The sequence below is a fragment of the Bacteroides timonensis genome, from assembly GCF_000513195.1.
In the GTDB taxonomy this organism is placed as follows: Bacteria; Bacteroidota; Bacteroidia; order Bacteroidales; family Bacteroidaceae; genus Bacteroides; species Bacteroides timonensis.
In genome coordinates, this window is the sequence record NZ_CBVI010000067.1 from 1 (window position 1) to 44,937 (window position 44,937).

The 44,937-nt window shown below is 47.2% G+C and carries 31 protein-coding genes and 3 pseudogenes; 12 read left to right on the top strand and 22 right to left on the bottom strand.

The window, feature by feature from the left end:
• Positions 1-261 precede the first annotated feature (261 nt).
• From BN161_RS13045 to BN161_RS13065, 5 genes and pseudogenes are all read right to left on the bottom strand, one after another.
• Positions 262-1,749 carry a Fic family protein gene (locus BN161_RS13045; protein ID WP_044266895.1) on the bottom strand — a complete coding sequence of 496 codons (1,488 nt, stop codon included), beginning with the start codon at positions 1,747-1,749 and terminating at the stop codon, positions 262-264.
• A gap of 182 nt (positions 1,750-1,931) precedes the next feature.
• Positions 1,932-2,942, bottom strand: a complete 1,011-nt coding sequence (locus tag BN161_RS13050) for an amidohydrolase family protein (protein ID WP_044266898.1) — start codon at positions 2,940-2,942, stop codon at positions 1,932-1,934.
• A gap of 1 nt (position 2,943) precedes the next feature.
• The gene (locus BN161_RS13055) at positions 2,944-3,426 is read right to left on the bottom strand and encodes a flavodoxin (protein ID WP_074435140.1); all 483 of its coding nucleotides are present in this window, start codon (positions 3,424-3,426) and stop codon (positions 2,944-2,946) included.
• Between the two features lie 107 nt (positions 3,427-3,533).
• Positions 3,534-4,016: pseudogene (locus tag BN161_RS13060) on the bottom strand (cupin domain-containing protein); the annotation flags it as partial.
• A 22-nt stretch (positions 4,017-4,038) separates the two neighbouring features.
• Positions 4,039-4,983: an aldo/keto reductase gene (locus BN161_RS13065; RefSeq protein ID WP_044266906.1), complete on the bottom strand. Its 945-nt coding sequence runs from the start codon at positions 4,981-4,983 to the stop codon at positions 4,039-4,041.
• A gap of 168 nt (positions 4,984-5,151) precedes the next feature.
• On the opposite strand from BN161_RS13065, the gene BN161_RS13070 reads away from it, so the two are divergent.
• Complete coding sequence (locus BN161_RS13070; RefSeq protein WP_044266909.1) at positions 5,152-6,045, top strand: helix-turn-helix domain-containing protein; 894 nt, start codon at positions 5,152-5,154, stop codon at positions 6,043-6,045.
• Positions 6,046-6,161: 116 nt separating this feature from the next.
• On the opposite strand, the pseudogene BN161_RS13075 reads toward BN161_RS13070, so the two are convergent.
• Positions 6,162-6,377: pseudogene (locus BN161_RS13075) on the bottom strand (carboxypeptidase-like regulatory domain-containing protein); the annotation flags it as partial.
• 569 nt (positions 6,378-6,946) lie between these two features.
• On the opposite strand from BN161_RS13075, the gene BN161_RS13080 reads away from it, so the two are divergent.
• Positions 6,947-7,435, top strand: coding sequence for a pyridoxamine 5'-phosphate oxidase family protein (locus BN161_RS13080; RefSeq protein ID WP_052356279.1), 489 nt, complete (start codon positions 6,947-6,949; stop codon positions 7,433-7,435).
• 239 nt (positions 7,436-7,674) lie between these two features.
• Here the strand turns inward: BN161_RS13080 and BN161_RS30825 are convergent, their stop codons facing one another.
• Positions 7,675-7,800, bottom strand: coding sequence for a hypothetical protein (locus BN161_RS30825; RefSeq protein ID WP_262483913.1), 126 nt, complete (start codon positions 7,798-7,800; stop codon positions 7,675-7,677).
• Positions 7,801-7,899: 99 nt separating this feature from the next.
• On the opposite strand from BN161_RS30825, the gene BN161_RS13085 reads away from it, so the two are divergent.
• The 4 genes from BN161_RS13085 to BN161_RS13100 are packed head-to-tail and all read left to right on the top strand — an operon-like array spanning position 7,900 to position 13,715.
• Positions 7,900-10,926: a SusC/RagA family TonB-linked outer membrane protein gene (locus BN161_RS13085; protein WP_262483914.1), complete on the top strand. Its 3,027-nt coding sequence runs from the start codon at positions 7,900-7,902 to the stop codon at positions 10,924-10,926.
• A gap of 19 nt (positions 10,927-10,945) precedes the next feature.
• Positions 10,946-12,454 carry a SusD/RagB family nutrient-binding outer membrane lipoprotein gene (locus BN161_RS13090; protein WP_044266916.1) on the top strand — a complete coding sequence of 503 codons (1,509 nt, stop codon included), beginning with the start codon at positions 10,946-10,948 and terminating at the stop codon, positions 12,452-12,454.
• Between the two features lie 35 nt (positions 12,455-12,489).
• A complete protein-coding gene (locus BN161_RS13095; protein WP_167332537.1) occupies positions 12,490-13,194 on the top strand; it encodes a BT_2262 family domain-containing protein in 705 nt (234 codons plus the stop codon).
• 5 nt (positions 13,195-13,199) lie between these two features.
• Positions 13,200-13,715 (top strand): lipid-binding protein, encoded by a 516-nt coding sequence (locus tag BN161_RS13100; RefSeq protein WP_044266957.1) that lies wholly within the window; start codon positions 13,200-13,202, stop codon positions 13,713-13,715.
• 399 nt (positions 13,716-14,114) lie between these two features.
• Here BN161_RS13100 and BN161_RS13105 read toward each other — a convergent pair whose 3' ends face one another.
• The 12 genes and pseudogenes from BN161_RS13105 to BN161_RS13155 form a co-directional block, all read right to left on the bottom strand.
• Positions 14,115-14,912: a DUF4469 domain-containing protein gene (locus BN161_RS13105; protein ID WP_052356280.1), complete on the bottom strand. Its 798-nt coding sequence runs from the start codon at positions 14,910-14,912 to the stop codon at positions 14,115-14,117.
• A 219-nt stretch (positions 14,913-15,131) separates the two neighbouring features.
• Complete coding sequence (locus tag BN161_RS13110) at positions 15,132-16,100, bottom strand: DUF362 domain-containing protein (protein WP_044266921.1); 969 nt, start codon at positions 16,098-16,100, stop codon at positions 15,132-15,134.
• Positions 16,101-16,114: 14 nt separating this feature from the next.
• The gene (locus BN161_RS13115; RefSeq protein ID WP_044266924.1) at positions 16,115-18,019 is read right to left on the bottom strand and encodes a TonB-dependent receptor; all 1,905 of its coding nucleotides are present in this window, start codon (positions 18,017-18,019) and stop codon (positions 16,115-16,117) included.
• Positions 18,020-18,187: 168 nt separating this feature from the next.
• Positions 18,188-19,351, bottom strand: a complete 1,164-nt coding sequence (locus BN161_RS13120) for an iron-containing alcohol dehydrogenase (protein WP_044266927.1) — start codon at positions 19,349-19,351, stop codon at positions 18,188-18,190.
• Positions 19,352-19,390: 39 nt separating this feature from the next.
• Positions 19,391-20,395: an alpha/beta hydrolase gene (locus BN161_RS13125; RefSeq protein WP_244436495.1), complete on the bottom strand. Its 1,005-nt coding sequence runs from the start codon at positions 20,393-20,395 to the stop codon at positions 19,391-19,393.
• Between the two features lie 30 nt (positions 20,396-20,425).
• The gene (locus BN161_RS13130; RefSeq protein WP_044266929.1) at positions 20,426-20,992 is read right to left on the bottom strand and encodes a sugar O-acetyltransferase; all 567 of its coding nucleotides are present in this window, start codon (positions 20,990-20,992) and stop codon (positions 20,426-20,428) included.
• 401 nt (positions 20,993-21,393) lie between these two features.
• Complete coding sequence (locus BN161_RS13135) at positions 21,394-21,810, bottom strand: C-GCAxxG-C-C family protein (RefSeq protein ID WP_044266963.1); 417 nt, start codon at positions 21,808-21,810, stop codon at positions 21,394-21,396.
• A 147-nt stretch (positions 21,811-21,957) separates the two neighbouring features.
• The gene (locus BN161_RS13140; protein WP_167332538.1) at positions 21,958-23,181 is read right to left on the bottom strand and encodes a CotH kinase family protein; all 1,224 of its coding nucleotides are present in this window, start codon (positions 23,179-23,181) and stop codon (positions 21,958-21,960) included.
• A 45-nt stretch (positions 23,182-23,226) separates the two neighbouring features.
• Positions 23,227-24,063 (bottom strand): helix-turn-helix domain-containing protein, encoded by an 837-nt coding sequence (locus tag BN161_RS13145; protein WP_044266933.1) that lies wholly within the window; start codon positions 24,061-24,063, stop codon positions 23,227-23,229.
• Positions 24,064-24,119: 56 nt separating this feature from the next.
• Positions 24,120-24,944 (bottom strand): MBL fold metallo-hydrolase, encoded by an 825-nt coding sequence (locus BN161_RS13150; protein WP_081743705.1) that lies wholly within the window; start codon positions 24,942-24,944, stop codon positions 24,120-24,122.
• Positions 24,945-25,201: 257 nt separating this feature from the next.
• Positions 25,202-25,366: pseudogene (locus tag BN161_RS29190) on the bottom strand (DUF1232 domain-containing protein); the annotation flags it as partial.
• Between the two features lie 56 nt (positions 25,367-25,422).
• Positions 25,423-27,285, bottom strand: a complete 1,863-nt coding sequence (locus BN161_RS13155; protein ID WP_044266968.1) for a RelA/SpoT family protein — start codon at positions 27,283-27,285, stop codon at positions 25,423-25,425.
• 391 nt (positions 27,286-27,676) lie between these two features.
• Here BN161_RS13155 and BN161_RS13160 point away from each other — a divergent pair, with 391 nt between their 5' ends.
• The 5 genes from BN161_RS13160 to BN161_RS13180 all read left to right on the top strand — a co-directional run bounded on the left by BN161_RS13160 (position 27,677) and on the right by BN161_RS13180 (position 37,676).
• On the top strand, positions 27,677-29,641 hold the full coding sequence (locus BN161_RS13160) for a calcineurin-like phosphoesterase C-terminal domain-containing protein (protein WP_244436496.1): 1,965 nt from the start codon (positions 27,677-27,679) through the stop codon (positions 29,639-29,641).
• 286 nt (positions 29,642-29,927) lie between these two features.
• The gene (locus BN161_RS13165; RefSeq protein ID WP_044266938.1) at positions 29,928-33,194 is read left to right on the top strand and encodes a SusC/RagA family TonB-linked outer membrane protein; all 3,267 of its coding nucleotides are present in this window, start codon (positions 29,928-29,930) and stop codon (positions 33,192-33,194) included.
• A 22-nt stretch (positions 33,195-33,216) separates the two neighbouring features.
• Positions 33,217-35,019 (top strand): RagB/SusD family nutrient uptake outer membrane protein, encoded by a 1,803-nt coding sequence (locus BN161_RS13170; protein ID WP_044266941.1) that lies wholly within the window; start codon positions 33,217-33,219, stop codon positions 35,017-35,019.
• Between the two features lie 21 nt (positions 35,020-35,040).
• Positions 35,041-36,549, top strand: coding sequence for a BACON domain-containing protein (locus tag BN161_RS13175; protein ID WP_044266943.1), 1,509 nt, complete (start codon positions 35,041-35,043; stop codon positions 36,547-36,549).
• Between the two features lie 35 nt (positions 36,550-36,584).
• The gene (locus tag BN161_RS13180; protein ID WP_044266946.1) at positions 36,585-37,676 is read left to right on the top strand and encodes an Sb-PDE family phosphodiesterase; all 1,092 of its coding nucleotides are present in this window, start codon (positions 36,585-36,587) and stop codon (positions 37,674-37,676) included.
• Positions 37,677-38,131: 455 nt separating this feature from the next.
• On the opposite strand, the gene BN161_RS13185 is transcribed toward BN161_RS13180, so the two are convergent.
• Both BN161_RS13185 and BN161_RS13190 read right to left on the bottom strand, forming a co-directional pair.
• Positions 38,132-39,904 carry a RagB/SusD family nutrient uptake outer membrane protein gene (locus BN161_RS13185; protein ID WP_044266970.1) on the bottom strand — a complete coding sequence of 591 codons (1,773 nt, stop codon included), beginning with the start codon at positions 39,902-39,904 and terminating at the stop codon, positions 38,132-38,134.
• A gap of 22 nt (positions 39,905-39,926) precedes the next feature.
• A complete protein-coding gene (locus tag BN161_RS13190) occupies positions 39,927-43,154 on the bottom strand; it encodes a SusC/RagA family TonB-linked outer membrane protein (protein WP_044266950.1) in 3,228 nt (1,075 codons plus the stop codon).
• Positions 43,155-43,642: 488 nt separating this feature from the next.
• Here BN161_RS13190 and BN161_RS28125 point away from each other — a divergent pair, with 488 nt between their 5' ends.
• On the top strand, positions 43,643-44,407 hold the full coding sequence (locus BN161_RS28125; RefSeq protein ID WP_052356282.1) for a DEAD/DEAH box helicase: 765 nt from the start codon (positions 43,643-43,645) through the stop codon (positions 44,405-44,407).
• Between the two features lie 177 nt (positions 44,408-44,584).
• On the opposite strand, the gene BN161_RS13200 is transcribed toward BN161_RS28125, so the two are convergent.
• Positions 44,585-44,937 (bottom strand): EamA family transporter (locus BN161_RS13200; RefSeq protein ID WP_044266952.1); only part of this gene is annotated, 353 nt, incomplete at its 5' end.

Below are 44,937 nucleotides of genomic sequence, written 5' to 3' on the forward strand. Positions count from 1 at the left end.
AGGGAGAATAGGGTGTTTCTCTTAGCTGCCGTTTGTCCGTTCATATCTTCTATCTTTCTTTAAAAGCTCGTCAAAAGTAAAGATAAAAATTCAGATTGCCGCACAAGCGGAACATCTTTTACGGGCAAAGGCGTAAAAATCTTCAATTTAGCGGAATCAGGAAGGAGGAAAATCAGAGCTATATCGTAGTTTCTTGTACACTTTCGAATAAAGAGTGCGGTTCCTTATCGCAGATTTCTTGCCTGTGTTTATCAAGTGCCATCATAATATTGTTCTGTCGATAATTTGTAATTTAGCCTGTGAAGGTTCATCATAGGCATTGCAAGTTGCAAGGTAATTTTTCAGCTCAGTAAAATCTGTACCATAGAGATTATCGCTGAACAGGTGTAATTTGGTCATAACATTGATATATGCCAACGGATCTTTATGGCGGGTAAGTTTACGCAACGCAAGAATATAATCTTCCCGAAACACAGTCGGAACGATGATTCTTGACTGGTCCGCACGGACAAATTCGGCATTCATCATCACACGGGCTATGCGGCCATTGCCATCATTGAATGGGTGTACCTCGCTAATCATGAACATCATGAATATAGCCTTTGCAAAAGGATCTGTAAGTGCCGAGTAATATTTGAATCCCTGCGACAAAGTGCCCTTTACTAACTGGAAATCGACAAATTCAGTCTGCCCGGCCCGGTTATTCCGCATCTTAAAGACACCGGGACTCATGTGTGGCCGCCCTTCAAGCAGCACAGTGTGCCTATGGCTCAATATGGAAAAAAGTTCATCCGGAGAAGTCGGGGTACGCATCATTTCAGCCCGGTTGGACAAAATCTTGAATGTGCCGAGAATATCATGCGAATCCTCATCACGTCTCGGCATCGGTATTCCTGAATCAACGATTTCTTTGGCTTCCTCAATATCAAATTCAGTTCCTTCTATGTAGTTTGAAAAATAACTTTCAAAGAATGAAAACAGGCGGAATGACTCTTCATCGGTATTCCGGTTGTTTCTGATGACAAAATACCTGTCTTTGATGGTGTCAAACAGGATTTCAAAGAGTTCCACCCGCTTTGCATCGAAAGGACTTCCGGTTGCACGAGCCTTTGCTGATTCCGTGGACAACACTTCCGCATCATGGGTTGACAACAATGCTGAGATTATGTTATTGATTTTAGCAAATTCATTAGTCATTCCCAATTCATTGGCCACTTCACGCAGTTCATCACGATATTCATTCAACCGGTCTTCACCGCCAGTTAGAAGCAGTTGTTCTAATTTTGTTTCAATAACTTCGATAGGAAGAACCCTTGATTCGTCTCCCGACTTCCGTGATACCTGCATATTCTCAAGCATATACCGAAATTCTCCGGATATGTGCATACCCATAAAAGGAATATCTTTGGCAATCGCTTGGGGACCCTTGGCAAAATTCAGAATGATGCCCGGCAAATCTGTGACACGACGGGTGGTAGAACTTGTCAAAAAGAAATCCCCGCTTGGGGTCGGGCGCATTTCTTTGGCACTCCTATGGCTGATTAAGGCATTGGGATAGCGATATGCCAGAATCTCCATGAGATTGCGGCGTACTATATTCTCCGGATTGTCTATAAGGTTACTGGTATATATACGGGGAGCTATTTTCCGTAGCTCTCCATTTTTCTCCTTGTTTGAAAGGACACGCGAAACATTCGGGTCAGATGAGCCGAATATGATTTCCTTTTGAGTATCTATTCTTATTGCCATACAAAAAACAACGATTAATGATGCGCAAAGGTACAATTTCTTGCGACTAAAACACTCATTCTGATAAAAAATTGAGTTTAATCATTGAATACCCGTGAAATTCCCGACATTGCACCTGCGGCAAACAGAGCGGAAGCAGATACTGATTTTATAAAATTCCTGCGATCCATAATGGTACGGTTTTAATCTTTTTGTTTGAACAGCCTCCGCGCATTGCCGCCCAGCATCCCCTCGGCATACGGCATCAGTTCCGCATCCTGATGCAGATAGCCTTTGATGCGTTTCAACACTCCGACCAACGCCGCATTGGGCACAAAGCCATAGTCGGAACCATACATCACGTGGTCGGGCGTGGTAATGGTGAGCAGCATTTTCAGCATATCGGGCGTGGGGCCGCCTGCCAAGTCATAATAGAGATTAGCCAAATTCCGGTCAACATCCACCTGACGCATCAGCCCTTGCTTGACGAGCAACGGTTGCGCAGCCCGAAGCCTCGGCAAGGCGATGGGCAGGAACGAACCACTGTGCGGCACCACGAACTTGATGTCGGGATAGCGCACCATGACGTTGTTTTCTATCATGTTGATTACCGCACGGGTGGTTTCCGCCGGATATTCATAGACGAAAATCGGTCCTCCGGTGAAAGTGTTTTCGGGACGTTGTGCCGGAGTATGCGGATGCAGAATGACTACTGCCTTGCGTGCATTCAGCACCTCCATCAGCGGATCCAGAGCCTTGTCGCCCAAATATTGTCCGCGACTGTTGGTAGCCAGTTTGATGCCGTCCGCATGAAGGGTATCAAGGGCATAGACGGCTTCGCGGATAGCAACCTGCACATCAGGCAGCGGCAACGAAGCGCAGAACAGGAACTTGCCCGGATATTCCGCCTTTGCACGGGCGGCTTCCTCATTGATGGAGCGGATGCAACGACGGCTTTCTTCCGCATCGCCGAAATAAGGTTGCGGAGAGGGCATGGAGAGCACGGCACAGTCAATGCCTGCCTCCTGCATGAAAGCCAGATGCTTTTCCACACTCCACTCCGGAAGCGGATAGCCGTCTTCCAACTCCGCGCCATGCTGCCGGAGCAGTTGCATATAACTGTCCGTCACGATATGCGAGTGTACGTCCATCACCTTTTGCGCCATAGCGTTTGTGACAAAGAACCATGCCATGATTATGAATCCGTATTTCATGTTATTTGATTTTAGTGAGCCATTCGGCAAGTGAACTCTTATCGACGCGTCCGTTCAGTAATTTTCCGGTTTTCCATTCCATTTGCGGATATGCCTTGCGCAATGCTTTCTCACTGTTCGTCAGACTGCTGCCTCCGGAAGTGGCAAAGGGAACAACCGACTTGCCTTTGAAGTCGTAGCTTTCCAAGAATGTATTGATAATGGTAGGCGCAAGATCCCACCAAATGGGGAATCCTACAAAAACAGTCTCATACTGCCCCATGCCTGCAACCTTTGAGGCTATTGCCGGACGCGAAGACTTGTCTTTCATCTCCACCGAACTGCGGCTGTTCTTATTGTTCCAGTTCAAATCCGCAGAAGTATAAGGCTTCGCCGGTTGGATTTCATAGAGGTCGGCATCCATGGCTTGCGCCAGTTTTTGCGCCGCACTTTTCGTTGTACCAGTACAAGAAAAGTAAGCTACCAAAATCTTCTTTGCATTCACGTTTTTCTTGTTTTGTGCCGTTGCTCCCATCGTACAGACAAGAGCAAGTAGGGCTAATAATAATTTCTTCATATCTTTCCGCTTCTCGTTATTAGTGGTTATTTATTCTTCGTTGCTTCGGCGTACTCCTTGTCTGTAACGGGATTCAACCAAGCATTCTTATTCGTCTGCGGATTACATTCCACAGCCAAGTGGGAAAACCATGAATCGGGAGCTGCGCCATGCCAATGTTCTACACCTGGTGCTATTTCCACCACATCACCCGGGTTCAGTCGGCGAGCCGGCTTCCCTTTCTCCTGATAATAACCTACACCGCCTACGGCTATAAGAATCTGCCCTCCGGTGTGACTGTGCCAACTGTTGCGGCAACCCGGTTCGAAGGTGACATTATAGACAGGTACATTCAGGTTCTTGTTGGAGGTCAACGGAGCAAGCCATGACTTGCCCGTGAAATGTTGCTGGAATCCTACGTTTTCATTGCCGGTAGGAAATGCGCTGATGGTCGGTACTTCGTTTTTCATGTTCTGGGCGTTAAGACTGATGCCCACCGAAAAGGCAGCTATCAGCAGGAATAATGTTTTCTTCTTCATACATTCTTTAATTAAGGGTGAATTATATCATGGGATGTTCCCAAGACCCTTTGGTATCTACACCGGTCTTTGCAGCCAAGTTTTCCAAGAGAGCCATTTCCTCGCCCGTCAGGCTGATAGAGGCGGCTGCCACCGTTTCGGCGATGTATTTCGTCTTGGTCACACCGATGATGGGCAACGTGTGTTTGGCAATGGCCCATGCTATCGCTATCTGCGAAATCGTGGCTTTACGCCTTTCAGCCATCAGCCTCATAGCTGCGAGCAATAAGTCCACTTGCGGCAATATCTTGTTGTAGGTTTCGCCACGTCCGCTGCCTTGCGGCAAAGGATTGCCAGAATTGTATTTGCCCGTCAGCACGCCCTGCTCCAGCACCATGTAGGCGAAGAACACTATATCATTCTCCTTGCAGTAATCGAGGATTCCGGCTTCTTCCGATGACCGGTAAAGCAAGCTGAAATGATTCTGAACAGCAGAAACCTTAAACCCTTCGACCCCGAGAATCTCATTGGCACGTTTCAGCTCCGCAAGGTTATGATTGGATACACCCACGCTCTTTACTTTGCCGGTTTTCAAGAGAGTAATCAGTTCGGGAGTCCACCGCTCCACATCAGCAGGATTGTGAATCCAGTAAATGTCTATGTAATCCGTACCGAAACGCTTTAGTGATGCGTCGCACATCTGCTCCATAGAGTCACCGTACATTCCGGCTATCTGCGGAGTAAATTTAGTGGAGATAATCACCTCTTCACGGTTGTACTGTTTTGTGAAAGTGCCGAGAATTTCTTCCGATGCACCCATACCGTAAACGGTGGCTGTGTCCCACAGATTCAGACCATTCTTCATAGCCTCTTCAAACACGGGTTTCAAGTCTTCTGCCTCAAGATGATTCCCGAATACTTGGTCGCCACCGGCGGCACCCGTGCCCCACGACCATGTTCCTAATGCAATAGTTGGATACTTTTTCATTGTGATTTACCATATTATTTTTGATATTGCAAAATTAGGAGGTTTCAATCACTTGACTGCTATACCAATTACTGAACGATTGACCATTTTTACGGATTATTACCTCTGACATATTATATTCATAATAAATCCATTACCTTTGCCACAGAAACCAATTGGAGATAAAAAATGGAAGAGATTATAAGGATTGATACGATTCACCAATATAATGAATATATGGGAGTGGAGACGTTGCATCCACTAGTCAGCGTGGTAAATATGTCGGAATGCACGCCACGGGAATTTCACCGCATCAACTACGGGCTGTATTGCATCTTTCTGAAAAACGTGGCATGCGGTCCGTTGCGCTACGGCATCAACTACTACGACTATCAAGACGGGACAATTGTGGCAGTGGCCCCGGGACAGATTTTCGGAGTGGAAAGCAACGAACCTATCCAGCCCAAAGGATGGGCGTTGGTTTTTCATCCGGACTTACTCTATGGAACAGAATTGGGACGTACCTTGAAAGACTATACATTTTTCTCGTATGATGCCAATGAAGCCCTCCATATATCCGAGAAAGAGCGTGAAATCATTGAACAATGCTTCAACAATATTCTTATCGAGCTGAACAGGGAAATAGACGCGCACACCAACAGTCTTGTAGCCCGGAGCATAGGCATGCTGCTGGACTATTGCATGCGCTTTTATGACCGGCAGTTCATCACCCGGCATAGAGCGAACAGTGATATTTTGAGCCGTTTTGAGAATGTGCTCACCGACTACCTGCTTTCCGATCGTCCCCGCCAATTGGGTTTGCCTACCGTGTCTTATTGCGCAGATAAAGTTTTCCTATCGCCCAATTATTTCGGAGACTTAATAAAAAAAGAGACTGGAAAGACGGCACAAGAATACATTCAACTGAAAATAATAGACCGGGCTAAACAATTATTGGCGGAAGGCATACTGTCTGTTAATGAAATCGCTGAAGAACTGGGCTTTAAATATTCTACTCACTTCACCCGACTGTTTAAGAAAAGTGTCGGTATTTCTCCAACGGAATATCGGTTGAGCTGTTAGACAAGAAAATTATTTGTGTTAAAACACTCCATATACGGGCATTACCCTCTGCGACATGTCTGTAGCAGGGTATTTTTCTTATTAAAGAGAAAATAAATTCATCTCTAATTCCGCCAAGTTCTGGCTGTACTTGGTACACCGGAGATTGAGAACTTGCCATCAATATCAGTTACAGTTCCCAAAGAGGTGCCTTGCACTAATACTGATGCCCCTACAACAGGCTCTCCATCTTCCTCGGAAGTCACAACCCCCGAAACGGTAGATGTCTGAGCTGTTACAAAACCTATACTCATACAGAGACAGGTCAACAACAACATTAATTTTCTTTTCATAAATTCTCTCTTAAAATTAACCTATTAAAACTTGTTTCATTTCTAACACGCTGCAAAGGTATTTAACTTATTTAAATATCAAAAAGAAAAAGAGACAAATATATCTTACTTCTTTCCTTTTTAACGTTTTAATGTCTTTTGGATAGTTATTCGTTGTCATATAAATCATTTTATCGCATTTATATAGTAAACTATAAGATTATTGTACTTTCTCATTCTGCCGATAAAACAAAGCATTTCATAGATATTTTCTAGAAATACTGTATCAATATGTTATTCTACAGCCACATATTTTTACAATTATTATAAACCTGATGGCCGAAATATACTTGCACTGCCTACAAGTTCTGCCCACACGGAAATGCTCTCAGGTGAGGGTGACGGGTAGCAAAAGAGTAACACAACTACGTGCTTGCTCCAGGTTGTCATGGAGAAGTAACTAAGAAGACCGGGTAAAGATAATAAAAGGAGGAAAAAGCGAAAAATCATCTCTTTTCGGGAAATTGTAATATTTCTGACAGAAAAAGACCAAAAGAATATTTTTCTTTGCACTCCAAAACAGACTATATATGATATACAATAATGAAAGTGTCAGACGACAAGACCGCTTGCTGGAAGAAGCAAATGCATATACCTTGTTGAAAGATGGCGAATATGGGGTTCTCTCGTTACAAGAAGAAAGCGGCAAGGGAGCTTACGGCATTCCCGTCAATTTCGTTTGGGATGGAGAGAACTTCATCTACATACATTGTGCCCCCGAAGGGCATAAGCTTCGTTGCATCTCCAGGTGTCCTGAAGTATCATTCTGCGTTGTAGGGCAGACAAATGTGGTGGCTAACAAATTCACCACCGGTTATGAAAGCCTCGTGCTAACCTGCCACGCCCAAACCGGACTCTCTGCCGAAGAGCGCATGCACGCATTGAAACTGATTTTGCAAAAGTACTCGCCTAATGACCTGACGGTGGGGAACAAGTATGCCGAGAAATCTTTTCACCGTACGGAAGTCATCCGTTTACAGATAACGAGCTTTACGGGGAAGTGCAAGCGGGTACATTGATCATATCATAAGAAACAACAAGGACACTTCAAATATAAAGAACTGTTCCGCCAGCTGTTTCTTGCCAAAATAGGCATTTTACGGCAGTAAACGAATACCCTCCCAATCTTTTCCCCCACGAGAGAGGGCTTTGGGAGAAGCTTCTAATCATAAACTTCCATACCCTTTTGCGTAAATGTGATAATAGTCAAGACACTCGAATCAGCCTTTCTAATGAAACGAAGTTCCGCAAATCGGGGCTATGTATCAGGGTTCTTCTCCACGTTCACCGAAAATTCATAATGAGCGGCGGCACGTGTCTCTGTGTCCTGTCCCTCCGTCAGCCAGCCGGCAGTTCTCTGAATGGAGAACTTGTCACGTTCCATGTTGGTATAGAACAGATTTTCAGAGCAGCATTAAAGTCTTATATAGTGACAGAAATTCATCCTACTAAGGTATAAACCGATTTTTGAAACAGTACCAATATATCAAGTACAGCCAGTACTATGCGTGTTTCGTTCGTAGGAATGCAACAGCAAGAAGTTCCGATTAAGCAGGGCTTGATAAAAATCACTTTGAAGTCGGATGCCGAATTGCTGGACGAGGTAGTCGTGACGGCAATGGGTATTTCGCGTTCAGAAAAGACATTGGGATATTCCGCCACTACGGTGAAGAGTGACGAGATTATCAGTGCACGTACAACGAACGTTGCCAATGCACTTTCCGGCAAGGTGGCCGGCCTCCAGGTAAGTTCCACTTCATCTGATCCGGGTGCGGTAAGCAATATCGTTATCCGTGGTTTCAGTTCCATCAATGGTGACAACCAGCCGCTGTATGTAGTGGACGGAGTACCTTTGCAGAACAATATGTTCTCCGGTTCCGGCAAGAATGTGGCGACGGGCGGCATTGGCAATGTATCTTCGGAAGACATAGAGTCCATGACCGTGTTGAAAGGTGCCGCCGCCACCGCATTGTATGGTAGCCGTGCCGCCAACGGTGTCATCATCATTACCACAAAAACCGGCAAGAAGGGAGACGGCCGCAATTTTTCCATCAGCTATAATGGAAGCTTGCAGGCACGCCAAGTCTCTCTGTTGCCCGAAATGCAGAACGAGTTCGGACAAGGATGGAACGGTGGCCAGACATTCATCGAGAATGGTTCCTGGGGGCCTGCCCTTGACGGATCCATGCAAGTATATGGTCCTATCTGGAACCATCAGCAACTCATCCACGAGTATAGCGCCAAGAAAGACAATGTGAAAGATTTCTTTGATTTGGGCTGGTCTCAAAACCACAGCATTGCGCTGAGCGGCGTTTCCAGTGACAGCAAGATGAACTACTATCTTTCTTATTCTTACTCTGATGATGACGGTATCATGCCGAAAGACTATGATACCTTTGAACGTAACACCGTCGCTTTCCGTGGCAGTTATGATGCTGCCGAGTGGCTGAAGGTATCTTCTTCTCTTAACTTTGCACGCACGGCTACCGATGCCGTCGGCAGCTTTCAGGGAACTTCCGTCATCGACGGTGTATTTGAAATGCCGCGTGACATTTCCATTGTAGATATGAAGGATACCAGTTCGCCTTTCAATACTCCGGAAGCCTATTTCACTCCTTATGGTGTCACCAACCCTTATTGGGCGTTGGAGAACAACTACAACCATACGGCCTCCAAGCAGATTTATGGTAAGGTTCAGGCGGACATCAAACCTATCAAGGAATTGACGCTTTCTTACCGTATGGGATTTGACTACACGGACTATGACGTAAAGATTGGTTCTCCGCAGATTGCACTGGATGATGCCTTGATTGACGAGGATTATGGCTATGCACCTTCCAACATGAACCAGAGTGGATATGTATATGCACGTTATGGACGCCATTTGGAATTGAACCATGATTTCCTTGCCAACTATGCCGATAAGTTCCTAAATGATAAGCTCGATGTGAACGTGAATGCCGGTATCAACATGAACGAGCGCTCTTTTACCAGAATGACCGGACAGACGGATGATTTGACTTTCCATACCGGATTCTGGGATTTGAGCAACGGTGCCACGAAAACTACCCTTGGAGAAAACCAAAACAAGCGCCGCTTGGTGGGTCTCTTTGGAGATATTACTCTGGGCTGGGACGATATGGTTTATTTGAACCTGACTGCCCGTAACGACTGGTCTTCCACATTGCCCATCGACAAGAATAGTTTCTTCTATCCGGGCGCTACATTAAGCTGGATTTTCACAAGGCTTATTCCAGAAAACAAAGTGCTCAGTTTCGGTAAGTTGCGTCTGGCATACGGTAAAACGGGTAATGATGCTGACCCTTATCAGACAGGAGTCACCTACATTCAAGGTACAGCAAATGGCTATTATGGAAGTGGTGTAGCACAATTCCCGATGAATGGCGCAAATGCATTCCAGGCTTCCAACACGAAGGGCAGTTCTACGCTGAAACCGGAAATGACATCTGAATTTGAAGTCGGCTTGAACCTGCAGTTCTTCAACGGTCGCTTGGGGCTTGACGCCTCCTACTATAACCGTACTACAAACGACCAGATATTTACATTACCGGTTGACCCTTCAACGGGTTATAGCTACATGGTGACCAACTTCGGTAAAGTTCGCAACAGTGGCGTTGAGCTGGTATTGAATACGGTACCTGTCCAGACAAAAGACTTTCGCTGGAATTTAGACTTCAACTTTGCCAAGAACGACAATAAAGTCATAGAATTGCCCGAAAGCCTGGAGGGCGGCAGGGTTTCTATCTATAATTTTTCTGCAGGAAACGATGCAATCTATATGTATGCGGAAGAAGGCAAGGCGATGGGACAGTTCTATACTTATCTGCCCAAATATACGGAAGATGGACAGCCCATTGTGGATGCCAACGGTCAACCGGTATTGGGTACTGCGGTTGAAGATACCGGAAAGAATATGAACAACGACTGGACTGCCGGTGTAAACACGGCCTTTACCTACAAAGGCTTCACACTAAGTGCCGCGCTCGATATCCGCAAAGGCGGTTACATGTTCTCACGCACCAAGAACCTGATGCAGTTTACCGGCAACGGAATCGCCACCACTTACAACGGTCGCCGTCCGTTCGTCATTCCCAATTCCGTGGTGGACAATGGAGACGGCACTTATTCGGAGAACACTACACCTATCTACCAGTATAACGGCAGCTATCAGACTTACTTCAACGACTATGGATACGGTGCCGGTGGCGAAGCTTACTTGATTGACCGTTCTTTCGTTAAGTTGCGCAACATCAGCCTGACTTGGGATGTACCCAAGACTTGGGTACGTGCCATGTCATTGAGCGGTTTGGCACTGACCGTGTTCTGCAATAACGTATTCACATGGACGGCTTCGGACAATAATTTTGTCGATCCTGAATCAACCACCGTTTCCCAGGCTACTTACGGTGATTTGGCTACTCAGTTCGGTGAACTTTACACCAACCCGTCTTGCCGTACATTCGGATGCAGCCTTAGCGTTAAATTCTAAAAAACAGGAGAAATCAGATATGAAAAGAATATTGCTTATATCAACTATTACATTGAGTGTAGCTTTTGCTTCCTGCGACAGTTACTTAGACATCAATGAAGACCCGAACTCGCCTTCGGCAGACAACATCGAGACCGGTATGCTGATGCCGGCCATCGAAATGAACGTGGCAGCAAGCTACGGTGACTTCCTGCGCATTGCCGGCGGTTATCATGCACAGCAGTATGCCCAGCTGAACGGCACGAGCAATTATGTGGACTATTCACAGTTCAACATGTCCGCCACCCGCAGTAGCGGCACTTATACACAGTTCAACCAGAAGGCGCTGCTGAACCTGAAAACAGTGCGTGAGAAGTCGGAAGCAGCTGAAGATTGGGGGACTTATCTGGCTGCCACTATCTTGCGTGCTTTTGTTTATGAAGCTTTGGTGGACTGCTACGGTGAGGTGCCTTATACGGAAGCTCTCAATCCTGATAACCTTGCTCCGAAATATGATGATGGACAAGCGGTTTATGAAGGGGTAATTGCCGAGATAGATGCGGCCCTTGCCAACGTGTCAAGTTCAAGTCCGGTTTGTACCAACTTCCTTTATCCGTCTGCCACGGCAAGCCAATGGATACGGTTTGCCAATGCCCTGAAGCTGAAAATGCTGATGCGTATGGCTGACGTAAGGAATGTACAAACTGAAGTTGCCGCTTTGATTGCCGACAATAATTTCCCCACGGCTGACGTAAGCTATGTGGACTGCTGGAGTAATGAACCCGGACAGATGAATCCCTTCTACTCAGAGGAATTCAGTTCTGCTTGGGGATCTACCCAGACAAACGTTGCCGCCAATCTGGCCATCATCGGAACCATGCAGGTAAAAGATGCCGAGGACAACATCGTATATCAGGATCCGCGCCTCGCCGCATTCTTTGCACCGAACAGTACGGGAGCCTATATCGGCGGTATTTCCGGTACAAACTACCCCGGATCTACGAGCAGGTTGCAAGACTGGTGTCGTCCGGTAGTAAACTATAATTCTCCTGTTTGCCTGATATCAGTGGCCGAAGTAGAGTTCTTCATTGCTGAATACTATGCACGCTATGGAACGGAAACCGAGGCCGCCGCGCACTATGCCGCAGCAGTGGAAGCTTCGTTTGCATCGGCAGGTGTCAGTGGCGCCGCTGAATATGTAACCCGCTATCCCTACGACCACAGCAACTACAAGCAAAGCATCGGTCTTGCCAAATGGGTGGCACTGTCCGGTATCAACACCTTTGAGGCATGGTGCGAGATGCGCCGTCTGGACTATCCGACTTTTGGGACAGCCAAAGGCAGCGATTTCTATTCTGTGGGCGACGAAAACTCCTACAATGTATCGACGTATGTGCCCGGAACACTTTATACCCCTATTCAGGTATTCGGACAAGTGGGTGACAACAAGCTGCTGGAGCGTTATCCGTATGCAGAAAGCTCTTCTGCCCGTAACCCCAATACACCGGCATTTCCGGGTTATACGTCACCCGTATTTTGGGGCAAGTAATCTATCATTTCAATATGCATAAATTGAACAGAACAATGAAAAGTAAACTAATATATTTAATGATGATCGCGATGGTTGTTGTTTCGATGGCCGGTTGCGATGATGAAAGTACGGCAGGCATGACCCGCATCACGTACTATCCCGAACTGACGCTGGAAGGCGCGACGACTCTTTATCTGGATAAAGGGAATACTTTTGCCGACCCAGGATATACTGCCACACTGAATGGAGAGGATGTGACGGATGATGTAAAGGTGACATCCAATGTAAATACCGCCAACTCGGGCGTATATTCTATCAGCTATTCCATTACAAATGCTGACGGTTTTGCGTCCACCGCTTCACGCACAGTTATCGTTACTGATCCGACAGATGCAGTAGAAGGCGTTTATGACGTAGATCCGACAAGTTTTCGACTTCGTGCCGGTGCCCAAGTGGCATACGGAGGCAGTTATACTGTCTTGATATTGAACAAGGGTGACGGCACTTATAGCATTGACGACCTGCTGGCCGGATGGTATTGTGTACGTGCGAACTATGGCACAAGATATGCCATGCAGGGCACAATTACCGTTTCCGATGGTGTGGTGTCTTTAGTAAACAGCTATATAGACGGTTGGGGCGACTCCGCCACCAGCCTGACCGACGGAACATTTGACGCGGCTACCGGAACGATGGTCTACAACCTTGAGTACACTGATACTCCGATGAATTTTTATGTAACAATGTATAAGAGATAATGAGTATGAAAAGAGCAATATATGTATTGATGATGGTCGCAGGCCTTGCATTGACTTCCTGCGAAAAGGACGAGGTGGGTGGCACTGCCACTCAATCCTTGGCCGGAGAATGGGTAGTGACGGTAGATGCCGTGGATGCAAACGGAGAAACCGTGATTGAGGATCCCTTTGGCAGTGGGCATATTATGATGAACACCTATAATACGGCAGCCAATACGGCAACGGAAATGTGGGTGGATGATTTGACTAACTTCTGGGAGTTTAAGGTAAAAGTGAAAGCCGACACCCAAACATTGACTTTCGCCACTGAAGGTGCTGCACAGAATGCGGTTTATGACTGCAAGGTGACGATTGACGGAGGAAAAGTCTTGCTGAAAGCCGCCACTACCCCAAGTGGTATGCCGGCTGACAGCATTGTCTTCTACGTAGGTTTTGACGACGATGATAATCCCGCTGCATACGGATATGCCAAATACAAAGTGTCCGGCTACCGCTATACCGGTCTTGCCGCTGACAACTGATGAACTTGGACTTTCCCGGAGGATTTCTCTCCCCAATGAATAAGATGAAAGATTATAATAACAAATGCTCACTTTTGCACACATCATCTGTCTGAAGTTGAGATTTGCAATCAGTTTCTTACTCTAATTAAGAAACAACGCGGGACACCTTCGTGAGAAGTTGTCCCGTTTTCGTGTCATATAGTCCCTGATAATAGGTACGCCATCCGTAACAGGCTTGATACGGCACCCGTATTAGGCTTGATACGGCATCCGTATTAGACTTGATACGGCACCCGTATAAGACTTAATACGACACCCGTATAAATGCGAATACGGTAGGCGTATCAAAAGTGAATGCGCCTGCCGTACATCATGATGGGATGGAATGCCCCGTCTCGGCCTCTGTCCCTTGCTTGTTTATCCCAGCGGATTTTCTTCCAGGCCACCGTCCGGACCACCCGAAGTTCCGCCACCGCCTGCGGGAGCCGTACCGATGTAGATGGTCTTCTCCACCGAGCGCGGAGACTTCAACTGTTGCTTGCTATTGCCGCCATACTGCGTGGTGAGCTTCAACGTATAAGTGCCGTTGCCGAGGTTGGCGGGAATGATGAAAGTGACCTTCGACGGGTCGTTCATCACATAGAGATCGTCCGTAATCTTAGTGACGGTGCCGCCGGCGGACGTCAGCGTGATGCCTACCGCGGCATCCGTACCGGCTACCCTGATTTTGCTGCCCGTCAGCGTGAAGGCGCGCCCGGCAGTGGCGCTTGCATCCTGCGCACGGGTGGAAGCATCCGTCACGCCGCCGATATAGATGGCCGAGCCTTTCTCACCGATGATGTTGACGGTGGTGCGCTTGATGGCCTCGCGCAGTTCGGCACCCATCTGGAAGTTCACCGCGATGGAGTTCTTCTGCGGATTCCACTGCGAGTTCTCGATGACACCGTGGAAGACGGTGCTGGCATACGTGATGCCGTCGTTCACGTTGATGCCGCTCAGCAGCAGGCGTTTCACCACGCGGTTGCGCAGGGCAAAGACGTGCTGGATGGTTTCTTCGCGAAGACCGGAGTCTTCGGCTTTCATTTCGGCGATGATACGCGCTTCGTCGGCGGTGCCGTTGGAGACGGGGACGAGGATCATGTCTTCCTTGTTATCCACCGTAACAGCGTTGTCGGCCAACTGGCCGTTCATCTGATACTTGATTTCTTCTGCCATTGTTTTTGGTATTGATGTAAATGAATAAAAAGCCCTGCGCTTCTCCTCTCGCTGTCGGCAGGCAATGCCGACGGATGAAGAAGGCAGGGCGGTTAATTATTTTACGAAGGTAGGTGAATAGTGAAGTACTACGGGTATGTATTAGGGTAAAAAAAGTACAAATCCTACCTGCACATCAATTTCACAGCAAGAAGCCGGTAGCTTCCGGATATCCTCGTATCACTTATCCAACTTAACCAGTTCATATTTCTGGCTGCCAAGTCCCAGTTGCTCCGCATATTCCAGATTGTGCATTCCGTTGCGTGAGTCAATACGCTCGATAAGATGAATCTTTCCGTGATCCTCCGAATTGCGTACCATGTCGATGCATGCACGGTCCAAAGCAACCGGATCGAGAGAGGCCAGGATACCGATGTCACCCATCTTCGGATCTTCCGGTTTGGCTACGCAATCACAGTCAACGGACAGATTGTTGGCTACACTGATATACAGAATCTTATCCCCAGCATGGTCGATGATGGCTTTGGAAGCCTCCGCCATCGCTTCCTGGAAAATATCCTGATGAGGAAGATCATTCCATACATCCTTTTGGCTCAGAGTCTTTCCGGCAGAGTGAATCAACGCTTTTCCACGAGAGGAAGCAATGCCGATGGAAATATTCTTCAGCGCGCCGCCAAAGCCCGCCATAGGATGGCCTTTGAAATGCGACAATACCACTGTGAAGTCATAGTTCAAGAAGTTCTTTCCAACCAGATCTTCTTTCAGGTGCTTTCCACCCTTCACCGGCAGGGATACATCGCCGTCCACATCCATGATGTCCACCGGAGCAATGGCTGTAAAGCCGTGTTCCTCGGCAGCTTTCAGATTGTCTTTAGCATTGGTGCGTCCACCACCATAAGCCGTATTGCACTCTACGATAGTACCGTTCACTTTCTTGACCAACGCTCTAATAAGATTCGGATCAAGATGGTAGTTATTACCCGGCTCGCCCGTAGAAAGCTTGACGGCAACCTTGCCTTCAGCCTTGCGTCCAAGCGCTTCATAAATCTTCACCAAGTTCTCCGATGAGATTTCCTTGAAGAAATACACCTTAGGCAATTCCGCCTTTTCCGTTTGCTGCGCATTAGCACAATGTGTTCCTGCCAGCATACAAGCACATGCAGAAAGCGTCATAATCATCTTTTTCATTCTTCGTTATTCATTTAGAAATTAATATTCAGTCCTGCCATCACCGTAGCACGAGGCATCGGGTATCCGGCATTGATTTCATACTTTTGTGCAAGCAGGTTCTCTCCGCGCAACCACACGGCGACTCCTTTGGCTGCCCGATACGAGCCACGGATATTCCACAAGGTGAAGTTCTCTTTCACTTCAGGCGAGGTGGAAGTGTAAAGTCCCGCAAGGTGCTGCACACCGGTCGATAGCGACCAACGCCCCTGCGTGTAATTCACCCCGGCATAAAGTTTCTGTTCAGGCGCGGCAACCACCGGATTCTCCATGTGCAGGAAACTGTAATTGGCATCGACAGACCATGCCACGTTGATGCGGTAAGCTGTTTGCAGTTCAAATCCCGAATGGTAGATTTTACCGGAGTTCTGGTTCAGCCGTCCGCTGCCATTGGGGTTGGGCAAGGTCAGAATTAAGTTCTCACCGTCTATATAGAAAACGTTGATGCCGTATGACAACCGCCCGTCCAATAAGCGCTGCGACAAAGCCAGTTCATAATTCCACATACGTTCCGGAGCAAGGTCGGGATTCTGCGGAGGAAACATATACATCTCCCTGATAGTGGGATAACGGAACCCCTTACTTACAGAAGCCTTCAGTTCCATGGCACCCGGCAGGTGAAACGAAAGGCCGGCTTGCGGAACCCACTCCGTACCGATGCGCGAATGATGGTCGATACGTACCCCGGCATCGAATGTCAGCCAAGCGCCTACATCCTGACGGAAATCAACATATCCGGCTACTTCATTCTCGGCCTTATCCACAATATCGGAACGTTTTCCGTCCAGATATTTATTCCAGGCCTCGCCTCCGAAACGAAAGTAATCCGCACCCACCGTCAGCCGGTTGCCCTCAAAGAGCCGGGCACTCTGATACCACGATACCCCCATCATATTATCAAGCGAATTGAAACGATAGTCCAATGGTTCCTCCCCTTTCTTCGGATTGTAGCCGTCGTTTATCCAGTGCTTTCCCCAATTGTAGAAGAAACTCAGTGCGCCGGATGTCCGGTCGGAGTGGTTTTCGAGTGCAAAAGAGGTCATACCCCGCGTCACACGCTGGTCGGCATCCAGCAAAGGAGCAGTTACCGCGCCGGGTTGGGAAGCATTGAAATGCGTCAGGTTTATATCTGCCCGTACATTCCATACCTCTGAAAAATCATAGCCTAATTTGGCATAACCTCCGTACTGTTCGAAGTTCGTATCATGGCGGTGCCCGTCAGTACGATTGTACGAACCGCTGACAACGCTTGAGAAGCGTCCTTTACGAATGCGGTTCGTCACCTCTGTTTCCAACGTGTTGTAAGAACCGTAACCGATATTGACTCCGGTTTTTATACCGTCTTCCTGCATCCGGCGGGTAACGATGTTGATGACACCACCCATCGCATTCGAGCCGTAAAGCATGGAAGCAGGCCCCCGTAACACCTCCACACGCTCAGCCATCAACGACTGATAAGCGTCTGAAATAGGATGCCCGAACATGCCCATGTATTGCGGATGTCCGTCAATGAGGGCCATAAGCCGTCCGGAACCGCCACTGAGCCCACGCAACGAAATGCCTCCCGCCGCACCTCCTGAAACTCCATATCCCAGTACACCGCGGGCGGTAGTAAACAAACCGGGTATCTGTTCGGTAAGGATAGGCAACAGCGCAGGCTGATGGGCCTGTTCTATTCTTGCCCGGTTTATGACTGAAACAGTCTGTGACAAATGACGGACATCCGTCTCGTTACGAGTACCCGTAACGACCACTTCATCCAGTGAATAAGCCCTCTGAGGCGGAAGCGTATCTGAAACGATCTCCCGCATGTTGCCTGCGGCTATTCTCTGCGCCCTGCATATAACAGTAGAGAAGAGACCGACAGCGATTGCTGCCATAACAATAAATTGATTTCTCATCCTTTTTCTTTCTGATAGTTGATAGTCCCGTTTTCTCTTGTCGCTGACTTGTGTTTCTCTTGTCGCTGACTCGACATCGCCTTGTCGCTGACTCGGCACAGACTTGTCGAAGACGCGGGAAAACGGGTATGCCCGATATATCCTGAATTATTTAAACGAACGCTCGTAGATTCCTAAATAGTCTTCATCACTCAAAGGTAGCGGATCCGCTGTCAAATCACCACCCAAAACTTCATGGATATGCTTTGGCCAAGCCTTGATTTCCTCTTTTGTAATCCCCGCTTCGCTCATCTTCAAGTCCCTGCAGCCCACAGCCTCAATAAGGCTGTCAAGTGCCCGGATAAAGTCTTTTCCATCTTGAGGGTTTTCCACTCCCATCGCACGGGCCATTTTCTTCATAGGCTCTTCGGCTGCCTGCCGTTCAGCGAAGAAGTTGAAGTATTCATGGCTTATCATAATCAACCCCGCACCGTGCGCCAGCCCTTCATGATACGAACCCATCACATGCTCCATGGTGTGCTGCGAAGTGCAGAGCATATAGTAACCTGCCAGAGAGTTGGCAAGAGCCATATTGGCACGGGCTTCTTTATTGGCACCGTCCTGGCAGGCAACAGGCAGGTCCTTTGCAATCAGTTCTATCGCTTTCAATGCAAACATCTCACCCATCGGATGCTCTTTAGTGTTGATAACACTCTCGGCTGCATGAAAAAACGCATCCATCCCTTGATAGGCAGTGAACACGGGAGGAACACTCATCATCAAGTCCGAATCGACTACCGAGATTGTCGGAAACATGGAAATGTCGAACACGCCAGTCTTCTCCTTCAGTTCGTCATTGGAAATCACAGAGAACATATCCACTTCCGAGCCTGTCCCTGCACTGGTGGTAATGGCAACCAGCGGAGCGCCCGGATTCCTGAACGGCTGATGACCGCCCTTTGCCGAAAAGGCATAATCCCAAAGATCACCGTCATTCACCATCATCAGAGCGATGCATTTGCTTGCATCCATCACCGAACCGCCACCAAGGGCTACAACAAAGTCGCAACCATTCTCTTTAGCCATCCTTGCGCCGTCCATCACATTGTCCTTTGTAGGATTCGGGCGGATTTCATCAAAGAGTACGTGCTCCACATTCGCTTGATCAAGTTCATTCCTTACTGCCGCCAGATAACCGTATTTCTTGGTGCTTTGCCCGTTGGACGTTACGATCAGCGCCTTTTTGCCCGGCATCTGTTCCAAATGCAAGTTCTTTAACTGCCCTGCCCCGAAGAACACCTTCGTAGGCATATAAAATTGAAAATTGTACATGATATAATGTTTTAATTGGTTATTCAAATGAGTTTCAAATCATAAATTATCGGGTACAGAAAGCAACCTGTTATAAATCAACTGCCTCTCGTAGACATGCTTCCCCCTGAAATAATCGGAAAAGAACAAAAGTTGGAAACCGATGGAATTGCTCCAATAGTCATTATTATGAATGCCCGGACGCGCAATGTAATCATGCTTGATATTACGATTGACCATTTCCTGATGTAATCTCTCATTCGCAGAATAAAAGAAATCTTCAGTTCCACAATCCAGTATAATGGACAAGCCCGCCCCTATCAAATGTAACTGATTGATAATACAATGCTCTTTCCACAAATCGCTATTCTCTTTGTATGCACCAAGCACCTTTTTAAGTTCCCATTTATCCGGAAACGGACAGATATCCACTCCGCCACTTGTAGCCCCACATGCTCCAAATACATTCTGATGGTGGATGGCCAGCCACATGGCTCCATAGCCTCCCATGCTAAAACCCGTAATAGCCCGTCCTTTATTCTCCCTTCTGGTCTTGTAGTGGTTGTCTATATACTCTACCAGCTCTTCAGCCACATACGTTTCAAACTTTGATTCCGGATTTATTGGACTGTCCAGATACCAGGAAGCCTCTCCGTCGGGGCAAACGATAATCAACTCATACCGAGTGGCAAGTTCCGGCAATTCTGGATTTATTTTAAGCCATGCTTTATAATCCTCACTATATCCATGAAGCAGATATACCACCGGTAAACCGTTCCCCCCATTGTAACCGGCAGGAAGAATAACTATATTTTTTATATCTTTATTCATCGACCGGCTGCGAACAGTTATCGTGTCAATAGTCTGAGCTTGCAGCCATCCAAGGCTAAGAAACAAAACAAAGAATGTAAACGAGATCCTCCGCAGATCATTATATTTCCTGACTAAATAGCTCATGTTAGCAACATGGTTGTATTGATTCGTCAAATCAAATGTTCTTCGATATGCCTCCATCATTTTGCTGTCAAAAATGTATGGAGTTCCATCTTCAAGTCTATTACTCATAACGTAATTATAATACCTTGCTCTATAAAATTAATGCACCTCATTATCTATATATCTGATAACTCTTGCCGGATTACCTACCGCAACGGCATTGGCCGGAATATCATGTGTTACGACCGAGCCCGCACCGATAACGGCATTATCGCCTATAGTAACTCCCATCACGACCACCGAATTGCCGCCAATCCATACACTGTTACCGATAGTAATTGGCCGGGCAATACCAAGCAGTTGTTGCCGTCCTGCCGCTTCCATCGGGTGCGCCACAGCAAAAAGCCCCACATTCGGCCCTATCCACACATTATTACCGATGGTCACCGGTGCCATATCAAGAATCGTCACGTTATAGTTGGTCAGAAAACCATCACCCACGTGGATGTTCACACCCAAGTCACAAAGGAATCCGGGCTTAATACTCAAGTCCTTCCCTGCCGAACCGAACAATTCCCGTAGCACCTTGTCGCGTGCTTCAGTTTCGGTTACAGGCATTGCATTAAACTGTTGGCAAAGCGTAACGGCACGGGTGTGTATCTCGGCTATTTCACTATCGCCCATACGGTAACAGTTACCGTTCTTTAATTTTTCAATTTCTTTCATATTCCTATTTTGTTATTATCTACGGCAAAGGTACGGAGATAGAGGAAGCTCATGTTTTTCCCAAAAGTCATTTCCGACTTTTCCGAAACGTCATTCCATTTGCTCTGTCAAATAACACCGTCCTCATTTACCAATGAAGGGAACATGCGGGTAAAACATTATCAATGCTCTCTAATAATTGCGTTTAAACGCTATATGGTCATACGAGAAGAATCAAAGTATCATTCAATAACCACAAGCCTGCCATGCTTTTCCTAAATAAAAGGAAAGTTTAAGCCAAATCTTTCCTTTTATTTAGGAAACCTTTCACTTAACTTATGTCAGCACAAGGAAGAATGATAAGTAAAAGAGAAAATTTCATGTCCGGTTACATTCTAATATCCAAGTCAAAGTTCCCAATTCTATATCAAAGCCTTTTCCCTTTGCAGTAACTCCGCAACTTTTGTAGCAACGCAGATACAACAATTGGTGCACTCTGTGAATCCATACCGATAAACGATATTACCACAGATCACCGTTCCGTGCTTTTGTTTGAAATGGTCAAATAATTCTTTAGATAACGCAATGGCCTTTGCATTATCTTCGGGCAAACACATCCCAAGTGCCATAATACCTGCCGAGAAAGCACCACATGAACCTTCGTTGTACGAGCAACCCACGCCGCCACGAAAGCCTGCAGACAGAGCCATCAGTTCTTTATCACTGCGCTCGCAACCTATAGCCCGGCATATACCGACAAAAGTTGCTTGCGAACAAGAATATTTCTGGTCACGCAACGTTCTAACTTCCATCCTGACTTTCGTTATCAATTCACTCATTCCATCTGTAATATTATAAAATAAAAAAGCACCACCGGATTCTGTCCGATGATGCAAAGGTAAACCAGCATATAGGAACGCTGTTTTTTCAAAACGTCATTTTACACTTTTCCGAAACGTTATTTTATCCCCTTCCTTGAAAGACCCTTATTCAGCCAAAAGCTTGTTCAAACTCTCTATCCGGTACAGATAGACCTGTTTCAAATTCGAAACGGATAAATGAAAACTTGTAAAGGTGTCAAATCGTGCCGGATCCTGCCCCTGCCACAAATGTTCATCCGCAAGGGCCGATTTCCCGATAAGTGCCTCCCCCCGGTCAATGTCATCGGCCAAAGCCCTGAATCGGGGCTCCAATTCACGCCATCTCGCCTTCACCCGTTTCAAAAATTGAGAGTCCTGCAAAAGGCGATCATACCAAAGTGCCCGCCGGTTATAAATACTATCTCCGGTCAGCAGCACAACGTCCTTCCGGTTAAACCGAGAAGGACGTATATCACCGCCTTTATCCAAGCCAACGGATATAAAAGCCAGATCGAAATCCCATACGGGTCCCGCCTTCAGTAAACCATCCTTATCCTTGTGCATATAACAGCTTCTCGGGCCGTTGGGCTCCGCATTTTGTGTAAGTTCATGCACCAGCCACCAATCGACAAACGTGTCCAAATCCAAATATTTCTGGTAAAGCAAAGTCAAATCTGACAGCTCCTCACTATATAGAAGTTGCTCTATTTCATTCATATAATTCTCGATGAATGCCATCTGCCGTGAAGAAGGCTCCTCAGGTGATTTCACATTTACCGACAGATGCCTGAACTGGGTATCGATACGATATTTTTCATTCGGGTAATTATCCGCTTCTATCAGGAATCCGTCTTCTTTGTCAATATCTACCCACTCCTCGCCGATGCGTATCTGTTCACAAAGCAAATAACATCCCTGCAACTCTCCATTGACCACCACATCCACGAACCGGCTATCAGGTGTCCAATCCAGACAAGTCTGCTTGGCTATGTTTAGTGCCAAGCTGTTGCGGAGAAGACTATGATCCATAAAATTTGCCAGCAGCACCCATCGCCTGTTTTCAGTCATTCCCAGTAGTCCGCTTTTCTCTTCCAGCCTGATGGCAAAAGGTTTTTTCGGCTTGGTGAATGTAGAATGTCCCCTTGCCTTCACAGCCGCCTTGGAAGACTCATATACGGCACTGCCATCGGGCATGATAATGCGCAATGAACTGTTCTCCAACCAATAATCCCGCGATGTAATAGCCGTACTGTCCGCCGTGGTAATATAAATGATAGGTATGTCCGAAGCCCCAACTTGGGATATGCCTATAAATAGAGTAAAAGTGAAAACAAAAAATATCTTCTTCATAAATATATAATTCATTGTTTTTCTGGACTCTTATAGTTCTCCTTATTATACAGCACGAGTAGGTATGACTGAAGGTGGAAAACCGAACTCTTTCTTAAAGGCAGTAGAAAAGTGCGACAAATTCTTGAAACCTACCTCCAAATAGACATCGGCAGGTTTCCGCCCCAGCCTGTCCATCATATCCATCGCTTCCTCCAACCGCCGTTTCACAATCCAGCGGCTTGGAGTCATGTGAAACACTTGCGCAAAGTCTTTTTTGAATGCCGAAAGACTGCGGCCGGTATAATGGGCAAATTCCTCAACAGAAAGATCGCTTTTGTAGTTCTTGTTCATAAAATCCTCTAAATTGATTTTCCATGGTTCAGCAAAATCAAACAGCACGGAACCCAGTTCCGGCTTGAGTTGCAGAAGCGTAAAAACAGCCTCCTTCAACTTAGCCTCCATTAATTCCTTCGACGGATATTGCTGTGCGTCGAAATATTGTTCCAAAGAAGTGAAAAGACCGTTCAGAAAAGGATGCTTCTCCAGCATCACGTAAGTCGATCTTGCTATTGCAGGATTATTCACCAATGGTACAGTTATCTGATATTCATTCAGAAGCTGTTTCAAAAAAGGCGTCTTCAATTGCAGGAATAATCCTTTGAAAGGTTCCCCGTTCTTCGACGGTTGTTTGATTTTACGCACCATGTGGTTACGCTTGATAAAAAAGGCATCCCCTTTCTTCAGATGGTGCTTTTTCTCAGGTGTGACTAAGTCCATCTCTCCCGAACAAAGATAAACCAACATGTGTTCCGACACCATTTCTTCACACCACTTGTCTTTCTCCACCATGCAGCAGAAGAAGGTATCCATATAATCGTAAACTACTATACCCGGTTCCATATATTTCTACTATTTAATTGATTAACAAAAATATTATTTTATTGCAAGACAGGCTGCTAATACCTCCACCAAGTACTGGTACATGTTTCCCCAGGCACAATCCGTTCTCCCATCATAGGCGTAACCAAAACGATACTGTCAGCCGCAGCTAAAGTTGCAACTTTTTCGATAGACTCATTCCAAGGATGCAGAGCCAAATCAAAAACGCCCCAATGTACAGGCAATAATCTTTCGGCCTTCACGTCTTTACAGACAGCAATCACTTCTTCCGGGAAAAGATGCGTGTTGGGCCAACCGGCATTCCATCCGTCAATCTCCACACATGCCAAATCAAAAGGTCCATACTGCTCTCCTATCTGTTTGAAATGTGCGCCATAACCGGTATCTCCACTCCAATAGATATTTTTCTGTGTACCTTTGATTGCGTACCCTGTCCACAGCGTCTTATCACGGTCTGCTTTACTTCTACCGGAATAATGAATTCCGATTGTTGAGACAATCTGTACAGAGGTAATTTTTACAGTATCCCCCCACCCAACTTCAGTAATCTGTTGCGGTGGAATGCCCCAGCCCTCTAACCGCGTCCCGACACCCAACGGACAAATGAATTTAACCTTTTTATCTTTTAATGCCCTCATTGTCGCCACCTCCAGATGGTCATAATGATCATGGGTAATCAATACAATATCCACATCAGGCAGTTCACACCGTTGGATAGGAGAACTTACATAACGTTGCACAATGCCCGGAACCGGCGCGGCATTTTCCAGCACCGGATCTATGATGATACGAATACCATCCAATTCCAAGATAGCCGATGAATGGCCGAGCCAATACAGTGCATAGTCCGACGGAATTGCCGGAAAATCTCTCTTTGCCAGTGATTCTACGGGGAGTTCGTTTCTAGGGGCATTGGGCGATCTTTTAAAAAAACGTCCGAATCAAGCATACCGATATTCCACCAGACATATATACCCGCCATCACAACAATCAATAGAAAAACACCGGCTACCGTTACGAATATTTTCTTTTTATTTCGAACCATCTTTTAATATCTTGATAAATTCATTGTGCAAAGTTAGGTGATTAATTGTCATAAGGGTTTTCTTAAAAGTTATTTGTGCTTTTCTTAAAAGTTTTATAAGTTCATGATATCCTCAACTCGCCTCTCTATCTCAGGAGTAACATACTTCTTCACTTTCTGATAAGCAACTGTCAGAGAGACAAGTTCATCAATCCAGCCGATGACGGGCAAGCGCTTGTCCGAGATTAAATCAATAGGTAAAACAAGATAGGCGATGGCCGAATAAACAAAAATCGTTTCCCTGTATTTTTGAAAGTCATGTTAATAATCGCCTTTCATACTTTCTCCACCTCATCCACGTTTTCAATGGAGCTTATGTCCGAAATCACCATTTGCAATTCATTGAACGAATGCACCTGAAAATAGATATCGCAATCCACAATCTCATCCACCGTATCCGTTTTAAGATGGTCGATACCCAACTGTAACTTGTCGGTAATGCAGTTTATCAAATCACTCAACAGATGATAGCGGTCAATGGCTTTCACATGGATACATACCGGATAAAGCGTATCACTCTCTTTATATTCAATGGCCACCACCGAATCTCCGTCCTGCGAAGCTCGGCTGATGGCTTTGGCACAATCACGCTTGTGAACCGAAATGGTGTAGTCGGCATTCTTAAAACCAATCACTTCGTCATCAGGCAATGGCTGGCAATAAGGGCAACGCACAAGCTCCGATCTGGTACGGCTTTTAAATAACCGGATCAAATAACTCTTCGCTTTGTAAGTCCTCACACAAGCCAGCCAGTCTTCATGGGGATTAATGGATTCTTTGGTACCGATCTCTATGCAGTCACCCCTATGCAGAGTGCTCTTTACGGAAGCAAGTTTCCCGTTTATCCGTGCATATTGGGCATGGTGCCCGATATCGCTATGCACTTCAAACGCAAAATCCAATGCGGTAGAACCTGTCGGAAGAGTGATACTTTTGCCCTTGGGAGTAAAGACCACCATGTCATCATTATAGAAAGAAGACACCACGCCCTCCATGAAGCTGCTTTCATGATTGTGGCAGGCTATATCTTGCAGGTTCTGACGGAACTTCTCTATCCATTTCGCGATATTACCTTCCTCACGTTCCGCGACACAACCATACCGGGAACAACGGCGCATACGTTCCGAACTGATATGGATCTCCTCCCATTTACCATATTTAGTCAACAACCTCACATGCAGGCTTTGATAATTGTTCTCTTTGGGAGAGTCGATGTAATTCACCACACTGCCCGGTTTCTCCTTGAAGATATCCGTAAGCAGGGCATATATTTTCAGGCTGATCTCTTTCTCCGACAATTCCTCCGGATCTCTATACACGATACGAACAAAATGGTGATTCTCCACATGATTGAAGTCACAACCGTAACGCTGCATCTTACGGCGTATGCTGAACGGGGAACGGTATACGGCTTCTATCTGTACAGGAATACCGTGACTGGCCAACTGCATCTCAATACCATGAATGAATTCTTCCAAACGGGGAGCATCCTGCAACTTTTCCGCCTCTATCAACCCATGGATCCGTTCATATTCCATCGGACAGCGATAACGGAAACTCAGATTCTCCAGTTCCACCTTAATCGGGTACAACCCCAACCTATTGGCCAAAGGAGCATAAAAAAAGTCTGTCTCTCCGGCTATTTTCATCTGCTTGTCCGCCTTCATGCTACTTAACGTCCGCATATTATGCAGACGGTCTGCCAGCTTGATCAGGATAGCCCGGATATCATATTGCATGGACTCAAGCATCTGCTTGAAGTTATCCACCTGCTTGGAGGTATCATAGCTCTCTTTCTTCAGCTTCGTCACCACCCGTACAAGAAAAGCCACGTCTTTACCGAACATCTCTTCAATATCTTCTATCGTATACGGAGTATCCTCCACGACATCGTGCAGGAACGCTGCAATTACAGGATTGGCGCCAAGCATCAATTCCTCGGCAACGATGCGTGCTACGGCAATGGGATGAATGATATACGGCTCGCCAGTCTTTCTTTTTTGGCTGCTATGGGCTTCATAAGCCAGCCCGAATGCCTTTCTGATGTTTTCCATCTCCTCGGGAGTAACACGTTGCTCCATAATGTGGAAGATCGGTTCCACTCTCGACAAAATCTCTTTATCATAACTCTGCTTCATAACCACAAGCATTATAGTAGTTTATATTCCATTAATAGCTCCCATCGCCATCTGTATCAGGGGGATCCGGCACTTACGCCTACCAGAGAATAAAGATAAGAAGATGTTTGCAAATCTATCACTTTTGAATTAAAAATATTCAAGCAATCCCACATTTTTTGGTTATTGACCGGAGCCGTCAATCTACTTGAGTTCAGTCATGTTCTCATCTTGAAGCTTGGTGCGGCGAAGATTTGCTTTTCGGGATATACCCTAACCTGCCTTGAAAAAAGAACGTCACATGTGTGTAGCCTGATTGAAATATGCTAGGCGTTCCTTTGCACCCCATAAAAGCGGTTAATTAGATTGAAAATAGAACAATGAAAAGTAAATTGTCATTTAAATGAGAGATATGGTAAAGTTTGTATTATGGTTGGTGTCATTGACGGTTCTTCCGTTGATTGCTTGTAGCAACGATATTAGTGAAGAGACACTTACGGATGATTTTAGTGTGCAGTTTGAGCTGCCGGAATTGGTGGATGTGGCCAAAGGCGGAGAGTATGTTTTTAAGGTAAAAAGCGGGGAAGCTCCCCAAACATCCGACTCGTTTATCATAGAGTCCGGCGAAGGTATATCCTATATTTGCCCTTTCGTCAGCATTTCGTCCGAGAGCTTTGCGGTACGGATTCCCGCTGATTGTGAAACGGGCTATTATAAAGTATCCGTCAGGCGGAATGAGCGCAAAAAGCTGATTGGACAAATCTATCTCAATATCGGCGCGAAGTTGGACTTTACGCCGGATGCCGGCACCACGGTCTATGGCAAGGTCTCTTCGGAAGAAGGCGGCGTGAAGGGCGTAGTGGTTTCGGACGGCGTGGCGGTGGCCGTGACGGACGAAAACGGTATCTATCAGTTGAAGTCTGATAAGAAATGGGGCTATGTTTTTATCTCTATTCCAAGCGGCTATGAGGTGTCTTCCGAAGGAGTGCTTCCCCAATTCTACCAGCTGCTGAAAGCGAATGCAGAGATGGCGGAACGGAAGGACTTTACGCTGAAGAAGGTGACCGGACAAGATACATATAAGGTATTCATGCTGGGCGACATGCACCTTGCCAACCGCACGGACGACAGGCGCCAGTTCCTTGAATTCACGGCAGACCTGAACAAGTATCGCGCCGCCCATTCCGGAGAGAAGATGTATGCCATCACGCTGGGCGACATGACCTGGGACCTCTACTGGTACTCCAACAACTATGCGCTACCCGAATATCTGAATACCATCAACAGTCAGGTGAAGGACTTGCAGATATTCCACACCATCGGCAATCATGACTATGATTACAAAGCCGTTTCCGACTTTGATGCCGAGGGTAAATTCATGAACTATATAGCCCCTATCTATTATTCCTTTAATATAGGCAAGGTACATTACGTCGTGATGGACGACATCGATTGCGACAGCTACGACGGAACCACCTCCCGCAACTACGAGAAGCGCGTTTCCGCCGAACAGTTGAACTGGCTCTCCAAAGACCTTTCGTACATCGACAAGGCAACACCGCTGGTGATTGTGATGCACGCGCAGGTATTCTATCCCCTGGAAACCGGTGACTTCAAGATAGACCATGATGTGGTCAATACCGCACAATTACTCAGCTTGCTCAACGGCTACCGGGTACACTTCGTAACGGGACACACGCACTTGAACTTCAACGTAACGCCCGAAACATCTGTAGCAGACGGACGTGACTTCTATGAGCACAATACCGGAGCCGTCTGCGGTTCTTGGTGGTGGTCCGGTCATCTGACTTCCGGCATTCATATCAGCCCCGACGGAACTCCCGGCGGATATTCCATCTGGAATGTTTCCGGCACCGAGCTTCAGTGGAGCTACAAGGCCACCGGAAGTTCCGAGGATTATCAGTTCCGCAGCTACGACCTGAACAAGGTACACTTCTCTTTGGCAGATGTTCCGCAGATGCCCGACAACGTATCCGCTTCGGTCAAGAACAAATACCTGCGCTATGTGGAAGCCTATCCGGTGAACAATGACAACGAGGTACTGATAAACATCTGGAACTGGAATCCGCGCTGGACACTGACGGTGACGGACGAGAATGGTGGCAATCTGACTCCTACGGCTGTCTGGGCTTACGACCCGCTGCACATCGCCGCACTCTCCGTGAAGCGATTCAACTCGGCAAGCCTCACGTCGACGCCCAGCTTCATTACCGAGAAGTTCTCCCACTTCTTTAAAGTAAAGGTTGCCGATGCCGACACTGACTTGGTGATAACCGTCAAGGATGAGTTCGGCCATACATGGAAAGAGGAAATGCAGCGTCCGAAAGAATTTTCTACGGATGCCTACAAGCTTTAGTGACACAGGTCACAACAGAGATACATACTAATTCTTAAGTACTCAATCAAAATTAATTCGTGCTATAAATGATGATTTAGCGGAACTCTACTATGCAGGGTGGCGTACCTTACCTGATACGGGTGCCGTATTAGAGCTTATACGGGTGCCGTATCAGAGCTTATACGGGTGTCGTATCAGAGCTTATACGGGTGCCGTATATTATATCGACGCTCGTTCCGCTAAATTATCAATTAGTTACCTATTATTATGTGAACTAATTATGAACACTTACTTATACAATCTTATGAAAGTACTCAAATCTTCTATTTTGTTTCTGCTCTTATCGGTACTGGGGAGTTATTCGGCTCTCTTTGCCCAGAGCAGAATGGTATCGGGAAAAGTCCTGGATACCCAACAGGAGCCTCTTGCGGGGGTAACCATCCGGGTGGAAGGTACCACCCAAGGCGGCATAACTGCCGAAGACGGTTCTTTTAAACTCCAGACTCCATCGGGAACGGTTATACTGGAATTCTCCTATGTGGGCTGCCAGACTCAGAAAGTCAAGGTGACACCGGGTCAGAAAGACATCACGGTCCACATGCAGGAAGATGCCGTCCTGCTGGATGAAGCGGTGGTTGTGGGCTACGGTATTCAGAAAAAGGTCAACTTGACGGGTGCCGTATCGACGGTAGGCAGCAAGACGCTCGAAAACCGTGTATCCCACTCCATCACCAACATGCTGCAAGGTTCTGTGGCAGGTCTCAACATCACCACCTCTTCCGGTGTGCCGGGTAGTTCGCCTGCCATCAATGTGCGTGGTGTGACTTCCATCAACGGTGCCGAGCCGTTGATACTGGTGGACGGTGCCGTGGGTGACCTGAACCGGGTCAATCCGAACGATGTGGAGTCCATCTCTGTCATCAAGGATGCCTCGGCAGCAGCTGTCTACGGTGCACGTGCGGCTTTTGGTGTCATCCTGGTCACCACCAAGTCCGGTACCGAACAGAGCGGCAAGGCAACCGTACGATATAGCGGCCGCATCGGATGGGAAGCTCCGACGACTTCCACCGATTACGAGGACACCGGATATTGGTCGGTCTATACCATCAACAAGTTCTGGAAAGCTGATTCGGGAACATTGTACGTCAACTACACCGACCGCGACATGCAGCAGCTGCTTGCCCGCGTGAACGACAAGACGGAACATCCCGACCGTCCGTGGGTGGTAGAAGAGGAACGGAACGGCCGCAAGCAGTGGGTTTACTATGGCAACTACGACTGGTGGCACATGCAGTATCGGGACAACCACCCCGTGCAGCAGCACAATATCTCCATCAGCGGCGGAACAAAGGACATCAAGTACCTTGTTTCCGGTGCCTACGACTATCAGAAAGGCATCCTGAAAGCCAACCCTGACATCTACAGGAAGTACAACCTGCGTGCCAAGATTGACTTCCGCATCAACAAGTGGACCACCATGACCAACAACACCTCTTTCTATGGGTCGCAATATTCCTATCAGGGAGACGGCAGCGTGGAGAACACCCTCGCATACGGCGCCCGCCACGCACTGGCCTGCTTCCCCATGCAGAATCCTGATGGCTCATGGCTCTACAGTACGCCTTATCTGAACTATAAGGTGGGCAACGGCCGACACATCATCCTGGGCGAAGGCTCGCACCGCAACGTGGAGCGTGCCAACGACTTCTCCAATACCACGCGCCTTGTCATCAAGCCCATCAAGGCGTTGAGCCTGACGGCAGACTTCACCTATCGTCTGTATCAGGCACGCAACACCAGCCGTTCCAACAATATGTATTACCGGGAATATCCGGATGCCGAGCTGGGCGTATATGCCACAGGTGCCGGTGCCAACCGTCTGGACGAGGCGGTGAATACCCGCAACTACTATTCCACCAACGCCTATGCCAACTATGAAGATACCTTCAACGAAGTGCATCACGTGTCGGGTGTTGCCGGTTTCAACTACGAGACGCTGAGACGGAAGAACGTGTCGGCTTATGGAGAGTTCCTCTCTTCTACTACACTGGATGACCTCGACCTGGTGGGACAGAACTCCGAAGGGCAGACCATCACGGGCGTGGGCGGCGGACAGAACGAATATGCGCTGATGGGCTTCTTCGGTCGCATCAACTACGATTATAAAGCACGCTATCTCTTCGAGGTCAGCGGACGTTACGACGGTACTTCCCGCTTTGCCCGCAACAGCCGTTGGGGATTGTTCCCTTCCGGTTCGGTGGGATGGCGTATCTCGGAAGAACCTTTTTTCAAGCCTGCCCGCAAGGTCATCGACAATCTGAAACTGAGAGGCTCCTTTGGTAGCCTGGGCAATCAGAACGTATCTTCCTATTACACCTTCGTGCGTGGCGTTTCCATCAACGACTTTGGCGGCTATTCCTTCGGCGAAGGCAGTGCCATGGCCAAGTATTCTACCTTAGGCGCTCCTTTGGCATCAGACTTGACTTGGGAGACTGCCGAGCAATGGGATTTCGGTGTTGATATCTCTATGCTGGATAACCGACTGAACATCACTGCCGACGGATACATCCGAAACACCAAAGACATGCTGACGGACGGCATTGAACTGCCTGCCGTATACGGAGCCAGTGTACCCGATATGAACACTGCCGACTTGCGTACCAAGGGTTATGAATTGTCCGTGGTGTGGAGAGACAGGCTCTCTTTGGGACGTCAGCCGCTGGAATACAGCATCGGCTTCAACGTGAGCGACTACAAGAGTTACATTACTAAATACGACAACAAGGACAAGACCTTCGCCAAGAGCTATTACGAAGGCATGAGACTGGGCGAAATCTGGGGATTTGTCACCGACGGATTGTTCCAGAGCACAGAAGAAGCCCAGGCCTATGCCAAAGAGGTGGACTTGAGCTACATCAACAAACGCATCACCGGCGGATGGCAAGGAGGCGACCTTAAATTCGTTGACCTCGACGGTGACGGCATATTGGACATCGGCGGCAACTCCGCCAACGACCCGGGCGACCGCAAGGTATTGGGCAATTCGCTCCCCAGCTTCTCCTACGGCATCAATGCCAGTGTACGTTGGGCAGGTTTCGACGCTTCCGTGTTCTTTCAGGGCACCGGCAACCACTATTGGTACCCCACCGGTCAGGCCATGCAGTTCTGGGGTCCGTATTCCTATCCTTACCTGACCTATTTGCAGGAAGACTTCCTAAAGGATGTATGGGCAGAGGACAACAAGGATGCTTACTTTACCCGTCCGATGGCCTATTCTGCCACTTCCGGCCCGCTGAGCAAGGTCAACGACCGCTACCTGCAGAACCTGCGCTACCTGCGCTTCAAGAACCTGACAGTGGGATATACCGTTCCCGCCACTCTGACGAAAAAAATAGGCGTCGACTTGGTTCGTGTCTACTTCTCGGGGGAGAACCTCTGCTACTGGTCTCCTCTGAAGAAGCACACCAAGTACATCGATCCCGAAGCAGCCATCGATAGAGACAGTGCTTATAACAACGCCTACTATCCTTGGCAGAAGACCTTCATGTTTGGTATAGACATTACTTTTTAATCATAACTAAGTTACAATCAGAATGAAACGAATAATTATAGCAGCTATGGCACTCTCCTTGGGACTTTCGTCTTGCGACGACCTCCTCGACTTGCAGCCATTGAGCCAGATATCACAGGCAGATTACTTCAAGACGGAAACTGACCTGCAGCTTTTCACCAACTCCTTCTACAATAACTTGCTGGACAAGGAACCCTATGACGACCAAAGCGACCTCTATGTACAGCAGAACCTCTCGGACGAGATGCTGGGCGGCACCAAGCGTACCGTTCCCGCTTCGGGTGGCGGATGGACGTGGACCGACCTGCGCAAGATGAACACCTTGCTGGCATACGCCGACCAATGTGCGGACAAGGATGCGGTGGTGAAGTACACGGCACTGACCCGCTTCTTCCGTGCCTATTTCTACTTTGAGAAAGTGAAACGCTTCGGCGATGTGCCTTGGTATGACACCGAGCTGGGTTCGGGAGACGAATCCCTCTACAAGGCACGCGATTCACGCGAGTTGATCATGACTCACATGATTGAGGATGTGGACTACGCCATCGCCAACCTTCCCGATGACAAGGAAGAGGGCAGCGCCCCCTATCGTGCCACCAAGTGGGCAGCCATGGCTCTGAAAGCTCAGTTCTGCCTCTATGAAGGTACTTACCGAAAATACCACCAGCTGAATCTGGACGGACACGACTATGCCTACTACCTGGAGCAGTCGGCCTCTGCGGCGCAAGAGCTGATGACCAAAGGCCCGTACAAGCTCTACACCACCGGACATCCTGAAAGCGACTACTTGAATCTCTTTGCCGAAGAGAATGCCAATCCGGACGAGTATATCCTTGCCATCAAGTTCGATTACGGACTTGCCATCTACCACAACGCCGCGGCGCATACCCTGGTGCCTACGCAGGGACGGCCGGGACTGACCCGCAAGATGGTGAACGCCTATCTGAAGAAAGACGGGACAGCCTTTACCGACCAGGCAGGCTGGCAGGAGATGAGCTTTATTGACGAGGTGAAAGACCGTGACCCCCGTCTGGCCCAAAGCATCCGCACGCCGGGCTATACGCGCATCGGCAAGAAGGACGTGCTGTCGCCCGACCTCTCTACCAGTATCACAGGCTATCAGCCCATCAAGTTCGTGCAAGACCCCACGGCTTCGGGCGGCAACGTGGACCGCAACAACCGCTCCACCTGCGACCTTCCCGTGTATCGCTATGCCGAAGTGCTCCTGAATTATGCCGAAGCAAAGGCGGAACTGGGCACCTTAACGCAAGATGACCTCAACAACTCTATCAACCTGATTCGTAAGCGTGCAGGGATGCCGAGCCTCGATTTGGCTGCTGCCAACGCCCATCCGGACAGATACCTCGCTTCGGAGGAAACCGGCTATCCCAACGTGACGGGCACCAACAAGGGTGTCATCCTTGAAATCCGCCGTGAACGGGCTATCGAACTGATGCAGGAAGGTTTCCGCTTCGATGACTTGGTACGCTGGAAAGCAGGCTACTGCATCAACCAGCCCATCACGGGCATGTACTTCCCCGGCTCTGGAACGTATGACCTTACCGGTGACGGAAAGGCAGACGTGGTGCTCTACGACAAGGGAACCGCCAAACCCGACGCACCTTCGGGTACGCAGGTCTATGAGATAGGAAAGGAAATCATTTTCTCGGCAGACAACAACGGTTATATCTACTATCACAAGAACATTAAGCGTACCAATTTCTCCGAAGAAAGGGATTACCTTTATCCGATTCCAATCAACGAACGCTCACTCAATCACAACCTGACACAGAATCCGGGTTGGGAGGATGGGCTCTCGTTTTAATCTAACGAAATCATTAAAAATATGAAACAGATAAACTATATAATGACCTTGGCCCTGTTGCTGTCCATCAACCTTCTGTGGAGTTGCGACGAAGAAGAGAGCACGCTTTCTAAGGCCGTATTGGCAAGTGCCGGAACCTTGAACTTTGAGGCGAACGGCGGAACAGAGAAGATGATCACCGTCTATGCAGATGCCGATTGGGTGACGGAAGTGCCCGACTGGGTAACGGTGACCCCCGCTACCGGCACGGGAACTATGGACATCACGATTTCAGTGGCCGACAATATGCGCGATGGTGCCATCGACAATCCCCGCGAAGCTGCCGTAATATTCAAGGGAGCTACGCTGGCAAGCAGAGCGGAAGTGATTATCACCCAGAATGGCGACAAATACCGCGACTGTAAGGAATATGCCCTCGATGAACTGGGCACGCTGGCGGACAAGACGATTGTCTCTGTGTCCGAAATCACCGTGACTGCCGTCACCACGGCAGGCTTCATGGCTACCGATGCACGGAACGGGACGAACATTTATATGCAGAGTACCCTGCCCGTAAGCATTGGCGACAAGGTTTCGGTAAAGGGTACCAAAGCTACGGATTCGCAGTCGCTCGCCCTGGTGGAGTGCGACCAGGTGACGGTGGTCTCCACAGGCAATACGGTGACTTATCCCACAGCTACGGACATTACCGGCAAGGTAGATACCTACACTTCTACTTCACGGGATTTCATCTCGGTGAGCGGCATACTGGACGGCAACAACATCACAGTGGAAGGGGCTGCGTATGTGGTTTCCATCGTCAATGCGCCGACCGACCTGAAACTGGCTTCGCTGAACGGTCATAAGGTGACGGTCAGCGGTTACTTCGCCGGAGTGGCTGCTCCCGTGGTGAAGATGTTGGCAGCTACGGTTGTGGACAACGGTGTGGTCGAAGTAATCTACTTCTCGGAAGACTTTGAGTGGTTGCAGCCTTGGGCGGATGCCAGCGGTGCCGGGCAGACGGTAGAGAACGACGGAGACGGTACTGCCCCGCAGATATACGTAGCGAAGGACGAGGTAGGTCAACTGGCTTCGGAGGCTCTCGAAGCACGCGGCTACAAGCTGGAAGAAACGCCGGGTCATGCCATCTATCTGCAGAAGAACTATCTGAAGTTCGGCAAGACAGACTACCAAGCGGGACTCACACTGCCGGTTTTGACGAACGTGCCGGAGAACACCAAACTGATACTCTCCTTCGACTGGGCGCCGATGGTGGGCGGCACGCGCAAGTTCGACCCCGTGAAGTTGATTGTTTCCATCACCAATGGCAGCCAGACGGTGGAACTGGATCCCATCGGGCATAACTTTGTAAACGAGGTGGATCAGTTGGAGTGGCTTCATGCCGAAGTACAGATTGACGGAACCTTTGTCACCAAGGACACCCGCATCAGCATCAAGTCCGATGGCTGGGGAGATACTAAGGGAACTACAGGCAGCAGTGTCTATCGCCGCTGGTTTATAGACAACATCAAGCTGGTAAAGAGTGAATAAAACTTTTAATAAGACCTTTAATGAAACAAAGAATAATGAAAACAGAAAAAATATTAGTAAGTGCGATGCTTCTGTTCGGCACTCTGCTGACAGCGCAGGCACAGCGTCGCAATGAGATTCAAATCCCCAATCTGGAGGGGTATGTCACCTTGAAGTGCGATTTCCACATGCACACGGTCTTCTCGGATGGTCTGGTATGGCCCACGGTACGTGTAGACGAGGCATATCGGGAAGGGCTGGATGCCATTTCGCTGACGGAACACATCGAATATCGTCCTCATAAGAAGGATATCGTCTCCGATCATAACCGCTCGTTCGAGCTTAGTTGCAAGAAGGCGAAAGAACTGGATATCCTATTGATTAGAGGCAGCGAGATTACCCGCCCCATGGCTCCGGGACATTTCAACGCCATCTTCTTATCCGACTCCAATCCGTTGGAACAGCCGGAGTATAAAGATGCCTTTAAGGAGGCAAAGAAGCAAGGCGCGTTCATCTTTTGGAATCATCCGGGATGGGCCCGCCAACAACCGGACAGCACGTTGTGGTGGCCAGAGCATACGGAACTCTACAACAGCGGCTGCATGCAGGGCATCGAAGTCGCAAACGGGGCTCTCTATATGCCCGAAGCCATTCAGTGGTGCCTGGACAAAAACCTGGCCATGATAGGGACTTCGGACATCCATCAGCCAATTCAGACCGACTATGATTTCTCGAAAGGAGAACATCGCACCATGACTTTTGTCTTTGCCAAAGAGCGCTCGCTGAAGGGGATCCGTGAGGCACTGGACAGCCGTCGCACCGCCGCCTATTATCGCGAACTGCTGATAGGCCGCGAGGAATTGCTTCGTCCGTTTTTCGCGAAGTGCGTGACTATCGAAGAGGTGAAGCGCACAGAGAAAAAGGTGATTTTCTCTGTGACCAACACGACGGATCTCGTACTACATCTGAAAAAGACAGCTCACGATGCCCGTCTGATCTATTTCCGCAACATGACATTGAAACCGCATACGCGCTATAGCATTACGGTAGAACTGACGGAAGACATCAAGGAAGGAGACTGTAACTTCGAGGTGACCAACTTTGTAGTGGCACCGGGAAAGGGACTGGACTATACTATAAAGTTATAGGAAACCCGTTGGAGGAATTATCCTGTTTCTCTTTGTCAAGGTCTGTAATTGGTGCAGATGCAGCGTGCCCGGAAAATCCGCTTTCCGATGCTTTCGGGTTCACTGCATTTGCTTCGTTTACAGCTTGTCCGGAGTGAGCAACTTACGGCTTGTAGCCCCTTTTAAAGCTCGCCCGGACAATATACAATAATACCCACCTGACGTGGCGTGAACACCTTGTCAGCCGGATGATAGTGAAAATCCTTGCCGAATATCTCTTCGATATCTTCTATCGTATACGGAGTATCCTAAGCATTATAGTAGTTTATATTCCATTCATCACTTCATGTCTTTTACTTTTAAACTGTGAGGGGCTATCCTTACCGGACAGCCCCTCACTCACAAAGAATGTCTATTTTTAAATCTCCCGATCTTATTCACAGACTTATACCTTATTGACTATTTTACTTATTGTTTTAATATCCCGGGTTCTGGTCTGCTATTGTCAGCTGTTCGTTCGCGTCAATGGCTGCCTGCGGAATAGGCCACAACAATTTATCTCCGATAACAGCAGCGGCAGTACCTGCCAAATGCGGATTATACAGATTGTTGTACTCTACGAGCTTTCCCATGCGCCGTAAATCCATGCGCCGATAGCCGTTGCCAAACATCTCGCATGCAGATTCTTTCAGAATAACGTCCAAATCAATGGTAGTCGCATCAGTCAATCCGGCACGTTTGCGGACTGTATTCAAACGCGCAAGAGCTTTAGGATCCTGCAACTTATAATAAGCTTCAGCGGCAACAAAAAAGATTTCTGGCAACGTAATAATATGCAAGTCGCGGAAACTTTTACCAGCATTATAATCAGCGGTCATGCAGTCATCAAACTTACGGCACGGATTTACCGCCCAACTCCACTTTTGCGCATCAGTAAAATCATATTTGGTAATAATGCCGTCAGAATAGTCTGCAAGATCTGCGATATAGTTGGTCATAGGTTCCATGCCTGCCGTCAAATCGTTTTGTGGAATAATAAACGTATTGGACCTGTTCTCCGGATCTTCGGCACGCCATGCATTAACGGAAGCTGCATCGCATTCCCAATAAGCAGGATAGTAAACACCTACCATTTTGCCCAGTGCCATTTCTCCATTGGTATAAAAGGCAAAGTAATCTCCAATTGGTTGTCCGTTCTCTTTAAATCCTGCAATGGGATCCCATGCTTTCTTTACCAACAAGGTTTTCATGAAAGTCGCTTCATAACGTTTGTCCCCTTGTTCAAAATACCTTAATGTGTGCATCAAAGGCACGAAACCGGACGAACCGTTCTTCATTCCTTCTTCGGAGCCACCATAATATCCGCTGTAGAATGACTGCCAGCGGTTACCTGTGGTTTGGTCATGCGTACTGTCATAGTCATATTCTATGTCGAAAAGGAATTCACCATCATCATCACCCGAACGGTCGGCCGCCCAAAGTTTGGCGAATTCAGTAGTCAGTGACCGACCGTTGATCACCTCATCAGCATACTTGGCCGCTTCGGCGAAGTAGTCGTTTTTGTTCAAATCCCATGCGGCAGAAAGATAGGTCTTGGCTAACAAAGCCTTGGCTGCTTCAATACTGGCTTCACCTCCCCCTTGACTGGCAGTGGATGCAGCTAACTTATTATTGGAGATGATGCTTTTTAACTCATCTATAATATAGGTGTAGACCTGTTCTGCCGTCGCACGCGGATAACCTTTGACAGCAGTACTGGCGTACTCTGTAATCAATGGTACGCCACCGTAGTTGTTTACCAGCAAGTAATAAAACATGGCTTCTACAAAACGGCCTTCGTCAATAGCCTTTTGTTTGACATCATCGCTTACATTCGCAGCCGGTGCATAATATTGGATGGCAAGACAGGAACGGATGCCGTCATAGCAATCAATATAGAATGTTTTTACCGTACCATTTTCCGGTGTAAAGTTGGACCAACGGTGTAACGCAGCTTCTATATCCCCACGTCCGTCTTGGTAGAGGTCGGTTCCCGAGTTGAAGTAGGTGGTGACATTAGAACTATTATAAATATCTTTCAGCTGAGCGTATGCGTCATAAACGAGAGACTGAAACCCTGCGGATGTTGAGAAATAATCGGCATCAGTCACAGAACTTTTATTATCAGCTGTGAGAAAACTATCACAACCGGTCAGTATGGTGGCTCCTGCCAGGCATACTGTGTATAGTAACTTTTTATAAGTCTTCATCTTGTTATAATATTTGATATTGTTAGAACTTGATATTTGCACCAATCTGGTAAGTAACGGAAGCAGGACCTCCATTGGTCAGGTTTGCACTTGCCCATTCCGGATCGAAGCCTTCATAGTCGGTAAAACAGAATGGATTGAGTACATTCACATAGAGGCGCAGATGTTTTACTGCAATCTTATTTAACCATGCTTTGGGGAAAGTATAGCCTAATGTGATATTCTTCACTTTTACAAATGATGTTTGGTGATAGCGGACTCCCGCACTGCTGCTCTTGAAATAACCGCCACCAGTTTTTTCTGAGTTGTTGGGATAAGGAGTGCTGCCAAAGTGCGTCTCTGCCAGAGCTGTTACTTCACCGGTTGCAGGGTCCATTACCGGAGTTCCTGCCGGAATATAGTAGTCAAAACTCATTTTTTGGCGCCCACGGTCATTGTAATCCATGTATTGTTCATGAAAGTAGCTACGTGACCATTGTCCTTGTTTAGTATAGAGCATAAACGAGAAGTCAAAGCCTTTGTAAGTCATTGTAGAGCTTAGACTACCAGTCCATTTGGGATCGGTACAACCATAAATCTGTTTGTCGTCATCGTTGATTGTTCCGTCATCGTTCCAGTCATTTACAGCCATCTGGCCTTCGTACCATTGCAATTTGCTGCTGCTTTTGGGACCATACTTGTCATACACCTCTTGCAGTGTATAATGACGGTCTCCATTGATTGTGTGCATTGTTACACCGTCTTTAGTAATGATGCCGGCATACGTATAGTCACGCAGGACGTTCAGACGTTCACCAAGGAACCACCTATTATCCTTATCATCCCCATTCGGCAGTTCTTTGATTTTGCTCCAGTTTCGGGCAAAAGACAAATTGACATCCCAAGTAAAGTTATTGTTGCGGATAACTCCCAGATTCAAGCCCAATTCAATACCGGAATTCCGTACAGAACCAATATTGGTCGTAATGGACTTCTCACCTGTTTCAACAGGAACCGTAGCACTCATGATTTGTCCGTCAGACAAACGGCGGTAAACATCAGCAATCAAACTAACACGGTTTTGAAGAACTGCAAAATCAACACCAACATTGAACTCTTTGATTTTTTCCCAAATCAGATTCTTATCAATCAACCCGTTAGGATAGTAGCCTTGAAATTCTTGACCGCCAATGGTTGAATAAGAAGGACCGGAAGCGGAAGATGCAGTAACATAGTCGCCTACATTATTATTACCGGTAATACCGTAAGACATACGTAACTTCAAGTTGTCTATCCATTCCACGTCATTCAGGAAATCTTCTTCCGAAGCACGCCATGCAACAGCCGCTGATGGGAACCAGCCCCAACGGTTGTCTTTGGCAAAACGTGAAGAGCCATCGGTACGTACTGTTACAGTAGCCATATAACGCTCCTTATAGGCATAGTTCAAACGGGCGGCAACAGACACTAAAGATGATTCCGTATAAGAGGACTTGATGTCTTTTGTACCTGAACCTTTCTCCATAGCATGATATGAAAGTTTGTCGTCAGAAATGTCTGTTACAGATTGCGTATAAGTTTCTTTGTTGGTAGAATAGAGTGAATACATACCCATTGCGTTCAATCTGTGATCACCCCAAGTTTTGCTGAAATCAATCTGATTATCCCAAGTCCAATCCAAACGTTCTGTATTTACTACGGATGCGCTGTTGTATTTTTGCTTCTGATAATAAGCGGTTCCCAAAGGGTATTTCTCTGATACGCCGGTACCCATGAAAATACCTTGACGCCCATGGTAGTAGTTAGGAGAGAAAGTCGTCGTAAATTTCAGCCCATCCATAATGTTGAATCGCAGATAAGCATTACCGAATACATGAAATTTGCGAGTTTCGTTTTCATATGCGTCAATATCAAAATCCACCAATGGAGATGGAGTAGAAGTCAGAGACAACTTACCTACCTTGGCAGGAATAGCCAGAAGATTGCCGGATTCATCCCATGGTGATATGACCGGGGCAAACCAGAAAGCGTTATTATAAGGAGAATATGCGTTAGAACTGTCTGTTATCCAATCATTCTGAATGTCATGCACTAAATTGACAGACATTCCGGCTTCTACAACCTTTGACAATTTGCTGTCAAAAGAACCTTTAATGTTGAAACGCCGGTAATCGTTTTTCTTGAAAACATTTTCTTCTCCTTGATAACCCACACCTAAACGGTAAGTAGTCTTCTCTGTAGCACCGGAAGCACTGAGGAAATGATTCTGTTGTGAGGCTGTACGCAACACCTGCCCAGCCCAATCATAACCTTGGTCGGTTTGCCATGCACTATACAAAGGTGACTCTTGCCATTCTGTACCATTCTGGAATACGGATTGAAGGTCTCCATCTTTAATCTGGTAATTGACAGTTCCGTCATCATTCACACTCTTTATGGTGGTGTAGCGTGCAAAGCGATAATTCATCCATTCTGTTGCACCCATAAATTCCGGCATACGTGCCACCTTACGAATACCATAATAGCCGTCGTATGTTATTTCTACAGGTTGTGCCTTGCTTTGTCCGGCACCAGTCCCTTTGGTGGAAATGATAATGACACCTTCGGATGCGCGTGAACCATAGATAGCTGTGGATGATGCATCCTTCAATACGTCGATACGCTCAATATCTTCAGGATTTAAGAAATCAATAGAAGAGACGACCATACCGTCCACAACATAAAGAGGACCGCTTGATTTAGTGATAGAGGCTTGTCCGCGAATCTGGATATCGAAACCTCCATTCGCACGGCTGTTGGATTGTGTGATGTTGACGCCCGGAACAGATCCCTGCAAAGCATCTTCCACACGAAGGACACCACGGGCAGCTAATTTCTTAGCAGAAACTGATGATATGGATCCTGTTACATCACTCTTCTTCATTGTGCCGTAACCCGTAACTACCACCTCATCCAATGCCTGTGCATCTTCTTTCAGCGTTACCTTAATAATACTTTGATCTCCTACCGGAATCGTCTGTGTAATGTAGCCGATAAATGATACCTGAATCTTGGCGTTTGGCTTTACACCTTCAAGTCTGAAATTACCGTCAATGTCAGTAATTACACCATTGGTGGTACCAATCTCCAATACATTTGCGCCAATGACAGGTTCGCCCGTACCGTCTATAACAGTACCTGAGATTTGGCGACCTTGTGCAAAAGCGACCAAACACAACATACTCAATGACAGAGTAGCTAATGCCCTTTTGGCAAGTCTTTTTAAATCCATAAGTTTGTTTTTTATAGTTATTAAATAGAAGGTTAACATCTGCAACATGACGAGGTGTCTTCCTCTGTTATTGGGCACAAATGTAGAGGGTTACAAAATATACAAATACCATATTTTGATTTTCCATGTGCAAAAATTGATTTTTTACAGTATTAAACCTCTTATTATCCACTTTTTTGTCACAATAACAACATCTGTAGTTTAGTAAAATTTGCGCCTATGTTTTTCCTATATCAGTAGAGCTCTTTACTTCATTTTTGCATATCACCTATGTATATATGGCTATATATCAATATTTTTATCTATACTCAAAAAATCTTGCTGGAATTTCTAAAACTATTTTCTCTAACTAAAATGTAACAATTCAGGTAGTTTTTGTACCTATTAAGGCATCCAGTACTTTTACTTATGAATAAAGCATTATTTTAACAAAAAGCAGTCTAATAGATTTCTGCAATAGCTATTTTGCCCATGCCAACGGTAAAAAGATGATAATCTTTGCAGTCAATGTCGAGCATAGCCAGAGAATCGTACAAGAATACCGGGAGGCCGGCATATCAGCCGAGCACCTCGACGCCAACACGCCGAAAACACAGCGCGAACAAATCCTTAGGAACTTTAAAGAAGGCAGGACACGTGTACTTAGCAATGTAGACATCGTGTCCGAAGGATTCGATGTCCCCGACTGCGAAGCTGTACAACTGGCGCGTCCTACCAAATCACTGGCTCTCTACTTGCAACAAGTAGGAAGATGTATGCGCCCTGCTCCCGGCAAGAGCGAAGGTATCGTGCTTGACAATGCCGCTCTGTGGACCGAACATGGGCTGAGCCAGCAGAACCGGAAATGGACGCTGGAAGGCAAGAAGAAAAAGAAACGAAGAAACTCACAATATCCCATGGACGTAGTCTATGTCGAAGATGGCGTCATCCGGCAACCGGCCATACCCGAAGAAGTAGAAGGCATGCAACTTCTGGAAATGACACAAGAAATGGACGACCTGCTCCTTTTCGAGAGGTTTCTCGAAGCAGCATGGGACAAAGGCGACAAACCCATACGTGCCTTCATGCAACTGAAAGACAAATTACTCCATCAGGACAGGCTGTTCACAGCCTTCCACCTTTCCTATATCATCAAGCGAGTATATGATTACCCCGAAGCGCCTAAGAAAGGTTTATGGTACTACACAGCCATAGAGAACAATATCGACTATAAACTAATTAAAAAAGCGGTAGAAACGTACGCCTACACCTAAAAAGCCCCCTATCCCACTACCAGGAAAAGGAGGCTTCTATTTTAATAAAAATCGGATATACGCAACAGAATAAAAGGAACAATGACAAAAAACACCAACATGAATATTATAGGTTCAAGGAACCGGCAGTTTCAGTGTCACCGTATCAAATAGAACTCTTACCGAGAAATCAATGTCCTATCGCTTTTTCTCTGCCACTTCCACAAAATACACACTAGTGCAAATCATTAGAATAGCAATGGCTTGTGTCCAACTAAAACGGTCCTGCCCCAAAGAAAGAGAAACTACCGTAGTTACGACCAATATCAGATAGCTGTAAATGGCCACTACTGTTGTTTTGAGGTATTTCAATCCTATAGGTACCAGGAAATAACTAAGATAAGTAGGAAAAACCAAAACAAAAGCAAGTATAACCCATGGCATCCAATGCCACTCCCCATGCCAGGCATCCATAAACAAAGGAGCGTCCCATCCGACAATAAATGATACAATCACTCCGGAAACTGCCGCACCACCGAATATATACTTCA

Excerpts from the sequence above, each read along its gene's own strand:
- BN161_RS13120 (WP_044266927.1), bottom strand. The coding sequence starts at position 19,351 with ATGTACAATTTTCAATTTTATATGCCTACGAAGGTGTTCTTCGGGGCA.
- BN161_RS13165 (WP_044266938.1), top strand. The coding sequence starts at position 29,928 with ATGAAAGTACTCAAATCTTCTATTTTGTTTCTGCTCTTATCGGTACTG.
- BN161_RS13140 (WP_167332538.1), bottom strand. The coding sequence starts at position 23,181 with ATGAAGAAGATATTTTTTGTTTTCACTTTTACTCTATTTATAGGCATA.
- BN161_RS28125 (WP_052356282.1), top strand. The coding sequence starts at position 43,643 with ATGATAATCTTTGCAGTCAATGTCGAGCATAGCCAGAGAATCGTACAA.
- BN161_RS13160 (WP_244436496.1), top strand. The coding sequence starts at position 27,677 with ATGGTAAAGTTTGTATTATGGTTGGTGTCATTGACGGTTCTTCCGTTG.
- BN161_RS13070 (WP_044266909.1), top strand. The coding sequence starts at position 5,152 with ATGGAAGAGATTATAAGGATTGATACGATTCACCAATATAATGAATAT.
- BN161_RS13135 (WP_044266963.1), bottom strand. The coding sequence starts at position 21,810 with ATGAGTGAATTGATAACGAAAGTCAGGATGGAAGTTAGAACGTTGCGT.
- BN161_RS13110 (WP_044266921.1), bottom strand. The coding sequence starts at position 16,100 with ATGAAAAAGATGATTATGACGCTTTCTGCATGTGCTTGTATGCTGGCA.
- BN161_RS13050 (WP_044266898.1), bottom strand. The coding sequence starts at position 2,942 with ATGAAATACGGATTCATAATCATGGCATGGTTCTTTGTCACAAACGCT.
- BN161_RS13100 (WP_044266957.1), top strand. The coding sequence starts at position 13,200 with ATGAAAAGAGCAATATATGTATTGATGATGGTCGCAGGCCTTGCATTG.
- BN161_RS13175 (WP_044266943.1), top strand. The coding sequence starts at position 35,041 with ATGAAACAGATAAACTATATAATGACCTTGGCCCTGTTGCTGTCCATC.
- BN161_RS13145 (WP_044266933.1), bottom strand. The coding sequence starts at position 24,063 with ATGGAACCGGGTATAGTAGTTTACGATTATATGGATACCTTCTTCTGC.
- BN161_RS13185 (WP_044266970.1), bottom strand. The coding sequence starts at position 39,904 with ATGAAGACTTATAAAAAGTTACTATACACAGTATGCCTGGCAGGAGCC.
- BN161_RS13090 (WP_044266916.1), top strand. The coding sequence starts at position 10,946 with ATGAAAAGAATATTGCTTATATCAACTATTACATTGAGTGTAGCTTTT.
- BN161_RS13190 (WP_044266950.1), bottom strand. The coding sequence starts at position 43,154 with ATGGATTTAAAAAGACTTGCCAAAAGGGCATTAGCTACTCTGTCATTG.
- BN161_RS13170 (WP_044266941.1), top strand. The coding sequence starts at position 33,217 with ATGAAACGAATAATTATAGCAGCTATGGCACTCTCCTTGGGACTTTCG.
- BN161_RS13130 (WP_044266929.1), bottom strand. The coding sequence starts at position 20,992 with ATGAAAGAAATTGAAAAATTAAAGAACGGTAACTGTTACCGTATGGGC.
- BN161_RS13095 (WP_167332537.1), top strand. The coding sequence starts at position 12,490 with ATGAAAAGTAAACTAATATATTTAATGATGATCGCGATGGTTGTTGTT.
- BN161_RS13180 (WP_044266946.1), top strand. The coding sequence starts at position 36,585 with ATGAAAACAGAAAAAATATTAGTAAGTGCGATGCTTCTGTTCGGCACT.
- BN161_RS13045 (WP_044266895.1), bottom strand. The coding sequence starts at position 1,749 with ATGGCAATAAGAATAGATACTCAAAAGGAAATCATATTCGGCTCATCT.
- BN161_RS13105 (WP_052356280.1), bottom strand. The coding sequence starts at position 14,912 with ATGGCAGAAGAAATCAAGTATCAGATGAACGGCCAGTTGGCCGACAAC.
- BN161_RS30825 (WP_262483913.1), bottom strand. The coding sequence starts at position 7,800 with ATGGAACGTGACAAGTTCTCCATTCAGAGAACTGCCGGCTGGCTGACG.
- BN161_RS13115 (WP_044266924.1), bottom strand. The coding sequence starts at position 18,019 with ATGGCAGCAATCGCTGTCGGTCTCTTCTCTACTGTTATATGCAGGGCG.
- BN161_RS13065 (WP_044266906.1), bottom strand. The coding sequence starts at position 4,983 with ATGAAAAAGTATCCAACTATTGCATTAGGAACATGGTCGTGGGGCACG.
- BN161_RS13155 (WP_044266968.1), bottom strand. The coding sequence starts at position 27,285 with ATGAAGCAGAGTTATGATAAAGAGATTTTGTCGAGAGTGGAACCGATC.
- BN161_RS13080 (WP_052356279.1), top strand. The coding sequence starts at position 6,947 with ATGATATACAATAATGAAAGTGTCAGACGACAAGACCGCTTGCTGGAA.
- BN161_RS13125 (WP_244436495.1), bottom strand. The coding sequence starts at position 20,395 with ATGAGTAATAGACTTGAAGATGGAACTCCATACATTTTTGACAGCAAA.